At 33.5% G+C, this 56,997-nt stretch carries 66 protein-coding genes and 5 pseudogenes (1 of these 71 cut by a window edge); 12 read left to right on the top strand and 59 right to left on the bottom strand.

Annotation, left to right across the window (positions count from 1 at the left end):
• Positions 1–39: 39 nt before the first annotated feature.
• Complete coding sequence (locus AC4BC3_RS13225; protein WP_490467414.1) at positions 40–534, top strand: hypothetical protein; 495 nt, start codon at positions 40–42, stop codon at positions 532–534.
• 50 nt (positions 535–584) lie between these two features.
• On the opposite strand, the gene AC4BC3_RS13220 is transcribed toward AC4BC3_RS13225, so the two are convergent.
• The 22 genes and pseudogenes from AC4BC3_RS13220 to AC4BC3_RS13115 all read right to left on the bottom strand — a co-directional run bounded on the left by AC4BC3_RS13220 (position 585) and on the right by AC4BC3_RS13115 (position 25,065).
• Positions 585–1,331, bottom strand: coding sequence for a DNA-methyltransferase (locus AC4BC3_RS13220; protein WP_490467413.1), 747 nt, complete (start codon positions 1,329–1,331; stop codon positions 585–587).
• 125 nt (positions 1,332–1,456) lie between these two features.
• On the bottom strand, positions 1,457–2,830 hold the full coding sequence (locus AC4BC3_RS13215; RefSeq protein WP_490467412.1) for a DNA cytosine methyltransferase: 1,374 nt from the start codon (positions 2,828–2,830) through the stop codon (positions 1,457–1,459).
• A 106-nt stretch (positions 2,831–2,936) separates the two neighbouring features.
• A complete protein-coding gene (locus AC4BC3_RS13210) occupies positions 2,937–3,398 on the bottom strand; it encodes a transcriptional regulator, ArpU family protein (RefSeq protein WP_490467411.1) in 462 nt (153 codons plus the stop codon).
• A 133-nt stretch (positions 3,399–3,531) separates the two neighbouring features.
• The gene (locus AC4BC3_RS13205; RefSeq protein ID WP_490467410.1) at positions 3,532–6,165 is read right to left on the bottom strand and encodes an FtsK/SpoIIIE domain-containing protein; all 2,634 of its coding nucleotides are present in this window, start codon (positions 6,163–6,165) and stop codon (positions 3,532–3,534) included.
• Complete coding sequence (locus AC4BC3_RS13200; RefSeq protein WP_490467409.1) at positions 6,158–6,967, bottom strand: EMC3/TMCO1 family protein; 810 nt, start codon at positions 6,965–6,967, stop codon at positions 6,158–6,160. Before AC4BC3_RS13200 ends, AC4BC3_RS13205 begins: the two co-directional genes overlap by 8 nt.
• Positions 6,968–7,020: 53 nt before the next feature.
• Positions 7,021–7,671 carry a hypothetical protein gene (locus tag AC4BC3_RS13195; RefSeq protein ID WP_490467408.1) on the bottom strand — a complete coding sequence of 217 codons (651 nt, stop codon included), beginning with the start codon at positions 7,669–7,671 and terminating at the stop codon, positions 7,021–7,023.
• Positions 7,664–8,347, bottom strand: coding sequence for a hypothetical protein (locus AC4BC3_RS13190; RefSeq protein ID WP_490467407.1), 684 nt, complete (start codon positions 8,345–8,347; stop codon positions 7,664–7,666). The genes AC4BC3_RS13195 and AC4BC3_RS13190 overlap by 8 nt, the downstream gene beginning before the upstream one ends.
• A 51-nt stretch (positions 8,348–8,398) precedes the next feature.
• Positions 8,399–9,745 carry a phage tail tip lysozyme gene (locus AC4BC3_RS13185; RefSeq protein ID WP_490467406.1) on the bottom strand — a complete coding sequence of 449 codons (1,347 nt, stop codon included), beginning with the start codon at positions 9,743–9,745 and terminating at the stop codon, positions 8,399–8,401.
• 50 nt (positions 9,746–9,795) lie between these two features.
• Positions 9,796–11,682, bottom strand: a complete 1,887-nt coding sequence (locus tag AC4BC3_RS13180) for a hypothetical protein (RefSeq protein ID WP_490467405.1) — start codon at positions 11,680–11,682, stop codon at positions 9,796–9,798.
• On the bottom strand, positions 11,683–12,552 hold the full coding sequence (locus tag AC4BC3_RS13175; protein WP_490467404.1) for a hypothetical protein: 870 nt from the start codon (positions 12,550–12,552) through the stop codon (positions 11,683–11,685). It lies immediately after the preceding gene.
• A 90-nt stretch (positions 12,553–12,642) separates the two neighbouring features.
• A complete protein-coding gene (locus AC4BC3_RS13170) occupies positions 12,643–15,126 on the bottom strand; it encodes a GumC domain-containing protein (RefSeq protein WP_490467403.1) in 2,484 nt (827 codons plus the stop codon).
• A 220-nt stretch (positions 15,127–15,346) separates the two neighbouring features.
• Entirely contained in the window at positions 15,347–15,589 is a 243-nt protein-coding gene (locus AC4BC3_RS13165) for a hypothetical protein (protein WP_490467402.1), read from the bottom strand.
• Between the two features lie 103 nt (positions 15,590–15,692).
• A complete protein-coding gene (locus AC4BC3_RS13160) occupies positions 15,693–16,454 on the bottom strand; it encodes a hypothetical protein (RefSeq protein WP_490467401.1) in 762 nt (253 codons plus the stop codon).
• Positions 16,455–16,528: 74 nt separating this feature from the next.
• A complete protein-coding gene (locus AC4BC3_RS13155) occupies positions 16,529–20,065 on the bottom strand; it encodes a hypothetical protein (RefSeq protein ID WP_490467400.1) in 3,537 nt (1,178 codons plus the stop codon).
• Positions 20,062–21,999, bottom strand: a complete 1,938-nt coding sequence (locus tag AC4BC3_RS13150; RefSeq protein WP_490467399.1) for an AAA family ATPase — start codon at positions 21,997–21,999, stop codon at positions 20,062–20,064. Before AC4BC3_RS13150 ends, AC4BC3_RS13155 begins: the two co-directional genes overlap by 4 nt.
• Positions 22,000–22,187: 188 nt before the next feature.
• Positions 22,188–22,274, bottom strand: a complete 87-nt coding sequence (locus AC4BC3_RS13145) for a putative holin-like toxin (protein WP_219842351.1) — start codon at positions 22,272–22,274, stop codon at positions 22,188–22,190.
• Positions 22,275–22,598: 324 nt separating this feature from the next.
• Positions 22,599–22,685 carry a putative holin-like toxin gene (locus AC4BC3_RS13140; protein ID WP_219842351.1) on the bottom strand — a complete coding sequence of 29 codons (87 nt, stop codon included), beginning with the start codon at positions 22,683–22,685 and terminating at the stop codon, positions 22,599–22,601.
• Between the two features lie 324 nt (positions 22,686–23,009).
• Positions 23,010–23,096 (bottom strand): putative holin-like toxin, encoded by an 87-nt coding sequence (locus AC4BC3_RS13135; RefSeq protein WP_219842351.1) that lies wholly within the window; start codon positions 23,094–23,096, stop codon positions 23,010–23,012.
• 322 nt (positions 23,097–23,418) lie between these two features.
• Positions 23,419–23,505 (bottom strand): putative holin-like toxin, encoded by an 87-nt coding sequence (locus AC4BC3_RS13130; RefSeq protein WP_219842351.1) that lies wholly within the window; start codon positions 23,503–23,505, stop codon positions 23,419–23,421.
• A 323-nt stretch (positions 23,506–23,828) separates the two neighbouring features.
• Positions 23,829–23,963, bottom strand: a pseudogene (locus AC4BC3_RS13125) (putative holin-like toxin); the annotation flags it as partial.
• A gap of 162 nt (positions 23,964–24,125) precedes the next feature.
• A complete protein-coding gene (locus tag AC4BC3_RS13120; protein WP_490467398.1) occupies positions 24,126–24,329 on the bottom strand; it encodes a hypothetical protein in 204 nt (67 codons plus the stop codon).
• Positions 24,319–25,065 (bottom strand): AAA family ATPase, encoded by a 747-nt coding sequence (locus tag AC4BC3_RS13115; RefSeq protein ID WP_490467397.1) that lies wholly within the window; start codon positions 25,063–25,065, stop codon positions 24,319–24,321. Before AC4BC3_RS13115 ends, AC4BC3_RS13120 begins: the two co-directional genes overlap by 11 nt.
• 181 nt (positions 25,066–25,246) lie before the next feature.
• Between AC4BC3_RS13115 and AC4BC3_RS13110 the strand changes: the two genes are divergently transcribed.
• Positions 25,247–25,444 (top strand): type II toxin-antitoxin system HicA family toxin, encoded by a 198-nt coding sequence (locus tag AC4BC3_RS13110; protein WP_490467396.1) that lies wholly within the window; start codon positions 25,247–25,249, stop codon positions 25,442–25,444.
• Positions 25,445–25,480: 36 nt separating this feature from the next.
• Positions 25,481–25,930 (top strand): type II toxin-antitoxin system CcdA family antitoxin, encoded by a 450-nt coding sequence (locus AC4BC3_RS13105; protein ID WP_490467395.1) that lies wholly within the window; start codon positions 25,481–25,483, stop codon positions 25,928–25,930.
• 125 nt (positions 25,931–26,055) lie between these two features.
• Here AC4BC3_RS13105 and AC4BC3_RS13100 read toward each other — a convergent pair whose 3' ends face one another.
• The 24 genes and pseudogenes from AC4BC3_RS13100 to AC4BC3_RS12985 all read right to left on the bottom strand — a co-directional run bounded on the left by AC4BC3_RS13100 (position 26,056) and on the right by AC4BC3_RS12985 (position 41,979).
• Positions 26,056–26,289, bottom strand: coding sequence for a hypothetical protein (locus AC4BC3_RS13100; RefSeq protein WP_490467394.1), 234 nt, complete (start codon positions 26,287–26,289; stop codon positions 26,056–26,058).
• 10 nt (positions 26,290–26,299) lie between these two features.
• On the bottom strand, positions 26,300–27,364 hold the full coding sequence (locus AC4BC3_RS13095) for a hypothetical protein (protein WP_490467393.1): 1,065 nt from the start codon (positions 27,362–27,364) through the stop codon (positions 26,300–26,302).
• Positions 27,324–28,058, bottom strand: a complete 735-nt coding sequence (locus AC4BC3_RS13090; RefSeq protein WP_490467392.1) for a hypothetical protein — start codon at positions 28,056–28,058, stop codon at positions 27,324–27,326. The genes AC4BC3_RS13095 and AC4BC3_RS13090 overlap by 41 nt, the downstream gene beginning before the upstream one ends.
• Before the next feature lie 74 nt (positions 28,059–28,132).
• A complete protein-coding gene (locus AC4BC3_RS13085; RefSeq protein ID WP_490467391.1) occupies positions 28,133–28,681 on the bottom strand; it encodes a hypothetical protein in 549 nt (182 codons plus the stop codon).
• Positions 28,682–28,683: 2 nt separating this feature from the next.
• Entirely contained in the window at positions 28,684–29,049 is a 366-nt protein-coding gene (locus AC4BC3_RS13080; RefSeq protein WP_490467390.1) for a hypothetical protein, read from the bottom strand.
• A gap of 16 nt (positions 29,050–29,065) precedes the next feature.
• Entirely contained in the window at positions 29,066–29,779 is a 714-nt protein-coding gene (locus AC4BC3_RS13075) for a class A sortase (protein ID WP_490467389.1), read from the bottom strand.
• Between the two features lie 68 nt (positions 29,780–29,847).
• The gene (locus AC4BC3_RS13070; protein WP_490467388.1) at positions 29,848–32,319 is read right to left on the bottom strand and encodes a hypothetical protein; all 2,472 of its coding nucleotides are present in this window, start codon (positions 32,317–32,319) and stop codon (positions 29,848–29,850) included.
• Between the two features lie 190 nt (positions 32,320–32,509).
• Complete coding sequence (locus AC4BC3_RS13065; RefSeq protein WP_490467387.1) at positions 32,510–32,728, bottom strand: hypothetical protein; 219 nt, start codon at positions 32,726–32,728, stop codon at positions 32,510–32,512.
• Between the two features lie 256 nt (positions 32,729–32,984).
• Positions 32,985–33,812, bottom strand: a complete 828-nt coding sequence (locus tag AC4BC3_RS13060; RefSeq protein ID WP_490467386.1) for a DNA/RNA non-specific endonuclease — start codon at positions 33,810–33,812, stop codon at positions 32,985–32,987.
• A 52-nt stretch (positions 33,813–33,864) separates the two neighbouring features.
• Complete coding sequence (locus AC4BC3_RS13055; RefSeq protein ID WP_490467385.1) at positions 33,865–34,086, bottom strand: hypothetical protein; 222 nt, start codon at positions 34,084–34,086, stop codon at positions 33,865–33,867.
• A gap of 593 nt (positions 34,087–34,679) precedes the next feature.
• A complete protein-coding gene (locus AC4BC3_RS13050) occupies positions 34,680–35,072 on the bottom strand; it encodes a type III secretion system protein PrgR (RefSeq protein ID WP_490467384.1) in 393 nt (130 codons plus the stop codon).
• A 33-nt stretch (positions 35,073–35,105) separates the two neighbouring features.
• The gene (locus tag AC4BC3_RS13045; RefSeq protein WP_490467383.1) at positions 35,106–35,405 is read right to left on the bottom strand and encodes a hypothetical protein; all 300 of its coding nucleotides are present in this window, start codon (positions 35,403–35,405) and stop codon (positions 35,106–35,108) included.
• A gap of 47 nt (positions 35,406–35,452) precedes the next feature.
• Positions 35,453–35,647: a hypothetical protein gene (locus AC4BC3_RS13040; RefSeq protein WP_490467382.1), complete on the bottom strand. Its 195-nt coding sequence runs from the start codon at positions 35,645–35,647 to the stop codon at positions 35,453–35,455.
• Positions 35,648–35,659: 12 nt separating this feature from the next.
• A complete protein-coding gene (locus tag AC4BC3_RS13035; protein WP_490467381.1) occupies positions 35,660–35,833 on the bottom strand; it encodes a hypothetical protein in 174 nt (57 codons plus the stop codon).
• A 78-nt stretch (positions 35,834–35,911) separates the two neighbouring features.
• A complete protein-coding gene (locus AC4BC3_RS13030; protein WP_490467380.1) occupies positions 35,912–36,178 on the bottom strand; it encodes a hypothetical protein in 267 nt (88 codons plus the stop codon).
• Positions 36,175–36,648 (bottom strand): hypothetical protein, encoded by a 474-nt coding sequence (locus AC4BC3_RS13025; RefSeq protein ID WP_490467379.1) that lies wholly within the window; start codon positions 36,646–36,648, stop codon positions 36,175–36,177. Before AC4BC3_RS13025 ends, AC4BC3_RS13030 begins: the two co-directional genes overlap by 4 nt.
• Positions 36,645–36,965: a hypothetical protein gene (locus tag AC4BC3_RS13020; RefSeq protein WP_490467378.1), complete on the bottom strand. Its 321-nt coding sequence runs from the start codon at positions 36,963–36,965 to the stop codon at positions 36,645–36,647. Before AC4BC3_RS13020 ends, AC4BC3_RS13025 begins: the two co-directional genes overlap by 4 nt.
• Positions 36,966–37,049: 84 nt before the next feature.
• Entirely contained in the window at positions 37,050–37,244 is a 195-nt protein-coding gene (locus tag AC4BC3_RS13015; RefSeq protein ID WP_490467377.1) for a hypothetical protein, read from the bottom strand.
• Positions 37,245–37,331: 87 nt separating this feature from the next.
• Positions 37,332–37,748, bottom strand: a complete 417-nt coding sequence (locus AC4BC3_RS13010) for a hypothetical protein (RefSeq protein WP_490467376.1) — start codon at positions 37,746–37,748, stop codon at positions 37,332–37,334.
• A gap of 140 nt (positions 37,749–37,888) precedes the next feature.
• Entirely contained in the window at positions 37,889–38,812 is a 924-nt protein-coding gene (locus tag AC4BC3_RS13005; RefSeq protein WP_490467375.1) for a replication initiator protein A, read from the bottom strand.
• Between the two features lie 904 nt (positions 38,813–39,716).
• Positions 39,717–40,637, bottom strand: coding sequence for a helix-turn-helix domain-containing protein (locus AC4BC3_RS13000; protein WP_490467374.1), 921 nt, complete (start codon positions 40,635–40,637; stop codon positions 39,717–39,719).
• Positions 40,638–40,773: 136 nt separating this feature from the next.
• Positions 40,774–41,211, bottom strand: a pseudogene (locus AC4BC3_RS12995) (replication initiator protein A); the annotation flags it as partial.
• Positions 41,212–41,539: 328 nt separating this feature from the next.
• On the bottom strand, positions 41,540–41,767 hold the full coding sequence (locus AC4BC3_RS12990; protein WP_490467373.1) for a hypothetical protein: 228 nt from the start codon (positions 41,765–41,767) through the stop codon (positions 41,540–41,542).
• Positions 41,764–41,979, bottom strand: a complete 216-nt coding sequence (locus tag AC4BC3_RS12985) for a hypothetical protein (RefSeq protein WP_490467372.1) — start codon at positions 41,977–41,979, stop codon at positions 41,764–41,766. Before AC4BC3_RS12985 ends, AC4BC3_RS12990 begins: the two co-directional genes overlap by 4 nt.
• A gap of 148 nt (positions 41,980–42,127) precedes the next feature.
• On the opposite strand from AC4BC3_RS12985, the pseudogene AC4BC3_RS12980 reads away from it, so the two are divergent.
• Both AC4BC3_RS12980 and AC4BC3_RS12975 read left to right on the top strand, forming a co-directional pair.
• A pseudogene (locus AC4BC3_RS12980) lies at positions 42,128–42,486 on the top strand (type II toxin-antitoxin system RelE/ParE family toxin).
• Positions 42,483–42,755 carry a helix-turn-helix domain-containing protein gene (locus tag AC4BC3_RS12975; RefSeq protein ID WP_490467371.1) on the top strand — a complete coding sequence of 91 codons (273 nt, stop codon included), beginning with the start codon at positions 42,483–42,485 and terminating at the stop codon, positions 42,753–42,755. The pseudogene AC4BC3_RS12980 and the gene AC4BC3_RS12975 overlap by 4 nt, the downstream one beginning before the upstream one ends.
• 115 nt (positions 42,756–42,870) lie before the next feature.
• Here AC4BC3_RS12975 and AC4BC3_RS12970 read toward each other — a convergent pair whose 3' ends face one another.
• Positions 42,871–43,074, bottom strand: a complete 204-nt coding sequence (locus AC4BC3_RS12970; RefSeq protein ID WP_490467370.1) for a DNA helicase UvrA — start codon at positions 43,072–43,074, stop codon at positions 42,871–42,873.
• A gap of 328 nt (positions 43,075–43,402) precedes the next feature.
• Here AC4BC3_RS12970 and AC4BC3_RS12965 point away from each other — a divergent pair, with 328 nt between their 5' ends.
• Positions 43,403–44,017 carry a recombinase family protein gene (locus AC4BC3_RS12965; RefSeq protein WP_490467369.1) on the top strand — a complete coding sequence of 205 codons (615 nt, stop codon included), beginning with the start codon at positions 43,403–43,405 and terminating at the stop codon, positions 44,015–44,017.
• Between the two features lie 23 nt (positions 44,018–44,040).
• Here the strand turns inward: AC4BC3_RS12965 and AC4BC3_RS12960 are convergent, their stop codons facing one another.
• From AC4BC3_RS12960 to AC4BC3_RS12950, 3 genes are all read right to left on the bottom strand, one after another.
• On the bottom strand, positions 44,041–44,391 hold the full coding sequence (locus AC4BC3_RS12960; protein ID WP_206910770.1) for a type II toxin-antitoxin system PemK/MazF family toxin: 351 nt from the start codon (positions 44,389–44,391) through the stop codon (positions 44,041–44,043).
• Positions 44,385–44,648: an AbrB/MazE/SpoVT family DNA-binding domain-containing protein gene (locus tag AC4BC3_RS12955; protein ID WP_206910771.1), complete on the bottom strand. Its 264-nt coding sequence runs from the start codon at positions 44,646–44,648 to the stop codon at positions 44,385–44,387. The genes AC4BC3_RS12960 and AC4BC3_RS12955 overlap by 7 nt, the downstream gene beginning before the upstream one ends.
• 1,024 nt (positions 44,649–45,672) lie before the next feature.
• Positions 45,673–46,152 carry an RrF2 family transcriptional regulator gene (locus AC4BC3_RS12950; protein WP_206910772.1) on the bottom strand — a complete coding sequence of 160 codons (480 nt, stop codon included), beginning with the start codon at positions 46,150–46,152 and terminating at the stop codon, positions 45,673–45,675.
• Positions 46,153–46,589: 437 nt separating this feature from the next.
• Here AC4BC3_RS12950 and AC4BC3_RS12945 point away from each other — a divergent pair, with 437 nt between their 5' ends.
• Positions 46,590–47,708 (top strand): YhgE/Pip domain-containing protein, encoded by a 1,119-nt coding sequence (locus AC4BC3_RS12945; RefSeq protein WP_490467368.1) that lies wholly within the window; start codon positions 46,590–46,592, stop codon positions 47,706–47,708.
• A 387-nt stretch (positions 47,709–48,095) separates the two neighbouring features.
• A pseudogene (locus AC4BC3_RS12940) lies at positions 48,096–48,185 on the top strand (helix-turn-helix domain-containing protein); the annotation flags it as partial.
• A gap of 168 nt (positions 48,186–48,353) precedes the next feature.
• On the opposite strand, the gene AC4BC3_RS12935 reads toward AC4BC3_RS12940, so the two are convergent.
• From AC4BC3_RS12935 to AC4BC3_RS12920, 4 genes are all read right to left on the bottom strand, one after another.
• Complete coding sequence (locus AC4BC3_RS12935) at positions 48,354–49,142, bottom strand: hypothetical protein (protein WP_490467367.1); 789 nt, start codon at positions 49,140–49,142, stop codon at positions 48,354–48,356.
• Between the two features lie 197 nt (positions 49,143–49,339).
• Complete coding sequence (locus AC4BC3_RS12930) at positions 49,340–50,137, bottom strand: hypothetical protein (RefSeq protein WP_490467366.1); 798 nt, start codon at positions 50,135–50,137, stop codon at positions 49,340–49,342.
• Between the two features lie 271 nt (positions 50,138–50,408).
• On the bottom strand, positions 50,409–50,828 hold the full coding sequence (locus AC4BC3_RS12925) for a hypothetical protein (protein WP_490467365.1): 420 nt from the start codon (positions 50,826–50,828) through the stop codon (positions 50,409–50,411).
• Positions 50,829–51,160: 332 nt separating this feature from the next.
• Positions 51,161–51,391 (bottom strand): hypothetical protein, encoded by a 231-nt coding sequence (locus tag AC4BC3_RS12920; RefSeq protein ID WP_490467364.1) that lies wholly within the window; start codon positions 51,389–51,391, stop codon positions 51,161–51,163.
• Positions 51,392–52,030: 639 nt separating this feature from the next.
• Between AC4BC3_RS12920 and pepG1 (AC4BC3_RS12915) the strand changes: the two genes are divergently transcribed.
• The 4 genes from pepG1 (AC4BC3_RS12915) (at position 52,031) to AC4BC3_RS12900 (ending at position 53,433) form a co-directional block, all read left to right on the top strand.
• Positions 52,031–52,174, top strand: coding sequence for a type I toxin-antitoxin system toxin PepG1 (gene pepG1, locus AC4BC3_RS12915; protein WP_490467363.1), 144 nt, complete (start codon positions 52,031–52,033; stop codon positions 52,172–52,174).
• 257 nt (positions 52,175–52,431) lie between these two features.
• The gene (gene pepG1 / locus AC4BC3_RS12910) at positions 52,432–52,575 is read left to right on the top strand and encodes a type I toxin-antitoxin system toxin PepG1 (RefSeq protein WP_490467363.1); all 144 of its coding nucleotides are present in this window, start codon (positions 52,432–52,434) and stop codon (positions 52,573–52,575) included.
• A gap of 300 nt (positions 52,576–52,875) precedes the next feature.
• A complete protein-coding gene (locus AC4BC3_RS12905; RefSeq protein ID WP_490467362.1) occupies positions 52,876–53,007 on the top strand; it encodes a hypothetical protein in 132 nt (43 codons plus the stop codon).
• A gap of 294 nt (positions 53,008–53,301) precedes the next feature.
• Positions 53,302–53,433 carry a hypothetical protein gene (locus AC4BC3_RS12900; RefSeq protein ID WP_490467361.1) on the top strand — a complete coding sequence of 44 codons (132 nt, stop codon included), beginning with the start codon at positions 53,302–53,304 and terminating at the stop codon, positions 53,431–53,433.
• Between the two features lie 216 nt (positions 53,434–53,649).
• On the opposite strand, the gene AC4BC3_RS12895 is transcribed toward AC4BC3_RS12900, so the two are convergent.
• From AC4BC3_RS12895 to AC4BC3_RS12875, 5 genes and pseudogenes are all read right to left on the bottom strand, one after another.
• Positions 53,650–53,955 carry a hypothetical protein gene (locus AC4BC3_RS12895; protein WP_490467360.1) on the bottom strand — a complete coding sequence of 102 codons (306 nt, stop codon included), beginning with the start codon at positions 53,953–53,955 and terminating at the stop codon, positions 53,650–53,652.
• Positions 53,956–54,722: 767 nt separating this feature from the next.
• The gene (locus AC4BC3_RS12890; protein ID WP_490467359.1) at positions 54,723–54,962 is read right to left on the bottom strand and encodes a hypothetical protein; all 240 of its coding nucleotides are present in this window, start codon (positions 54,960–54,962) and stop codon (positions 54,723–54,725) included.
• A 147-nt stretch (positions 54,963–55,109) separates the two neighbouring features.
• The gene (tnpB, locus tag AC4BC3_RS12885) at positions 55,110–56,258 is read right to left on the bottom strand and encodes an IS200/IS605 family element RNA-guided endonuclease TnpB (protein WP_490467358.1); all 1,149 of its coding nucleotides are present in this window, start codon (positions 56,256–56,258) and stop codon (positions 55,110–55,112) included.
• A gap of 16 nt (positions 56,259–56,274) precedes the next feature.
• Entirely contained in the window at positions 56,275–56,679 is a 405-nt protein-coding gene (gene tnpA / locus AC4BC3_RS12880) for an IS200/IS605 family transposase (RefSeq protein WP_490467357.1), read from the bottom strand.
• A 130-nt stretch (positions 56,680–56,809) separates the two neighbouring features.
• A pseudogene (locus AC4BC3_RS12875) lies at positions 56,810–56,997 on the bottom strand (type VI secretion protein); its annotated part runs 82 nt beyond the window's last position; the annotation flags it as partial.

Here is a 56,997-nt window from a genome sequence, read left to right as displayed (position 1 = left end):
GTAAATACATATAATAAAAATATAAAAGGAGATAATATTATGAACACACCTCAAACAAAAACTGCAGATTTTAACTTGGTAAACACTGTACTTAACTCTGACGTATCTGGTGGAGAGATTGAAAGTAGAACTGGCATTACTCGTACATCTATTAGTAAATATCGTAAACAACATTCCGAAATTTATAATATCACTTTCCAAGCAGCACTCTTACTTACACAATATGCGCAAAATCAAATTTCACGTCAATCTGGAGAGTTAATCAATTATATGCGGCAAGGTAAAAAATTTGATTATGTTATCAGAACTGACAAAAATTCAAATTCTTATTTAACAAATAATGGCACAAATAACTTGCAATCAATTTTTAGCATCGACGATCCTGAATTTGGTCACATTTACGGTGTCTATGGTGACGTGATTGGATTAGAACAAATTGACAACCGCAACTCCACTGACAAAGAAATTCAAGAAGCTATCAAAAAATTGCTTTATTGGGGTACTGCTATTCCAAAAAACGAAGCAATAAAATAATTTAAAAAAAAGGAAACAACCATTAAGTTGTTTCCTTTTTTTCTTTTCATTCAAAATAAACTAAGCTGCGTTTTATTGTCAGCGATTCTTTTCAGTGCTTTATCATAATACTCACGATTCTTTTCATATCCAATAAATTTTCGATCTGTATTAAGAGCTGCAATTGCTGTAGTTCCACTTCCCATACAATTATCCAGCACAATATCACCTTGTTCTGTATATGTTTTAATCAAATATTCTATTAAGGCAACCGGTTTTTGCGTAGGGTGAAAAATATTTTTGGTTTCTTTATCAAACCTCAAAATATTATTAGGATAGCCTGTCAGTTCAGAAGTATAACTTTTGTTTAGCGTGCTATCTGCGCCATAAATAGTATTTTTGGAACTTCTTTTCCGAATAGTGCTGTCTTCCTTTAGATAGACACCTTGTGGAAAATAGTTTCCTTTTTTATCATAAAACACTGATATCGTCTCAACGGACCGCATAGGTTGATACTTCGCAAACGCAAAACCTGTACAGTTATTCTTTTTCCAATACCAATCATATCGATATTCTGATAAGTTACTCATTCGTAGCTTTGTAGAGAATGGTTCTGCACCAAATAAAACAATAGGTGCTGCAGGTTTACGAATACGCTTATATTGCTCCCATAATTGATCAAACGGTATAACGCAATCCCAACTGCAAGCTGTTGTCCCATAAGGCAGATCACAAATAATTGCATCAATTGATTGATCTGGTATTTTTTTCATTCCTTTTAGACAGTCTTCTAAATAAATTTTGTTTAATTGAATCATTAACTTCTCCCAGTAGATTTGGGCCCAAATCATTTTTATTCAAGTCTTGATAAATTCATTATAAAGAAGTGTCTGGTTAAGAAACATCCACTCTTTTCTTTAAAAAGGGTGGGCGTTCGTTTATTTTACAGTCTTTTTGCAATGTCATAGATTACATCAACTGTTACTGAGTTTCCAGCCTGCTTGTATAGCTGGCTGTTTGACATCTTTTGTTCAAACTCACAATTGTAGTGATCTAATTTATTTTCTAAAATATTTTTGGCAATCGCTCGACTTCCAAATTTAGCCGCCAAAAATGCTTCATCAGGAAATGTTTGTAATCTCCAACATTCGAACGGAGTTAGTTTTCTAATTTGAAAGTCTTCAGTCACAACAGCTTGCTGATTGCTTGTCAAAACCGTATTCGCACTTTGCTTTCCTACACAACCTCTTCGCTTGTTTGATCCAGGATAAGCAAAATTGATTGAGTCACCAGCTGAAGCGGAAGTAAATCCTTTTTTTGTTGCTTCTTTTACCAGTATTTTTGGCTCTTGTCCGCCTCCAGACATTGTAGTCAAGGTTGGACTAATTCCTTCAGTAGAAAAAATAGTTTTCGTGGATCTAAAACCTCCATCAATTCTACCTGCTACAATTATTCCGTGACGATCCTGAGCGGTGAGTGTAAACATTTCTTCATTATTTTGTTTTATTCTTCTACCATTTTGGCGTACTTTCATCTTATCTGGAGATAGCACAGGGATTGCAATTTTACTGCCCTCTCCTTTGTTTGTAGTTAGCGTGGGAGCGATTGATTGGCAATCATATACTTGACCATTCATCCCATTAGCGCTGGGATTTACGTTGCCAACTGCGGTTGGTTTTATTGATTTACAGCTTATATTCGTCAGCCGTTCTGATTGCTCATCAATTTTTGATTGTTCTTGATCAATTGATTTTTCTTGTCTTGTGATAGGAAAAATTTTTCGGGAACATTGGTCTCTAAGATGTCCGACAATAAATACTCGTTCTCGATTTTGTGCGACATAATCTTTGCTGTTAAGTATCTGCCATTCTGTGTCGTACCCCAATTCATCAAGCGTGGACAAGATAGTTCTGAAAGTATTCCCTTTGTCGTGAGATAGTAACCCTTTGACATTTTCAAGGAATACAATGCGTGGTTCGATTTGTTTAACCGCTCTGGCAATATCAAAGAATAACGTTCCGCGAGTTGAATCAAGAAATCCTCTTCTTTTACCTGCAATCGAAAATGCTTGGCAGGGGAATCCTCCACATATGATATCAACTTCTCCTCGTAATAATTTCCATTCGTCATTTCTAACTGCTTTAATGTCATGATATTCTTTCTCTCCTTCAGTATCAAAAATCGATTTATAGCTTTCTCTTGCAAATTTATCGATTTCACAAAAACCAATACATTTGTGTCCAGCTTTTTCTAGTCCTAATCTGAATCCTCCAACACCTGAAAATAAATCCAAAAAAGTTTGTGGTTTTGTTGTCATGAGAAACGTCTTTCTCACAGCGCTGTGCTTAGTATTCAAGCTTGTATGAGGAGTATACAAATAAAGACGTTGATAAAGGGGCAGTATCTAGTTGGATGATAGTTGATTATTTAAAAGCAACTAGATCCAGTGCTAGACCGAACTGAAGCATAGATATTTTTGACTCATCTACTACGATATTTTTTTGGTAATTAATTCTTTCGCTAATATGAGAAACAGACAATCCATACAGATAGCGATAAAAAAAAACACGTCGCCTCCGCTCTGTAACTTCAGGGCGGAACGGGTGCATAATTGCTGCAAAAGCATGTGAAAAACATTGTTCTGTCTTTAAGTATTCTTTCTCATAAATGGTTAGCTCTATTCCTTCACTCATATTTTTAACAACTTGATCGGGACTGCACACAAGACAAAATTCTTGTGTAAGTTTCGGATAAGCAGGCATTCCCAACCGCTCCCGATTGGTTTTATATGCTACCAAAAAAATCCCGACAGATTCTTTTGTTTTTTGTAAGTCTACACTCTCGTTAGAAGGTAGTGTATACTCATCGACGTCAAATAGTCTCATGGTGTCCCCTCTTTTATGCTATAATAAAAAAGGTTGCTAGGAGACTATTTGTTTTTCTGGTGATTTGAGAATGGCCAGAGCATATGCTCTGGCTTTTTTCGTTCTTTAAATTTTATAGCTCTGCCACGCGTTCTTATAAAACTTCTCTTTGATAACTTCTGCTTAAAGCTACTTCTAAGTCACGTTTGTTTTCTTTCCAGTTGATACATTTTTCTTTGTCTAAGAAAATATTATTTTTGAAAATGACACTTTCTTTGTTAGCAGCTGCCCACTCTGGAAATTCATTTATTAAGAAAACCAACTCGTCTATGCTAGTTTCCAACGTCGGCAATATGCTTGGGATATCATAAGACAAGCTACCTTCTTCTTCAAAATATTCTTCCATTTCACGCAATACCTCTTCGCGAGTTATCACATAATCATGATGACCGAATTTTGCCTCTAAACTATCATTTATAGCATTCATTGTTTCATCTGCTAGATATGGACTATTTCCGTGCTCAATACTTCTTATTCCATTCATCATGCTATAAAACTCCCCAGCCTGACTGATATTGTGAACTGCAATTCCACTATCAGGTAAAGCAATATAACTCTCTTGAGGTTCATTCACTGCCAAAGTCACACGCCCAGAAATATTTGCAGTAATCCGTCCTGGCACTTTTTCCTTTCGAGCAGTTTGGTTGGCTGGTAGTAAGTGAATTCCTGCAGACCGTCCCATTTTAGCTAGGTATTCCAAAGTTTCAACAATTGACTTTATAGCATATTCATCGCTGCTTAACAGAGCATCTAAGTCGGTTAGAGCTGAAAATTCATCAACTACAACTAAAATCTCATATAGAAATTCATCTGGGAATTTTTCATTAAATACTGCCAGTTTTGATGCGCCACGAACTTTAAATAGCTCAATACGTCTTCTACATTCTTTTTCGATATGTTTAAGCAAAGCTCTCGCATAATCAATATCACCACTTCCATCTGCTGGCTGTGCATACATGAACGGGTTAGGATGGTAGTTCTCACTCCCCTTGTTGTCACTACGCAGAAATTCAAAAGAGTTCCCCTTACCATCAATTGTTACGATTTTTAACATGGAAGGATCCACAGCGTCCATGACAGAAAACAATATATTCATAATTGTTACTGTTTTTCCTTTACCAGTTGCCCCAAAAAGCATACAATGCGGTGTCGTATCTCCTAATTCAACAACAATATCATTTCCCATTGCATCCACTCCTGCAACCCCTGAAATAATAGATCTTAAACCTTTCTCACGATTTGCAATCATTTTTCTAAAATCAACAGGAATTTTAACTCCATTAACCATTGAAACTGAGAGTATTCCTGCACGAACTTCAACCATTGGTATATCTTTCGTTTTCAACAACTGAGCAATCCCCTTTTCTACTTTTGATAAATCAGTAGGTAAAGTGGTTGATCGCGGTAACGTATATTGATAAATGGCTGTATTTCCACCTACCAACACCCTATCAAAAGTCCCACTAAGTTTAAACGCATTAAGTGCATTTGAAACATCTTCGATCCTATCTTTTGCAACCTTCTGAGCAATTTCTATCTGCATCTCAACACTATTCCCTGTTTCTGGATCAGTAGGCTCTGGAATAACAGATAAATCAATATTACCTTGTACAATATATTTTGCTTTTTCTAAGGTTTTATCTGGGGAATATAATCTTTTTTGCTTGGCAATAATACTTTCGTAAATAGCAGAAGGCGTGCAATGTTTTAAATATTCAAGCATTTCCTTATAGTTTTTAGACATGGTCCAAAGGAAGCCATCTCCCCCATTTTTAATTTTATTATCCTTCGATAAGGGGTTAGCAAATATAGCTCCCCACGAGCCTAATATATCAGCGGAACTATATGCAACATCACTATCAAAAACATATCCTCCTTGTTCGCCATTAAAAACTGGATTTTCTTGGAATCGAATATTTGAAGCTGTGACTCTATCTCCAAAGCCTTTTAGTGTTTTTTCAATCAATAAATCTGTATCAGTTTCCCTAGATTTTTTAGTAACCAGCTTGGCTCTACGTACACCACTAGCAGTTTTTATAGTTGACTTAGTCCGTCTTAAAGCAATAGTTGCTGCTTTAATTCGTTGTGTCTGAACTGATCCACCAGTCCCACTGTCAAATTTATTACCGCTTTGATCTACTCCCTGTAAAGCATCAAACCAACTATCGTTAATATTTTCCTTTAATTTTGCTAAAAATAGTCTTGAATAAACAAAATCAAAGAACGGTGTTTGATAACCAACCAAGTACTTAGCAGTCAAATATGGTGATAAAAAAATCGTACTTAAAATAATACTTACACATCGAGTAAATTGTATTCTCCAAATCAAACTTTGGATAAGTATTAATGTTGAAGTGATCCATACAATAACCATTGCTCTAAAGTAAAAAGGAAGCCAATAAAACAAGAAATTAAATACAATCTTAAATCCTCCAGTACCTTTGCTAGCAAGATACTGAAAGACAGTTGTTTTTGAAAGCCAATTTGCACTTATACCTAAAAAATTTGCTGTTATCTGAAGGATAGTAGAATCGACTAAAACAATCCACACAATCGTTATAATACCAATGATTATGCCCGCTTTTACTAAGTTTTTCCAAATTCTATCAACATCCAGTTTTTCGTATGTTGAATATAAATACTTAACGAATCCTAAATAAAGTCCGAAAAACAATGACATCGGTAAAATCCACTCTAAAACAAGGTCAAAAATAAATTTTTTATCCAAGACGTTCCCCCCTATTCAAAATCTCTAAAGCTTCTTTTATTGTCTTCTGATTTATCGTTTTTTTATTGAATAATACAATTGATGGTTGTGCTACTAAATCGCCAGAAGATAATCCATTGCTCTCTAATAAATGTTTTAAGGATATGTAACCATCTCTATTTGAATAGATAGCTACATATCCTTCTTCTGTTTCATCCAGTTGTAATCCCTTTTGTTTTGATTTCTCAAAAACTTTTCTTAATCCTAATATCGAATCGTATTTTATCCTAGTTGTTTCTTCTGCTAAGAAATGAGCAGTTTCGATAATTTCCTGAACATTATCATCATCAATAACTGCATCTTGAATTTCTGTGTTTTGAATTTCTTGAATTGAATCATTTTCTTTTTTCGATTGGTTTAATTGTATTTCATTATCTACTATCTTCTTATTCCTTTTTTCCCACAATATAAAGTTTTTTCTTATCTCAATTGATTTAACAATCGTTAGTACCGCAAAAAATAAGCAAATAATGATGAAAGGAACAACTAACCAATAAAAAATAAATTTTTTAGGTAAATATTGATAAAATGCATAAAATATTGAATCAATAACCAATATACCCCTACCTAAATAGGGGATTTTATTTATTTCATCTATCTGCATTACTAATAAATAACCTACCCCTGTCGTAGCAATTAAAATTAAAGTAAATTTAATCCATCTAATATACCCTGCCTGACGATAAACTATAGCATTGTAACTCGTCTGAGAAATCAGAATAACGACGCTGACAGTAAATAGTTTGAGTAATACTTCTACCAAGCTTTCCATCCTCCTTAAACAATAAAAGTGGAATAATTTCTTATTCCACTTTGTTAAAATACTCTATTTATTTCCGTAATAAGTTCATTTTTTTGATCAATAGTTACATCATAATAATGAATCGAAATAGTCTTATCTTCATCATCTCCATACCAACTTCTATACACGACTTCCACTAAGACTGGTAAATAAGTATTTCCATTAGTTGAAGATACATAAACAGTTGCGCCTTCAAAAAACGCCTTTAATCCTGAAGTCTTTATATAGTCTCCTCCTGTAGAATCGATACCTTTATCAAATATCTTTTCGTCATCTTTTACTTCAGTAGCAATTATATCTGATAATTTAGTTACTCTATCATGATATTCCTCAGAGTTATCCCAATTAAAAAATGTACTGAAAAACTCTTCAGATAAAGTATCAGCTTTTTGATAACTATTATTATAATTTACAATTTTCATAACTATTTCTGAACTATTTTCTCTTTCTTCTTCCTCTTGCCTCTCATAGATTTTTTGTAAGAGCTCTTCTTTATATGTTTCATACGATTCTTTTGCGGCTACAGCTTCTTTATTAGCGTTTTCTTTATCATTTTCTAGTATCTGTACTTCGTGTACAGATTTAGTTATTTGATAAACTTCAAAACCAATAATCCCTAAAAGAAAACAACCTACCATGACCCTTAATACAGTGGATTTACTCATCTGTTGTATCCTCGCTTTTAATAAAATTTTGATAATTTGTTAAGCTTACTTCTTCTGTTTCTAAATTAAATAAAAGAGTAAAAGCGTCTGTACCATGAACGACTAAATCCTTTGCGTCTTTAGCCCTTTCTTCTTCACTAGTTTTAATTGTGGGCGAACTATATTCCACAAAAACTAAACATGCTACTTCATGTGTATTTATGTTATACTCCCCAAATTTAATTTCTAAATGATCTAAAGAATCAAATTGATTTAATTTTTCTCCAGATTGATTGATGGTCGGTTTTGCTAAATCTAAAATTTTTTCTGTAAATTCTTCTCCTAATTTACTCTGTATTTCTCCTTCTAACCGGTCGTAGTCTGTATCCGTTTTTGTTTGATTGTAAACTACATTTAATGCTTCATTGATTCGATTTTCGAGTTTAGTAAAGCTAACAGTGATATCAATATTATCTTCTTCTATCTGATCGTTCACTGTTTCTGGGTTATACTCAATTTTCAGTGTTTCATAGTTTTCTTTCTCTTTATTTAGAGAAACGATTTCTTTTTCTATTGAACTAACAACTGCTTCATTATTTATTTTCATCTTGATAAACATGACCGTTGTTGTAGCTGCTAATACTATCAAAATCAACAATAGTACATTTTCTATAGTAAATATCTTCTTTAGCTGCATCTTCTTTAGCTCCTTCATTTTATACAGTCAATTGTTCTATTATCTCTTCGTTTACTTGACTGCTCTAGCAAATACTATGGTATGGCTACCATGAGTTCCATTTACTAAAGATAAAAAAGATTGTCCAAATGTGCTTTCATTAACTCCAATAGCTGAAGAAATGCCGCCCATCTGAATAATCTTTGTAGTGTTTGTCGAATCTGTTTCACCATTTTTCCAATCTTCTAATAGAATTGCCGTGTGTCCATTGCTTCCTGCTCCATTACCTGTATTGACAATAACTATATCTCCTGCTTTTGCTTCTTTAGCCGTCACTTCTTCAAGATATTGTCCTTCACCTTTAGCATCATTTTCCATTGATTGTGTATACCACTGCATATCAGCTGGTGTTTTGTATCCAGCTTTTGCTAAAACTAACCAAACAAAGCCTGAACAATCGGTAACTCCGTTCTTGCTAGGCGCATCTACAGAACCAATATATTTCTCACCATGCACTTGTGAGTAGGTAAAATACCCTAACAGATCTTTTGCAACCTGTTCAATTTCTCCGCCTGAAGCACTTTGACTAGAATTTTTTCCAGTTGTCCCACAATTAAAGAGGCTTCCTTCTTCATCATCTGAAATTTCATTTGAATTTTTTTCAGCATCATTATTGACATTGGCTAATTCACTGTCCCCTTTGATATCTGCACCACCAAAAACTTGATAGGCTTTCTTTCCTGAGGTAATTTTCGAGCTATCTAAAGAAGCACCTCGCTCGTAATAAGAAAACCACTTATCTACCGCTTCATCTACTGAATCTAATTTAAGATATGAATTTAACCACGTTGCATTTTTTACTTCAGAAGTCCAAACATAATCACTTTGTGCTGATGAATCTAACCACTTTTTATCATTTAATGGGGCAAACTTAGAGTATGGAGTAAATTGATAGTGTCCTCCTCCTCCTTCAGCTTTTCCAGATGATCCTGTTGGATAACCTGAACCGACTGCGGGAATATTTCCATATGCAATTCCGTTTGTTTTGGAATCATTTCCAAAATGACCTTCCGCTCGATCTGGAATCTCAAAACCACCCTCATGAGCAATATTTCCTAAAATACCGCTGATAGCTGCACCACTAAATCCTTTGTCTTTCCAATAATTCCAAATATTGAGCGCATTAGTGTATGCTGTTGTTCTTTCAGTGTCCCAGGGCCCAGACTCTCCATTATTAGATGATTCATTATCTTGACTGCTGGTTTCTGAATCATCAATCGTTGTTATACAAGAGGTTGGTTTAAATCCTTCAAAATTCGCGTACACCACATTACCTGAAGTACAAAAAAAGCTACCTGATAGAATTGCCAACATTACTATCAGGAAGCATAATTTACTTTTATTATTAATTTCTATCATATTACTCTCCTACTCCAAATATTTATTAGCTCCCTCCTATGTTTTATAATTTAAAGAATTAAGTGAGTATCAACTAAAGCGCTGACCCTATCTTTTTTTCGATAAAAATAAAGGGCCCCATTATTTGCTTGTAACAAGTAGTTTGTAATGATTGGAGACAGATTCTTCTGCCATGACTGATTGATATACTTCAGTTCATCTTCAGTAATTCCACCCAACACAACCATATCTTGTCTAGATAAGCGCCCCACAAATTTTGAATAGGTGCTTGGATTAACTGCATTTTCTGACTTTTCAAATATAGTGATCAACCCAATGTTTTTTCGCTCGATCCGCTCACGATATGGCAGTAAAATATCTATTGGAACATCTATTGAATCTAAGCCATGTATGACGATTTGTTCACCTTCTAGCGCTCGGTTAGTCACATAAGCTAACACATTCAAAAATACAGCTCCAGCAATCTTTTTGTCTTCAATATATCCTGATATGTCGTAATATATATTCCTATCATTCGAGGTGAAAATATCAGGTAAAGTCGTCTTTTTATGGAAAACATTAGGATATTCCGTAAATGTATTTTTTATGATTTGAGCTAAGTAACTTGCATTCTCCCAAGCTAATTCACCTCTATTTGAACTTTTGCTTTCATAGGAATTCAGTGCCGCCACAAACTCACGTGGAGTTGGATAGTTTTCATGGTTAGAGGTTGCTAAAATACGTCTTGCTCGTGTGGGTTCATCTTCAGGATTTGCGGTATACATTCCGTTATTATTAGCTGTGTAGATCATCCAATCAATCAGTATGGATTTCAGATCAGCTTCGAGTTTTGCATACTTTTCTGGACTAATAGTGTTTGCTGGCATCAACATCATTGTTGTAGCCTTACTAAAATTTGCATTTGCATCTTGCTGTACGGTTTCTGGTGTTCCAAAAACTTCAAGAGGATTGATTGCTTCTTTTGTCATGTCAAAAATAAGGCTATCTTCTGCTCTATAATCAAATTTATTCAACACAATATGATGAATTCTTTTTCCAGATAAATAGTTTGCTTCAGAGATTGCATGGCCTACAGCACTACCACCATTTTTGATCATACCAGCTCCCTCCAATCCCCCTACAGATGCTCTTATGTTAATCCCACCCATAAAGATAACTGCATTATTTATTCCAGTAAAATCCACAACTGATGGGTTGTTAGAGATTAAGGCACTTAGGTCTGTCCCTATATAGCTTCCCATTGGATCTGAAAAACCACTTGAAGGAAAAAATAATTTACCTGCTGCCGTGGTAGTCATATCTGAGCTATGCCAAGGATCAGAAGATACTTCAGTAAACAAGTTTTTCAATTCTGATAATTGATTTCCTGTTTGTCGAATAAACTTAATACCTTTCACATCATAATTTTTATATACATTTTGTAACTCTTCGATAATACTTTCTACTGCTTCAGGAGTTTTAGCTTTTACAATCATACGGATATCGCTATCTACAATTGAGTCCTCCACTCCAGCTAACTCACCAGCTAATCTCATGTCGTGAATTTTCATTGATGCTTGCGCTCTAGCTTTTTCACTCCTTATTTTCGTTGATCCTATAGTCGCAATGTTGGAGTTCAAATGCTTATCAAGAATATTAGCTTCTGTTTGCACGTCCATCCCCTTTTGTCTTTGGACAAATTGGACATCGCCATTTTCGATGTTTTCTTTAGGTATGACACGTAAAAGCCAACCGATTGCCGCTGGATTATTCGTTCCGTAGTGAAATAAAACATCGAATACAGAAATGACCGTTTTCTTTCCTACAAAAAGATAAGCATCGTCTTCCTTATAGCCAAAAGGATACGTAAAACCTGACTCTCCTTTGAATCCAACTGTCTGTTTTATCGCACTTTTTTTATGAACAGATTTCTTACTTTTTTTCTTTAAACGTGACATTTATTTCATCTCCCCGTATATTTCATAAAAACTTTTTTTTAGATTTTCTCCTTTTATTCGATGATATCCAATTACTAGACCTTGCCGAAATGCTGTCTCAATAGATTCTATCCTTGCTCTTAATACATCTTCATCTGGCGCTGAAATCACAACTTTTGTATCTATCTGTTGATTATGTCTAAGATTTGACGTGATTTTGTGATTTAAATTCCTCTTTCTTATCATTGCTGGTGTCGCATTATCTGGCAATTTCTTTAACTCGATTTTTGTTGATTGAATAGAGTTTATAGTGGTTATTACAGTGTTTCTTTCCATATTTCTCAATAGTTGACTATTTCTTTTTGCAAGGTATTCTAAGTCACTTTCAAAATTAATATTACTTACTGAGCCTCGTACCTGATACATCACTATTAATTTTTTTCTTCCCTTATACCTTGTTTCTAATACACTCTTATCATTGATATCTTTATACATCCGGTATGGGAAAAACTTAATCCAACCTTTCCTTTCATTTCTAGTACTTATTTTTTTACTCAAAAATTTTATACTCACCAAAAACTGTGATCCAAAAGACGGATTAACCATTAAAGTATTCAAACAAACTAAAACTGTACCTAGAATAATCAGTGCTATCGGTATTAAATTAGGCTTTATTAGCTTACCGTGTTCAGCCCAAGCATAATGAAATACTAAGTACAGACCAAATGCCATTGGAAATAGCGTAATTAATAAACTCTCCATTGTTGTAACTAATAATTCCCCTAAAGCGCCCAAACGGTTGGAAATAAAATCAATTCGTTTGATTATATGATTTGTTTTTGATCTTAAACTGAAACGATTACCTGAGTATCTTTTGTATTCTATTGACATTCTTTTACACATCCTTATTCATGACAAAAACACCCACAAAAATCTTCATTAGTGGGTGTCTCTCATTCATTAAAGTAATATTCTTCATCTTTAATCCATCTTTTCTAACTTCACTTTTTCTTCTTCCAATTTTTTGTTCATTTCTTCTTTTTTAACTTTATTGTTTTCTATTTCTTTTTCTTTGTCTTTCACTTTTTTATCCTTATCCTTATCATTCCCACTCTTCAATGTCTCAATTTGTTTATTTAATTCCTCGTTTTTCTTATTTATGTCTGAAATTTGATCTTCATTCTCTGAAATACTTTTAACTAAAGCATCTTTTTCAATTTGTTGCTCCTTGTCTTTTGCTTCAGATAACTCTTTACTTAACTTTTTATTCGGATGATCTTTTAACAAGGTTTCTGCTTCGCTGAAGTCTTTTTCTTGAATAAGATAAGAAACAGCAAGATTTATTGTTTCTTGATCATTTTCAATCTTCATCGATGCAACTTCGAGATCACTTAAATTCTTATCAAGAAGAGCAATTCTCGTATCAATACTTGCGATTTGGGATTCCGAAAGATTATCGATTTTCTTTAACACATTTAGATCATCTTTTTTATTGTCACTAGTTTCACCAATCACATGTAATACATCAGGCAAAATATCTGAATCTTCTTCAACTGCCGAATTAAAATCATTATTATCCAAGTACATATTAGCAATATCATCTGAACTATAGCCGAATTGTTTCATCGCATTTGCGGCCTTACTGTACTCTTCATTTGATTCTAGCTGCGAGATAAATAACGTTCGCTGCAAGTCGTTGCCTTCACTCATTTCAGTCTTAATTCCATTAAGCGTCATAGCACCAACAATCATCGATGCAACTGCACATGTTCCCAGGACATATGGGAACACAACTTTCTTCAAATAACTTACTTTATCTGCTTTCCCTACTTCTTCTTGATGAAAATTTTCAGTAGGTAAAGTGTAATTGTTAACAGGAATCAACTTTTCTTTTACGACAGTATTTTGAGTTGCTGCTTCTTTCCTAGCATCTAAAGCTTTCTCAAGTTCTTTGATCTTCAGCAGCATTTCATTTGATTCAGCTTCTGCTTGTGCCAGTTTTTTATTTGCTTGATTTTCAGCTTCTTCTTTTTGTTTCAAGGCTGCTTTTACTTTTTCTTGCGATTGTTTTTCGGACATTTCGCTTTGACTGATCAGCTTATTTTCTAAATGTTCTTTTTCACTTCTAATGGACTCAAATTGTTCTTTATAGCTTTTGCGTTCTTTCAGTAGTTTTGTAATTGTGTCACCAATTTGTCCTTTTAATCCTTTTGCATAGGTTTTTAATTGATTTAACTGCTCTTCGGCTATTTCATTATATTCACTAAGGACATCGTTGATTTCTAAAGCACCAAGCATTTTTTCCTGTCCTTCATCGAATATTTCATTCAAATAGTCCTGGTATTTTTTATTTTCTTCATTGATCTGTTCTACCTTTTGATTGTTTAATTCTGTTAAGAGATTATCGATCACAGCCTCATTATTTTGGAAGTTCAACGCATCATATTGTTTTTTTAATGCTGGAATCTGAGCTTTTATGAATTGTTCTCTTTCTTTTTTATATTCTATGCTGCTATCTTTAATGACTTTCTCCGCATCTGCTTTAAAATTTTCATTGATAACTTCTAGTGTACGAGTATGGTTTTTTCTAGCATCTATCAGTAAATGTGTTTCAATAGTCTGCATCGATTCATTTGTGTCTTCTTTTAGACGTTGATAAATGGTATTGATACTCTTCACACGTGCCTTTTCAATTTCAGCTTGCGCAGAGATGAATTGTTCTTGCATATCTTTGTTTGTTAGTTCATCAAACTGCGGTAGCATTAAGGGCGCTTCTGATTCAAATATGATTTTAGCTTTTTCCAAAAGATAATCGTCAGTTGCTATTTCTTTTCTGAATTCTACAGGAGTTACTTCACTTTTTTTATTATCATTAAGATCAGACTCTGCTATATCTTTATTTTCAACAGCATAACTGTTCTCTTCAACATTTACATCGCGATTATCTTTCAATTCTGATGACTCTTCTTCTTTTAAAATTTCATCAAAGATTGCATCAAAATCTTGATCAAATCCATCTACATCATCGGTAATTTCATCATTAGTTGGATCATTTACCTCTTCTGGAAAAAGCTGTTCTATTTCTTCTTCTACCTCACTCTTTTTTTCTTGGATAAGTTCAATCAGATCAGGAATATTTGCAATCGATATTCCTGATTCACTATCTGATATTTCTTCCATTTCCCCATATAATTTCATGATTTTTCGTGACTGGATGAATTGGGAATGCTCAGTATCACAATAGACTAAAATACCTTTGGAGTGATCTAATCCTAATTCAAATGCGGTATCCTCAATAGATTCTACAAATGCGCCTGCTTCAGTAGGACTTTCAATAGGAAAAAATGAACGTCCCTCAGATTTAATTATCTGTATACCCTCTTCTTCTAGCTCATTGATCACTTGCATCAATGCTTCATTATTTGTATCTTTCATTTCGATTGTTTTAATAATTCTTCTTTTCAATTTGTTCACTCTCCAATTTCTTAAAAGGTTTTTATTCCATCTATTTAGGATCTCAATGCTTCTCTACTACGTTTTATTTATATTTACTGATAAATACTCAAAAATAGCGCAAAATGCGGTAAATCGAATTTTAAGCGCATTTTGCGCTATTCGATATTTATAATACAAATCAAAAGAGCTTGCTAAGTGTCATTAGCAAGCTCTTTTTTCATCCTTATTTTTAATGTGGGATGGTTTGTCCGTTTGTCTTGAAGTAATTAATTACTCCAGCAGCAGTTAAAAGTAACATCATGCCTCCAATTAAAGCAATCGCTATACCAATGATAGCCTTTTTCCAGTCCTGCGGATCACTACCTAACCCCTTAATCACTGATTTAATTCCAGTGTACACAAGGTATACCCCTCCAAATGTCAGTAATAATCCAATTGCAAATCTACCTAGTTCTAAAATTGTTTCATTCATCATAATTCCTACTTTCGATTTTTTTTAAATGAAAAGTCGCAAAGTAATCGAATGATTTACTTTGCGACTCAACTTATTATTTAATTAGTACTCTATCCGACATTTATTCTCCATTATTGATTTCTTTGACTTTTATCGGATTGTAGCCACTTCTATCTACGGGCAAATCTTCATTCATTTTGTCTGGATGCAAAGCATCTTCAACAAATTTCTCATCGATAGGACCTGTTTTACTATCTGGCGTTGCACTTGTTTTAAATTCGTGATCCACTTCTGTTCCATCTAAGAGATGCAAATGATAAGTTACCTTTCCAGTAATTTGCAACTTATTCGGCTCTTCTCCAGAAGGTTCTGTTTTTAAATCTGAAATAGTTACATAATCAACATCTGCTCCTTGATAGGGTGAGATGTTGTCTGCATCATTTGGATAGTTTTTCCATATTTCTTCACTACTTATACCATTTTCATCATATCCAGAGCTAAGATGGGCAATTGCAGTTGTTTGTGCATCATTTAAACCATTATTAACAGCAAAAGCGACAATGGATGTTCCTTTTTCAGGATCATCGTAGCCATAATCTGTTAACGATTGGTTATCATCATAATAAAATAGGCTATAGCTAGTATAAATAACCCAACATTCTCCACCATCATCCCAAGAATCTGACGAAGCTTTAAATTTCGGATTTACACTGTTCAAAGCCTCAATGACACCATCCACGTTCTCTTGATTGTCATATGTGACTTTTTTCTGTATATTTTTTTGTTTGGCAGAAGCTACACTATCTTCGTTATTTCCACAGGCTACTAAACCCATTGTTAATAATGAAAGACCCACTAGTAAACCAATTTTTTTTATTTTCATATTATTCTCCACTTATTTTTATTGTTATAAAAAGTGTATCGAACAATTTATTAAATGTCTATTCATTTTAATAACTAATATTTTTTTTTCTTTCTTTTCCTTTTATTCTTTTTATTCAACATCTTGGTTAACGCAGCTTGGAATTCTTCTTTATCAACAGCTTGAATCTCTTCATTCGAAAGTTGCTTAAATGAATAGCGCATTTTCTCAATGCTTTGTTTAAAGTCTGAAGTTGTCTGTTCTTGTTCTAATTCTGCTAAAACTTTTGAGAAGTGTTCATCTCTACTTAGTGATCCTAAACTTTTCTCAATTTGTTTGATTTCAGTCATTTCATTTTTAGAATGGTGATCACTAATACTTTCGATGTTCTGTTGACTTACTGAATGGTTTGTTTCGTTAGAAATGTTTTCAGTCTGCCTATTTTCTTTTTCAGAATGTGTCTGACTATTGGTTTCATTGTGTACATTTGATTCGTTAACAATAGTGTGATCAACAGTGTGATCAACAGTTTTTGAAGAAAGTAATGTTTCTTTATTTTGAACATCTGTACCTGTCGATACAATATTATTTACTTCACTGTGTGTTGGTTCCTTATTTTCTTGAGAAATTTCATTTACCGTCTTCAAGTCAGAAATTATATGCTCTTTAGTAATCGATTGAATTTCATTTTCATTTTGCTGCTTATCTGTAGAACTTACGTCTTCACCGCTTGAATTTGATGAGCTGATTTCTTCTACTTTTCCATCTGTGTTCACGATTGGGGTAATGGAAGGTTCTACATTTTCTCTATCTGATTTGCCTAATTTATTATTTTCTATTACCTGATCATTATGAACAGAAGTTACCATATTCTCGACATCTTCTATTGGATTAACTATAGTCTCAAGTATCGCATCGCCAGATTCGATTGAATAGTTTTTCGCTAGATCAGTTAATTCCTCTCGAACTTCGTTAATATTTTGGAGATTTGATAAGTCTTCATCATCTTCTTGATCCAAACTATTTTCCAAAATATCTAAGTCTCTGTAAGCTTTATCAAGATTTTCTGGAGTAGGATCATTATAAAAATCTTTAATTGATTTTTCAGCTTCCAGAATATCTGCTTTAGCAACATCTGGAGTTTGCTGATTGGTTTCCATTTCTTTTAGCGTATTGATCATACGCTCAGTTTTACCTACTCTAGCAAGTTCTTCTGATGTTTTTGTCGGATTTGTTGTACTACTATTTGATTCATCTTTTGTTAATTCTGGTATAGAATCTCGAACCTCGTCGGTTGATGTATTAAAGAACGGTAAGTCATTTTTTATTCCTTTAACTGTATCATTTTTCCAACGGTCAATTGCTCCAAAAACTGATTCATTACTATGGTTGGCTCCCTCTAAAACACTATTTAACTTATTCTTGGATCTCATCCGGTCTCTTTCTGACTTCGATCGTCTACCTAAACCACCTGAAGCTTGTATTTCCAATCGGTCCCCAGCGGCACAAGCATATGACCAAGGCATTGCAAAGGCATCGATGAGTTTCTTTCTAAAACTTGGCGATTTTATATATAAGAACCCAAAGATCATCGCGACAAAACAGGAGATAATATGTTTAACTCCTTCTAATGCAAGAGATGCTTGTGGTGAGATAGTCGTAAAATCTGTAAATTTTGCAGGTAATGTAACTAATTCACCAACTCCAGAGATCAGTAAAATCAACAATTCTGGTACGATCATTAGCATTGCAATGGTGGCACCTATCCCGATTACATAAATGATCAGTGCTTGGCAATATTCGATTGATCCTGTTGTTAGTCCTTTCAAATACGCCATAAAAGGTCTTATATTCATGTCAATGATTCCAAGTGATAGAACAGCTGTTAAAACAGCCAATAGAACCACTAAACGAATTAATGGCAGAGCGACTAAAGCAAACATTGTAAAAAATGGAGTTCCTAGCATCGATACTACATAATAGCTACTACGATTACTATCAAACGAGGGGATTTTATCATAGGCGCCTCTTGTTGGTGTATCCATATGGTATTTCCCACCTGTTTCGCTAAAAATAGTGGATAACATTAGAAACATCGACTGAGTTGTGATTCCATACTGATTTGAACCGTTTGATCCTATGTCATTTTCTATTTGTTCCAAACTAGGCGCTACACTGTAATACTTATCCATGTTTTCACCAGAAGTTTTTCCACCGTAGATGTAGCGGTCTCTCCAGGCTATTTGTGGACTTACTTTTAAAGTATAGGCATCTTCTTTTTTAGTGCGATAATCATCGATTGCTTGTGCGTATCCACCTTCTTGCATATTGTTAGAATTATCTGTCCTTGGTTTTCCTGAAGGCTTGTATGAATTTTTAATATCAATCAAGCTATCGCCTAATGTATTAGCATAATTGTAGTAACTCCCAATTGTTTTTACCTTTGTATCATTCGAACCGTATATTTTAGTTGAGGCTTCTGTTCCCTTATAATTTAGATAATCTGTTGCTGAAAACGTAGCGCTAGACATATAAGCCAGTACAAGCGCACTATTTGAAAAAATATTACTATTCTCATTATTTAATATTGAGCTATAGTAATTGATTTTGTTGATCCTTGCTCTAGAGTTTTTCTTATAAGGATTAAAGTTTAGATCAACATACGAACCATCTGAACTTGGGGCTATTTTTCCGTTATCTGAATCATTTCCATTCGGGGCAAAATTAAAATTATATGCCCAGGAACGATCATCTATCAGATATCGGCTAAATTCATCCGAACTTGCAGATAGAGAACTACTAAAATCCATGGTTTTTGTTAAAAAATCAGCCCCAATTCCCAACACAAGAGGAAAACAGATTAATGTAATCAGTCTCCCTTTTAATTTGCTAACTTGTCTTTGATCAATTGAGGTATCTGTTTTAAAAATACGAATAATTGTCAAAATGATCATCGCAATAGCAAAGGACATTAAAGCAGTCGCAAATTTTGTAATCTTTTGTGGAGTGATCCCTAACATATTACTTAAATCAGAAGTATAGTGACTCCCTTCGATACTTGTAGCTAATAACTTGATAACATTTAGCTTTGCAATCAACCCCACCATCGTTGGGATAATCATTGTCAGTATGTCCATTAAAAGCGCAAGTGGTAACAATATCAGCCCTAAAATTGCTCGAATAAAAAATGGGATGATGCTTGAAAAACCTTCTACTTTGTTTGAAAAATAATTAAACGTTGAATAAGTGGCCATCACAGAAACGAATTCTTTTGCTCTCTCTTTATTTTCTTCATCTGCTGAATTAATAATATCGTCATAAGAAAACTCTCCAGATGCGCCACCAGACCCAACACTTCCTAAAAGTGGAACTTTAGACCCTGAGTTCCCCTCAACTAACTCTTTCGTTTGTGATCCCAAAAGATAGTGTTGATAGACCGCTCCAAAAGAGTAAGCTTCTACCGTATTTACCTTTGATCCAACAGTCCAAAAGCAAATAATCGCAAGTAATACTACAAGTTTGCTTTTTACAAGAGTTAGAATGATTCGTTTTACTTTTCTGCCTATCTCTCTCCCAAGCGATCGAATGATAGATAAAAATATAAATATTTTGTTCATAAACATTCGGATCATCGTTCTGCCCTCCTTCCTATAAACTCTACTGTTACATCTGGTCTTTCCCTACTTTGGCTCTCAAAACTAGCATTTCCGTTGGTCTTAATTTTAAACACTCCGTCCAATGACAATCCCATACTTTCTCGTTCTGCAATTGCATTGGCTACTTTGATTTTCACTGAATTATCAATGAATCGGTTAATTGCACGTGCACCTGTTGTGGAACCCTTTCGGTTAATGATGTCCTCAGCGATCATCACACTCACGCTATCTACATTTTCGTAATTGACCTCTTTTTCTTTCCAAAATTCCTTGGGATTTACTTTAGGCAATTGAATAAGATATCCAATTGATTTCATCTCGTCACGAAATTGCTCCAGCTTTTTCCGAGCAATTTCCGCAATGATTTGCCTAGGTAACGGAAAATAAGGAACAAACAACTGGAACCGCTCTAAGAACTCAGGTCTAATTCCGTTATTTCTTCCCTCATCTCCATTTTGCAGTGATTCTCTTACAGCAGTTTCCTGTTTATACCACTCAAATAAGAGTTTCTCACTAATTTCATTAGGATTTTCAATCGTATTAATTTTCATTGTTTCTGCTAAATCTGAAAATGTTCTAGCACCTAAATTAGACGTTGCAATCAAGGCAGTATTATTGATCGATCGCTCAATCCCTAGACTATCTCGCACAATTCCTTCATCAATCATTCGTAGATACCCATTTAATACATTGGGATGAGACTTCTCTATCTCATCTAGCAAAATAACCTGTTGCTTATTTACAGCAACGCTATCTCCGATAAAGTTCTGTGCTAACATGACATCTTCTGGATTAGAATAATCTCCCCCATTTAACGTAATCATCGCATCCTCTTTACCAAAAAGAGCAGTAGCTAAAGCCTTGGCTGTTTCCGTCTTACCTGTTCCTGTTGTGCCTATCAGTAAAGCAAGAATCAATGGTCTTTTAAAGTTTCTCTTTGTATAGAAAAATGAATTGACTAAATCTTTCAAATACATCCGTGCAATCGGTTGACCTCGTATACGTGCTTCAATGACCTTTTCTACTTCGTTTGCACTAACTTCTGATTCAATATTGTAGCCTTCAGACATAAAAACAAACCTTAGAACTTCATGGTCTAAGGTTTGTTCTTTTTGATATTTAATTTTTTGGTTTTGTACATAAGCTACAGATGAAGCAAGAATAGATAAAGATTTTGCTGGATTCACTTGATTTCGAATGAACGCATCTGATAGATCAACTAACTCATCGATAAACGTACCTTCGACAGCTTCAGTAATTATTCCTCGATTTTGCCAAATTTCAATCCGTCTTTTTAAAATCTTTTTAACTGATCGTTTATTCGGCTCTGAAAGAATGACTTTTGTAAATCGACGATCAAACGCTAAATCAGGTGCGATATGTTTTCGATACTCATAGTCCGTTGTAGCGACGATTAAAGGAAACTCTCCTCTTGCTGTGCTTTCTTTTAGAGCATTCATTGCACCCGATGAGCCATTAGAAAATCCGTAACGATTTAACTTATGAACCTCGTCTATGAACAAACATAAGTCAAAATTCTTAATAGTATTTTTTTTGATTGTTTCCTCTTTAATTTTTTTCATATCATGCAACAGTGTGCGCATTCTACTAACCATGATATTCTCTGGTAACTCCCCCAAGGCTTCAATAGATAATGAGACAATCAACATTGGTCTATCCGAAATATGTCGTTCATATAGAAACTGTTCAACTAGCGCTGTTTTACCAACACCTTGTTCTCCTAAAATCATGCAGTTTGGCATGTCAGGATTCATCATCGATACTTCTAACATTTCTAACTGAACTTGATTTCCTACAAGCGTGTTCTCTCCCCTTTGTAACTCACTGAGTGAACCTTGATACTTTTCAGCTATATTTTCTGGGATATATAGTTCTAATATACTAGGCACTTAAAAAATCTCTCCTTTCAGATGCTTACTACAAGCTATTTGAATGTTTTAGTGTTCTTGTGCTATACTTAAAGTAGCAAAAAGGAGCTATGCGATCACATAGCCCCTATGTAGAACCGTTAAAAAGACGGTGACAGTTATTAATTGTTTTTTTCAAACCATCTATCCTCTGTCAAAGTGTTAGATGGTTATTTTTTTTGGTCTTTATGGTCAATAATCAGCAAGACTAACGTCGCAAAAGCGATCATCAGTTGAATTGCTTCAAAAGTTGACACGTGCCTACTCCCTTCTAGGGATAAAGCTATGAACCATAGGCATCACCCCTTTTTTCAAGAGATTAGCCACCATCTTTTCACTTTTCTACTCTTAAATCATACCATAATACTAAATCATTGAATTTGTAAGACTAGGCATTATGGCATAATCTTTTCAAATTCTTACTGCAAGCTATTTGAATGTTTTAGTGTTCTTGTGCTATACTAAATCAAAAGAAAGAGAGCTATGCGATCAACATAGCCCTCCAGTAGAACCGTTAAAAAGACGGTAGCATCATTAAGTGTATATTGTAACCATCTTAACTCGCCAAAGTTAGAAGATGGTTACTTTTTTTGGTCTTTATGGTCAATAATCAGCAAGACTAATGTCGCAAAAGCGATCATCAGTTGAATTGCTTCAAAAGTTGACACGTGCCTACTCCCTTCTAGGGATAAAGCTATGAACCATAGGCATCACCCCTTTTTCAAGAGATTAGCCACCATCTTTTCACTTTTCTACTCTTAAATTATACCATAATACTAAATCATTGAATTTGTAAGACTAGGACATTATGGCATATCCTTTTCAGATGCTTACTGCAAGCTATTTGAATATTCTAGTATTCTTGTGCTATACTAAATCAAAAGAAAGAGAGCTATGCGATCACATAGCCCTCCAGTAGAACCGTTAAAAAGACGGTGGCTTTTGAATAAATGTTTTGAACCATCTAATTCCCTGCCAAAGTAATTAGATGGTTATTTTTTTTGGTCTTTATGGTCAATAATCAGCAAAACTAACGTCGCAAAAGCGATCATCAGTTGAATTGCTTCAAAAGTTGACACGTGCCTACTCCCTTTTAGGGATAAAGCTATGAACCATAGGCATCACCCCTTTTTTCAAGAGATTAGCCACCATCTTTTCACTTTTCTACTCTTAAACTATACCATAATACTATCCATTGAATTTGTAAGACTAGGCATTATGGCATAATCTTTTCAAATTCTTACTGCAAGCTATTTGAATGTTTTAGTGTTCTTGTGCTATACTAATTCAAAAGAAAGAGAGCTATGCAATCAACATAGCCCTCCAGTAGAACCGTTAAAAAGACGGTGACTGTAATAAATAGTGTTTTAACCATCTATAACCGGTCAAAGTGTTAGATGGTTATTTTTTTTGGTCTTTATGGTCAATAATCAGCAAGACTAACGTCGCAAAAGCAATCATCAGTTGAATTGCTTCAAAAGTTGACACGTGCCTACTCCCTTCTAGGGATAAAGCTATGAACCATAGGCATCACCCCTTTTTCAAGAGATTAGCCACCATCTTTTCACTTTTCTACCTCTTAAATTATACCATAATACTAAATCATTGAATTTGTAAGACTAGGACATTATGGCATATCCTTTTCAGATGCTTACTGCAAGCTATTTGAATATTCTAGTGTTCTTGTGCTATACTACATGCAAGAAAAAAGAAGCCATGCGCTAACATGACTTCCCTTTGTAGCCTTAAACGGCAGCAAAATTTATTTGTGTTTAATAAACCCGTCATAAACTTTAGCCAGTTTGACGGGTTTATTTTTTGTTGTTTTTACTTATAGTTAACATTACGCCAACTAATGCAATGATTAACGACCCCAATTGAATCATCAATCCAATTGCTTCAGCAACAGACAAAAATGCTACTCCCTTCTACGAAGTAGGAAAATGCTCATAAGCACCACCCCCTGAGTAGCTACCGTCATAACTAAGACTACTTAGGTAGTATATCATAGAGATTATTTAGACATAAAGGTTAGGTTTCGCCTGTCAAAAAAATATACTCACTTTATAAAACACCCAAGAACACTTGTGAATTTAGTCGTACGGAGTTCAAATCGTTGCTTCATCCATAAACTCTTCAAACTCAATTTCGGCAATTTCTTCTTCGAATTCTTCTAAAAGTTCCACTCGATCATCTACTTCTATTGGCGTGTATTTGGGTAGCGTCTCAACAACTACTTGTTTCCGAGCACTCCTTACTATTTTATAAATAGTTTCATCTGTTTCATCTGTTTCATCTGGATTATCCTTCATAAGTTTGTTTCTTTTTATATTTAATCTTTTGGTTTTGTGCATATGCTACAGAGGAAGCTAATACAGATAAAGACTTTGCTGGATTCACTTGATTTCTAATAAACGTATCTGTTAGATCAACTAATTCATCAATAAAGGTAGTACTCACATCTTCCGTAAATGTTCCAAGCTTTTTCCAAAGTTCAATTCGCCTTTTTAAAATCTTTTTGACTGCTCGTTTATTTGGTTCTGAAAGAATGACTTTTGTAAATCGACGATCAACCGCTAAGTCAGGCGCAATATGCTTTCTATACTCATAATCAGTTGTAGCAACAATCAAAGGGAAATCTCCTCTTGCTGTACTTTCTTTCAAAGCATTCATTGCACCAGATGATCCATTTGAGGAACCGTAGCGATTCAACTTGTGAACCTCATCAATAAATGGACACAAATCAACGTCCTTGATCTCATTTTCTTTTATTGTTTCTTCTTTAATTTTTTTCATATCATGTAACAAGGTCCGCATTCGGCTAACCATAATATTTTCAGGAAGTTCTCCGAGCGCTTCAATGGATAAAGAAATAATCAACATCGGTCTAGCAGAGATGTATCGTCCGTATAAAAATTGCTCAACCAAAGCTGTTTTCCCCACCCCTTGCTCTCCTAAAATCATGCAGTTCGGCATGTCTGGATTCATCATTGATACTTCTAGTATTTCCAACTGATTCTTATTTCCGATAAGCGTATTTGCTCCCATTACAAGCTCACTTAACGAACCGTTGTATTTTTCTACTAGGTTCTCAGGTAAACATAGTTTTATTTTTTTGGCATTTCAAATATTTGCTCCTTTATTAAAAAATGTGCGCTTTTATGCGTATAAGTATTGAAAGTGTACGCATACAGGCGTATACTATAGTTAAGTAGAAGGGAGACGTGTTATGTCAGCTATCTACGTGAAACAAGTCCTGAAAGAGTTAAAGGAAAATGTTTTTTATGAGATCGACAACAGAACTAAAGGCTCACACCATCGTTACACAGATGGTAACGACCATTATGTGACAATCGCATATCACGGAATGAAAGATATTATTCCACCAAGCACTTATAAATCTATCAGGCGTCAGATGGGGCTTTAAAAGCCTCATCTGTAAAAAAAGAGAGGGTGAATTAATATGTCAAAAGAAGCTATCGTATATCCCGCAGTATTTGAATATGAAGCCGCAGAAGGATATGAAAACTACATTAACGTCCACTTTCCAGATGTTCCCTCTGCTGATACGTATGGTGTTGGATTGAAAGAAGCCACTTATAACGCTTGGGAGTCATTAGGTCTAAACCTATATGATCGTGAACAAGATAAATTACCTAAATCATCTAATTTTGAAGATATACAAAAAGAATTTCCGAACGCTATTATTCAATATGTTTCGGTGGATTTAGATGAATATGCCAAAGGTGTAACTAAAGTTGTTCAAAAAGTTAAAAAAAATACGAATATACCGAAAGATTTAGCAGCTGAAGCAGAATCATTAGGAATTAACTTTTCATCTGTATTAACAAAAGCGTTGTATAAAGAAGTCGATGAAATTAAGCATAATCAAAAGGCTGGGCATCACGCATAGCCCTCAGTGAAACCTCAAAAGCAGGTAGCTTTCTTAGTTTGATATTGTAGCCATCTAATTACTCGCCAAAGTGGATTAGATGGTTATTTTTTTATACTTACGATCAATAATCTATCACACTACTTTTAAATCGTTGCCTCATCGATGAGCGCTTCAAACTCAATTGTTTCAAATTCTTCTGTAAACTCATCTAAAAGCTCAATACGATCATCTACTTCAATTGGCTTATACTTTGGTAATGCTTCAACAACCGCTTGTTTACGAGCGCTTCTCACTACTCTATAGATATTTTCATCGGTTTCTTCAGGATTGTCCTTCATGAATTGAATGATAATTTCTTTTAATTCTTCTGATTCCATTTTCTTCCTCCTATTTGACTCGATCTAAATCTAACACAGTAAATTTTTCAAACTTAGTTTGCTTCGGCTCTAAGCTATCAGATGAAATATAGCTTCTGTTTAATTCCGCTATTTTATTTTCGATTTTACTTATTTCACTCTCTATTTTTTTTAATGAATTGTTTAAGTCTGTAATAGAACTTTTAGCTGTTTCGTCTTTTGGGTTTTCTTTTAGCCGTTTTTCCATTTCTTCAAGTGTATGTTCTCCAGTTGCTTGTTTTTCAACTAATTTCTTTTTTTCTTTATTTAATTTTTGTAAATTTTTATCAATAATCAAATCTTCTAACATTTCTCCATCATCGTTCCAGTTACGTAATGCTCTTTCCGCACTGAAAGCATTAAGTCTAACAATGTATGTTGGTGGTAATGTTTCTTTTTCATTTGTTGTCGCTTTTTCTTCGGTCACTTTATCTAATTGCGCTAACTGTGCTGCTAAAGAGCGATCAATTTCACCATCTGTTAAATACGTAGATGTCATTAAGTCTGATGATGAAACCAATTGACCTTTATCAAGAATGAAAACCATAAACGCCTTATCCTCAAAACCCTTGTCACTGTGTAAAGTTAAAATTCCTGAGCCGTCAGTTTCAAACATTCCATAAGATACTGTAACATCTTCCATCAAGTATTTTTCTGTATCAATCAAATATAGATTGTAGTTATTACCGAATGAGGATAGCTGTTGATGTGCACTTGAGTCATATTGAATTTCTGCTACTAATGTTTTCCCATCCTGACTAAGCAAAGTATTTCCCAGCGTCAATTCCCCTTCAGAATTCCCTTCTCTGATTTTCAGTTCCTCACCTTTGTCCATCGAATGTGTCAGTATCTCTCGCTTGTAAGCCGATATGTTGCTCTGACCTATAGTTATACCTAAAAATATAAACAACGCTCCTAGAATTAAAAACAGGGGCATTCTATAGAACAATTTAACATCTGATGGATTTTTGTATTTGTTCAAACCTAATTTTTTCTTTTTTCTTCGCTCAACTCTTTTAGGCTCGGATCTTTTCTGTCTTTTTCCAAGTAGTTTCAATTACTATCACTCCTAACATTAAAATTGATACTTCAAAAATAAACGCAATACCTTTATACCAATCTTGATTTAGCAGTAATACATTCATATTGACATTAGAATTCAACATTTCCGATATTTTCTCATAATCAAAATCATTACTTGTTACTAAGCTCCTAAATAATTGATAGTCTTCCACAAAACTCCATCCACTCACTGCATAGGGGAGAGAGATTAAAAATAGCCACCAATTATTTTTAAGAATTTTTCTTCTTAGTAAATAGATAGTAATAGTAATACCTATAAAACTTAATAAAGCGAGGAAACCATAAAAAGCATACGTATTTTTTACAACTGCTTCTACTGATTTAACATTTGATCCTCTTCTAATTACAAAAAGAGGTACAGAAGACGTAAGAATCAGCACACAATTAAATATGGATAGGATAGTTAGTATTTCTTTATTATCAAATTGTTTTCTCTTTCTCAGTCGAATAAGTAAATAACAATTAAATACAATGGCCATCACCAATAGGATCAAAAGAACCATATTTTCGAATGATTCTATGAATCTAATCGACATATCAACTTTTCCTGAGAAATAAATTACTGTAGTCAATAGAGTAATAACTATGATTACCACCAGAAGTGTTAAGAGTATTGAAATTAAATACTTAATTTTAGAAATCATTTTATGATAGTTTATTTTATCCATACCTTGCCTCCTCTTTTTTAAGTATGTATTTGTGGCAACAACAACTGTATCTGCTGCTCCACATTAATTAAGTTTTATCTTGTACTATTCAATATTTTTAGTATTTTACTCATATCACCATTTGTATTTTTATCAATCACTTGGATGTGGCCATCTGGCTCTATTTCAATATTTGTTACAGTTGGAGTAGAGATTTTATTCCCATCCACCAGTAAATCAGGAAATTTTTCTTTTACAGATTTTAGTTGCTCTCCTGTCATCGCTTTTACATCCACAGCAACATATTCTCGCCTACTATCCTCATTCTCTTTCTGTATTACTCCGCGCACAATCTTATTTTCTAATTTTTGACAAGCAGGACAGTCAGTGTGATAAATAATTAATGTCATTTCCTGATTAATCTTTCCGTTATCCGTATCTAACATATTGAAAAATTTTGTTGGTGTTATAGATATCTCAGAGTAATGATGACTGTTACTTAGAGCGATAACCGTAATTCCTGTAACAGCAATCAAAAGACCAATGATTATCTCTATACCTGACTTGAAAAACTTCTCTTGTGTTTTTAATTGCTCAATCAAAAAACTTACTTTCCAGAATGCTTTTTCTTTAATTTTTCTCATGCTTACTTAACCACGTTTTTTTTGCCTTTTGTAAACAAATTAAAAATCTGATCTTTTCTTGCTGTTTTTTCTTGATCAATGAAGAATAGAAACCCTTGATTATTGAACGGTCGCTTATTTGCTTCATATTTTAGCGTTTGATCCCGATCAATTCGTACATAGGTTTTTCCATTCGTTCTACTGATAATACCGATATATTCTCTATCAAATATATTTTGTTCCGTTATAACACCATTTCCAATAAATTCGCCCAATTTGTTCGGTTTAAGACGAAGAGTAAGTAAGTTCTCGTTATTATTGGTATCAAATTCAACGGTTGTATCTTTTCCTAAATGTACAAATAAAGCGCCATCTACTGTTTTTTTCATCTATATGTTCCTCCAATCAATCGACTAAAGAGCCTTGTACAACTACTCGATTAGTCGTGTCATAAATATTTTCGCATGTAATTAATGTAACGACTGCCTCATCCTGATCTTCTAGACATGACGTATCTTTATAATTCACAATTTCTACAGACGTTGTTCGATAATGAAATGTTTTCCCAGATTCATTATTTTTCAAATAAATATCATCGCCTTCTTTTACCTTATATAACGAAGTAAACATCAATCCTTCTTGACCCATGTTATGACTAGCTAACGCATAGTTGTTTCCTTTACCCATCACAGAATTAGGAAAAATTGTTGTTGCTGCGTACAACATTCTTTCGTATGTTGTACCTTCCAAAATGTTGATATCAAGGTTAATCGAAGGAATTTCAACAGTTCCAACGTAAATTGAATTTAAATCATCCACGTGTGCTTGCGCTTCTTCAATTTCTTCTATTGTTGGGCGATTCATAGCTTCATAATCAGCAAAGCCATTCTCGTCTAACTCACTGACATCATTCGCTAATTGAATGCGCTCATCTGTATTCATACCTTTTCTTGTTTTTAGTACTTCTACTGCTTCACTAGATACTGTTTCTTCTGTTACTTGAACGTTGTTAGAATCTGTTAGTGTTTGATAACCTAAAAAACTACTTACTCCAAAAATACTAATTAACGCAACCAGTGTTAAAACTTTTCCCTTTTTTGTTTTTAAAAATTTTTTCATATATTCTCCTTAAAAATAGAAGAAGAAGGAATAATTGCTCCTTCTTCTTCCTGTTTTATTTCATTGCTTTATTTCTTGAATAATTTAGCAAAACCAAATAATGAAACGGTTGTACCAGCAGTAGCCATAACTGCTTTCAACACACCATTTCCTGAAGTTTCAGCTTTCGTTTCTGCACTAGCATCTACTCCTGTTTTAGGTAAGGTTGAAGGCAAGACTTTTGCTCCTGTATCTTCTTCAACAGGTTCTTTTGGTGCTTCAGAAGGCGTCGTTTCAGGTTCTTTAGGCGTTTCTGGTTTTTCGTCTTCCGGAACTAAACGATCCACTTCGTTTGTATCTTTGTCATTATCGCCAATTGTTTCAGTTGCAACGTTTGGTACAATCGCATAGCCATCTTCTTGTTCAAGTAATGAGTAGTCTAAATCTTTGCTTAATGTTCCGCTAAATGTTAAACGATAGTGTTTGCCTGCTAATAGTGAACTTTTTTCTTTTGATAACGTCCACTTGATTTGTCCTGTTTTACTGTCTGCAGTTAATGACCCTTCAGACGTAATATCTGTCCATTTCGCATCTTTCACATCGACTGTTTCTTTGCTAGTAGACGTGTCTTTATCTTTATCAGAATCAACCTCTTCATCTAATACTTTGATTGCTGAAATCAACGCATCAATATCTGTTTGTAGAACTTTATCTGATACATCTTCTTTCGCTAAATCTTCTTTTGCTGTGTCTGTGAACTCTTGTAGTGTCGCAATTGCAGTTTCATCATAGCTCTTTGAATCAGCAAGATATTCTTCTGCTTTAACGATCCATTTGTTCAACGTAACTTTCAAATCTTCATCTTCTACATCAGTAGTTGAATTATCTACATTGCTGTTGCTTTCAGACACGTTGTCATCAGTCATTTCTACTTTGACGGAATCAGAATCAATATCAACATAATCTGAAACATTATCTGTTAATGAAAACTCTTTTCCAGCGATTGAATACGGTGCTTGATTACGAATAGAATAGCTTACGCTATCACCTTTTTTTCCTTGTAACGCATCAGTTGTTTCTTCACCATTTTCGTCAACATTATATTTTTGTGGATCAGAATCATAATCCTTTACAACTGTGTCAGTTGGTGGTGTTGTTTTTTCTTCACCATCAATGATCGCCTTTGCCTCATTCGGGAAATGATACAATCCGTCTTCACCTAGATATTCCGATAAATCAGCTCCAGCTCGAACTTCCGTATCAAATTCGAAAGAGTACGTATGTGCGTAGAAATCTGGATTACTCAATGCTTCTTCAGTCGCTACCATACGAATATTATTGCCTTCAGACATATCTTTAAACCAACTTGAACGGTCTGTTCCTGTTTCATCAGAAGTTCTAACATCAGACATACGTTTTAGCGCTGGAATAATCGTATCTAACAGTTCATATGATTTATGGTGGAATTTTTCTAGTTCACCGGGAATAATTTGATAAATCGTATAAGTGAATCCTTCTTTCATTTCGTTTAACGTATTATTGATTACGTCTAACTCATCAGAATCGGATACTACTTTCGTTGGCGCAGGTACTTCTGACTGCGCAGGTTTCACTGCCGTATTTCCTTGCCATGCGTACTCCCAGTCGTTTTCCTCCGTCCATTCCTTTGCGGGATCAGCATTCGTGCTGAATGTATAACTAAAATCAGATACATCTCGGAATAACACCGTAAACATGGCCCATGGATCCAAATCGTCACTACCTTCATTGTTCACTTCAGCAAACTTTTTCGAACCATCTTCCAAAGTTTTTGTTTGTAACCAACTATCTGAAGAAACTAAAATTCCATCTGATTTATCAACCATATCTTTATTAATCGTAACGGACTGTAACCAATCGATATCTGACCATGTATAGTAAAATTTAAGCGGAATTTGTTCATTTGTACCAGCCTTTAAAAATTCCACATCAAACGTAATATCAACCATGCGATTGATCCATGAACCGATTTGATCTTCTACATTCATCGCTAAAGTACCAATCTGACCTTGATCGTAGCCAGTGAAATCTTTTACATTCATTTTCATATCAACATCTTGTCCATTAGCAGAAACATGGTGATAAATAACTCCTGTTTCACCTTTGACAATGTCTTTCTCATTGATATGAATTCCTCTTGAACTTAACGAACCATCAGGTTGTCGTAAGCCGTCTTCCCATCCTTCACCAATTGTTTCAACGGTTGTTTTTCCTTCAATGAATCCAGCCGAGAAATCATAATCAGAAGAAATGATTGTTTTATCATCTACAATTGTTGATTCTGGATCATCGAGTACAGAAATATAATCACTTGAAGCAAACGAACTGATTGCTTTTTTTGCGTCTGATTTCCCTAATGCTTTTTCATATTTTGTTGGACTTTCTACTTTTTGCTCATTGCCTTTTTCTGCAAGTACAATGGTACTTGTTGTCGCAACACCTGCCACAGTCGCACCTAACATCATTGTTGCAGCAAGTCTTTTTTTCCATACCTTTTTTTGTTTATTGCTTAATTTACTCATTTTCCATCCTCTTTCTAAACCAAATTATTTTTATCTATATAAAAAAGGACATGAAATTCATGCCCCTTGTGTTTTACCTATTTATTTTTTGATTCATGGATCACCACGAATACGAACCTTGAACTCATACCTCATGATTACCTCCTTAACTGGCACAAAAAGAGTAGCGAATCATTTAATTCACTACTCCTTAAATCTCTCCTTGTTCTGTCATCGTTGTTACAAGTTCAAAAAAGTGGTCTGCTTGTTCTTTTAGTTCAAAATATTTATAAAGCTGATTACAATAGTAAGGCTTTTGAAGTTTAGTAATACAGATACTCACTACAAATTCCTTCCCTTGTTGCATGAATAGAACCTCTGTATCTTTTCCAATCGCTTTTCTTGCCAGTAACATTGATGTTTCTTTCATCTTATCCTCCTTGAATATGACTAAACATCAGATTTATTTTTTATTCCATTCGTTTATGGTAAACTCTTTGGATAATGAATGTATACATTCATTACCATATGCAGGCGGAGTTGCTTGACGGAAACAGGCAACTCCATTCTTCAATATTCTGTGAGGTAGCGAGTGGTCTGCTACCTCTTTTTTATTTTTGCAAATAAAAAAAGCAGTGAATTATTCAATTCTCTGCTTAATAAAAATTATTTTTGTGTATTAAACGTTAATTTACTACGAGTTGACGATCAATTGTTGCTTTTCCTGTTGCATAATCAAATATTACTTTAGGTTGTACGTTAAACTCATAGACATTAAAGTCCAATGTTCCGTTTGTATCTTTTGCTTGTAGCCAGTAACCTCTTGGCATCAACTCATCCCCACGAAAAATGGTAGTAATTTGATAAACAATTTTGTTTTCATTCATTTTTTGTGCATTACGAACCATTTCTTCATACTTTGTTTGTACTTTTTGATTTGAATAAGCTGTTTGTGTTGCTAAATTTTTAGGATTATCTTCGCTACCATCTTCACCTTGTACATAGTTTCCATCTGAATCAAAATTGAAACTCGACGTATACGAAAGTAGGTGCCCTCGATTTTGAATGGTTTCACCATCTACAGTTTTTTGATTCCAGCCTGTCGGTTGCCATACTTGTCTAGATCGCCCTTCAGATTTGCCAAGGTTATTCTTATTGATGTAAGCAGTGACTGTAGTTGTTCTGTTTAAATAATCTAAATCGCCATAATAAACACGGTTTTCTATCCATTCATTTGTATCTAACGTACTGTTATTCCCATTCACTTCAATGACCGCTAAATCACCACTTGAAAAATCAAGATCTGAAAGCTGTTCATAGATGCTTAAATCTATTTCATTTCCTGTATTGCTATTAAACTGGTTATTCACTAATTCTAGTGTCTGATTTGTAGAATTTGAGTCATCCGTCAATAGTCCTTCGTTTGAAACATATTCATAACCACCAAGAGCAAGTACAGCAATAGCTGTTATTAGTGCAGGAATTTTCTTATTTCTTTTTTTCTTCTTATTCATGATCTCCTCCAACTGATAGTCTAAAATTCTATTTTAACTTTTTTTATAGACACTAGAGATTAGCAATTCTTTCTAAAACCATTTCTATTTTACCTGCCTCATCTTTCACGTAATTACGCTGAATTGCTTTTGGATCTTTTAATCTGCTAATTATTTGAAACTCGGTGATTTTTAAACTCTCTGAACACTCTTTGACACTTAATTTCTTTTTATGATTTTCTTTCATTAGCTCTAAAATCTTCGTTTCCATACTGTTGACTTTTGTCATACTCATCTTTTTTCTTCCTCTCAATTTTTTGATTGTGTTTCTCTATGTCTAACTGATTGCAATTTTGTCATTCTATTTCATCGAAGCATTGATATACTATTCAATTTAGTACATATTTGATCCTTTTGTTTGTTAGCTTTTAAGCTACTTTTTTCTACAGGTTATTTTTTTCGCAAGGTTTCTAGCGTCAGCAACCTCAAACTCTCGAAAAGTAACACGGCTCCCTTAAATCTGATCATCGCACCTGTTCTTTTCTGTGTGTGTCATACCCATCAACATACCGCAAACTTCTACAAGCTCTAGCCGTACTCTTATAGGTGATTTATCCTTACTAAGCCCTTGTTAGACACGCTGATTAACTTAGTAAGTCCTGTAGTTATCCAATTTTCAATGTTCTCCCGAAAACTTCAAATTAGTTGACGTGTATTGTTCAGGGTTCGAAAACTACTTCCTTCACCAGCAACATAAGGCACATTATACTCTATGTTGTTTCGTGTCCGTGTTCTAATTTTGTCTGTTTCTTCGGTAGCTTTTAACCAACTACTAGAATTTGCTAGTAAAAACTAACAAACAAAAGGATCAAGTATTTAACTAAAAATTTAACTGACAACTTTTTTTATATGCTGAATCATATCCTTATTCCAGTTATACAATTCTTTTTGTTCTAACTTTCGATAACTTTTCTCAGATTCTACTAAGAGTAATTTTCGTTTTTTTAATTTGGCAAAATCATGATTTGAAATTTGTAAAGGTAAGTCAGAACAACCTCTGCAAGCAACTGTTTTCCCATCAACATAGATACTTTTTATTTGATCGAAAAATTTTTTAAGCTCGTGATTATTCGTTATTTCTTTAGTGCTTATGACTGTGACTTTCCCAGAATAATCGACGACTATTCTTTTCACTGTTCGATTTGAATATTTAACATGCTGTCGATTGAATAAAACAAATTCACACGTAATTCTTTTTAGATCCACTGGTTTTAACTCCATTTTTGATCATCCTTTCTTTTTCAGATTTCATTATCAATTCTCTTCCAGATACGAAAACTCTTTCCTGTTCAGATCTACATAGTTCTTTCTGGCGTAGTTTCTTACAGTCACTATCGTTTTTTTTATAAATGCAGCTACTTTTCTCGCATCCCCACTGACCAACATTTTTCCTTGATGATAAACAACAATTGTTTTGGCTCTAGGTTCGTCGTTTGTGTTTTTTTTACTCAATTTTTTAGATAGCGTCTGCACAATACGTACAACTTCCTCATTTTCTTGCCAGCCTGGTTGCGTCAAACGAGCAATTTCATCCATTATTTCTTTTTTCGTCATAACAAATACCTGTCTTTCATTAAACTTAGAGATTTTCGATACTGAATTTAAGATATTTTTTCCAAAAATGATTGAATAGAGCCAGTCTCTGGATCGATTTTATACGTTCTTCTCACAAAATTTGCATGCTTTAATTTACTAAGTAGTGCTATTTCACTCATTTTGAAAAATGTAGCACATTCTTTCACAGACATTTTTCTTTTATGTTTTGATTTCATTAAATTAATTATCTTTTCTTCCAAAAAACTCACTCCTTATTTTTTAAATCTGCTTCTTATCAAATAGTCATTGTCAATCAATTCTTCAAGTGTGTTGCACGGATAGATTTTGATATCAGAACGTTTTTGGTGCTCTTTTACTAACCACTCCAATTTTTCAATAGCAGCGTCAGATAGAGCAAATTTTTTCCTATTTTTCTTGGTTGACATCAGGTGTCCCCTCTCTTTCGGCTGGGTGTCCCCCGCTTATTATTCATTTTCTTTCACCTGTAAAGATCACAAAATCTTTCATACTAATCTCTCCGTTTCGTCAGCAATAAAATCAACATTCCCCAAAATTTCTAGTTCGCCATCTGGATACACATCTAGCCAATCATGAGCGCCGTTAAAATCATTAAAAGCATTTAAACCCTTCGTTTTGTGATGATGATTGACACCAAATCCAACTAATAAAATCTCACCTTGTGACGTACGAACAGCGTCATGATATTTGATTATTTTCCCATTTTTGTCTTTTACCTCTTCAACACAATTTTTGTAATTTTCGTAGCTCATTCTGCTTCCTCCTGTTCCAATCCCCATTCTGCGAACGCTACTAGGACTTCAAATTCTTCTCTATCACTTAAATGATTGTAGTGACTAACAATTTCTGTAGGCATTTTTGCAACTGATTTTCTTACTAAATTCATCGGATAGACAGGCTTTTTACCTTTACAAGTATTCTCTTTCAACCACTTCAACACGATTTTCTGGTTGTCGTTGAGTTGTGGTTTCTGACTTACTATTTCATAAATCTTTTCGCAAATATAAGCTTTACGTAGATAAAATTCATCATCCGTACCTTTGATGATATAATCTCCGTAATTTGCTTGTGTAATACCTTCTAAATTTGAAATACATAGATCGTATTCTCTTGTTTCTGTATTAGGAACTAGTTCACCGTTACACCACTCTTTCACTTCTAACAGATTTTCATTAGTTAGCTGCATAGCTTCAACAACCGCTGGTTTCTTTCTATATTTCATCCTTCTACCACCTCCAAAAATGGCTTGATTTTTTGAATACCTTTTAAAAGGCCCTTCATTTTTTCTTTATCTAAATGACTGACAACGTCATAATAAAGATCAGATTCAAGCTTCAAGAGCTGACTTTTTACATAATCTTCATCAAATTCATAATCTGGCGTTATTAACATCATTTCTAATCCATAGCTGTGTTTTCCTAGAATGATACTTGCACCAAATCCATTTTCAAAAATGTATATAATTTGCTCATTAGGATTATCTTTATATCCTCGCTTTTTAAATTCCTCCAACTCTTCAATTAACGGTATTTGTTTCATCCTTTACCTCTTCAACACAATTTTTGTAATTTTCGTAGCTCATTCTGTTTCCTCCTGTTCATCTCTCTCAAAAGTTTCAGCCTATTATTCTAGCTCTCTTGCTCCGTTTAGTTGAATACTATTTTTTTCAATATCAAAGGAGATGGCTTTTAGAGGTTGAAATTCTCCTCTTTGATAGCCTGCGAAATGAGTGACTCCTTCGTAATACTCAGTTGTTGAAACTAAGATTTCAGCATCTGGATTTTGTTGAAAAATACTAATCAATTCTTTTGCCTTCATCATCTCTCCTCCAGATATGAAAATTGTTTACCACTTCTTATAAATGGTTACTTCTAAGTCCTTTAGTAGCCTTGCTGATTATTTGTATTACTTCTGCCATGGTGATTTGCGTTTTTTCAGTTCTTTTTCTCGTTTTCTTCGTAACCGTTCATCTTGTTTTTCAATCATTTCAATCATTTCGTAAGCAGCAAGTTCTGAGGATTGCTTATACTTGTTTTCTCTTTTCAGCCAACTGTTTTCTCTTGTTGCGATTAATAATTTTCCAGGACTTGACCGTTGAGCGATGACTTGATTCTTTTTATCAAAAAGTAATTTTATGCTAGGAAATATTTTATCTACTTTGGCTCTACGAATGATAATTTCAGTTGGGTTCCCATCTTCGTACCAGATCGCATATCTTTCAGCATAGCCTTTAGCTAAATTCCATCTCTGACCATTAAACAGTTGGACTTTCGTTTCAACACTTCTTGGATCTGCAGGTGTCACTATTAATCCAGGCGTCATATTTCATCACTCTTTCTTTTAGTTTGACATTCTCAAATGTTGCATAACTAGCTCTATAGAGTATCTATTAGTTGTTTTATATGTTTTAAAAAATTTAGTATATATTATATTTCCTTTTCCAACTTTACGTAATAAATAATTTAGAGTTCCTCTTCTAACCAGTTAGCTATACTGACTTTCGGAAGGGTATTATCCATAGCCAATTTTCTTGTCGGAACAATTGTATTCATAAACCAATTACGTACGTAAACGTGAATTACATTTTTTATATCTTTCACTTTTTCTGTTTTTTGTAGCATGTATGCTCTGTGTAACGTTGTGTACAATTCAGCTTCTGCATTTATCCCATATGATTCTAGTTCTTCAAATACGATATATTCTCCTATTTTTTGTTGTGCTCTTACTTTTGCATTATGGATTGCTTTGACTGTTTCTTTTGCTTCTTTAATGGAATTGGAAAATTTTTGAATGAGTGTTAGTGCGTTTTCAGGAATAAACGTTCGACCAAACGATTGAATAGTTGTTGAGAAATTACTTAGTAATATTCGTTCGTTTTTTTCTTCTTTGACAGCTGCTGTTTCTTTCTTCTTGTCTTCTATTTGGTTGACGTTATCTTTAGCCGCAGCTCCTTTTTCCGCTTTCTTCTTTGGCTTTTTTTCCAATTTGTTTGGTCTGTTGTACTCATCTTTGTCTGATGAGTCTAACGCCCCCAAATACAGTAAGGATGCTTGAAACTTACTAGTACCATCTTCCATTCTCATCGGAGGTCTACGAACAACCTTCAAAAGTCCATGATCAATCAATTCTTGTTTAATTAGTGAGACTGCACGATTCGCTCTTCCTAAATTTTGCATTAGTTCCTCGTTCGTGTAATAGAAATAAGTGTCCCCAAATTGATCTTTATATCCGTTAGCCTCTGAGCAGTGATGTCTATTCAAAAACAAAGTGTAGGCCATCTTTGCACCTAGCGATAAATCTTTATATTTCTCATTTTTCATCAATCCGATAGGCATTTGATAAAAGCTCTGATTCGTTTCTTCTGTTTTTAACTGGACAAATTTCATTTTTAGGAACTCCTTTATTTTGTAATTGACTAATTAAATATTTTGGTTTATAGGTTGTTCACATGGTGGAGCTTAACAAAAACAAAAAAGAGGGAGAAACATCCACTAGCACTACACTAATGAACGATTCTCCCTCTTTTAATCTACAGTTTCCCTACAAATCCCCACGTAGACACTAAAAATTCCTTTTAGTTTTAAGTTCAATAAATTTGAATGTGAATGGTGGATCAGCATTGAACTTTGCAAGTTTTTCACAAATAAAATTATTAAAAATACTACTAAAATATGTTATAGTATCTTATGTTGCAGGTAAAACTGTAACATTAAAAGGGGCTCATCGGACATAAGAGGTGCTTTCTTATGTTCGAACGACATGGCTTCTATGACCTGAATTCTGGACGGCAATCCTAAATTCGGCGAGAAGTCACTGTCGGCCTCCTTTTCTTGTTAAGTTCCACGATATGAACAACAAAAAAATATTATTTATTTAATTAAAATGATTCTTGTTATTTGTCATTTAATACGCTACCACAGAATCTTTTTTTTGTACAATACTTTTTGTAGCTTTCTTTAGCCACAATTACCAAAAACGCACAAAACCCTTGATATACATGGGTTTATTTTTTTACATAAAACTTGCGAATAAAATTGACAAAGAAGTTGTCATATGGTGAATTCTTGACATCATTTTTACCTCACCTCCGATTGAAAAATTCTTAGAAGTACTTCTGAAATAATTATATCAGAAAAAAAAGCGTTTTTTCTTCATTTGCAGAATACGCAAAAAAAACACGGTTTTCGGACTTTTTTTAATCATGTTTTAATAAAAAGGCTTTTTTTTTTGCAAAATACGCAAAAAGTTTTTCTTGCATTATGTTTGTGAGTGTGTTAGAAAATAGCTTTTTTAATCAGCCGGCATTTTTTCTTGAGCTAATTTTAAATCTTTATCTACGATCATACTTTCTAACTGTGCTTCAATTCCTTTAGCGAATACATCCTCACCTAGATTTTTCAATGCATTGATATACAGTTCTGTCTCCGTAATAATTTTTCTATCTAATTTTTTTGAAAGAGCTAAAAAGTTTTCATTTATTTTTGTATTTAAGCCGAATCGTAAATTAGGAAAACAATTAAGATAAGCGGTTAATTCGTTTAATGAATCTTTAGCTAGATCTAAATCACCATGATCAATAAATTCATCAAAAGAATTTGAAATAAATTCTCTAACAGCTGCTCTATCATCAGCACTTATCCCAAATATATAATCATATTGTAATGGAACCACCTTTTGATAGATTTCTTTCAAGAAATCATAAGGTACTTCTCTCGCAGTGCCTGCAAGAATATATAATTCTGTGGCTGTTACCAACTCACCATTTCCAACATTTTTGACGATAAATTCAATACAATCATCTGGTAATCCACTAAACGCTCTTTTCTCCAATTTGGGAATAATAAAGTTTTCAACCCGCACATATTGTAAAAAAGTACTTAAATTAGCAAAGCGTTTTTCTTTGTAGTAATTCACCATTTCTTTTGCATCAGTTTCATCACCATCTGGTAATGATTTAATATATTTTCGGTATTTAAGCAGCATTTTCTCTTCTTCAGTATTCTTATTCAAAAAATAGCTAAATTCAGACATAGTAATCCCACAATAATCACAGAACAGACTAATTTCTCTAAAATCAGGAATGGATTTCCCATTTAGTATTCTAGACAATCTCGAAGAAGAAAAAATATTCTCAGCTACAAATTCTTTTCCAGAGATATTTTTTATAGTCATCACACGCTTACATGCTAATCCAATATTCTTAGAATCCATAGTCAAAAACTCCTTTTTAAACAACTTTGTTTACAATGACATCCTAACATTACATCCTGCATCATTATGTGCAAAAAGTGGAACTTAAACTTGCTAATTGTGTTAATAAAATGAATTTGTGACTGAACTATTTTAGTCACTCTTCTAGCCAGTTAGTCATCAAGACTGTATCTCCGTTTTTTTGTGTATCTTGCTGTTTTTTGGCAGCAATCGGATGTTCAATAAACCAGTTTTTTACATAAACAAAAATTAGATTTTGGATATTTTGAACTTTCTCTGTTCGTTGTTTTTGATAAGCTTTTAGTAACGTTGTGTATAGAGCTTGTTCTGCATTTATGCCGTAACTATCGATTTCCTCGAATACAACAATCGTATTCATTTCTTTTTCAGCTTTTGCTTTTGCATTGTGTATGGTTTACACTGTTTGTTGTGCTTCTTCGTAACTAGAATAAAAAGTTTTAATTAAGCCTAATACACGTTCAGGAACGAATGTTCCAGTGCTCGATTCCTGCATGATGGGTTCAAACTCATTGAGCAACAATTGATATTGTAGCTGGTCTTTTTCAGTGTCTATTAGTGTCTAAAACGGCCAACAATAAAAGTATAAGTTAAATATTAATCTATAAAAACGTTGAAATATAAGCAAAACAAAAAGTATAAACTATACTTTTTGTCAAAGGTATAAGTTATACTTTTAATCACTAATGTATAACTTATACCTTAATGATTTGGTAAAAAAATTTTTTAATCTATTTGTGTCTTTAATTTTCGCTGCTGATTTGAAGTAAATTGATCGTATTCATTTTCTAGTATCAATAATTTTTCATAGACATTAGACATGTTTAAGCTCGCTGCAAGTCCTAAGTCATAAATGAAACCTATGAAATAATCGAGCTATCTTCTTATTCTAAATAAATGGAAGAATAATACTCCTTAGAAATAGGAACTGCCTTACTTAATTCTGAAATCTGTCTCCCTAATAATCGACAACTAGTTTCCTGGGCGAACGTATAAACCAAATATTCTGAACCATCTTTGAACAAGAGAGAATAGACTTGATACACTTTTTTTGGCTTCGCTTTTTCCTTTTTGGGGACTGCGGCCAACTGTTGAATCACTGGTTGTTTCACTTCGTGTGTTTTTCATACTGCATTAATTTTTTTACAGTAGGCTGTAGCTTATCTTGGATTTCTTGATACTTTTCACAGTATAGACAATAACGATCCTTACCAATCGGATGAAACAAATCCGGATCAGACATATGTTTCTTTTTTATTTCTTGCAATTTCTCCTCGTAAAAATATTTCATTGTCAGCATTTGTTTGTACTCTGATCGATTCAATTCTTTTACTCCTTTTGTATATTATCTACACATAATAAATTTTTCTTCAAATAGCTTTCTATTTATTCTATCACACATCAATTCCCTTTATTTTCATTAAAAGGAATATTTATTTGCTTTATGATAGCAAATAAGCTATCACAAAAGTATGGATAAACCACAATTTGATTACGTTAAACGGAAAGACGGAACAAGCGAATTTGAAGATTTTTTGAACCCTATACCTGAAAAGGATTCTTCTAAATTATTAGCAATAATTGAAATAACAGAAGAAAAAGGATTGCTCATTGCTCAAAGAATGGAGTGGGTAAAAAATTAGATAATGATTTGTATGAATTACGTTCTAAAGTAGGAAAAAATATTCAACGAGCAATATATTTTCAAAAAATCGACAATGAATTTCTTATCACACATGGTTTTACTAAGAAAACTCAAAAGACCCCACAAAAAGAAATAAACCATGCAAAAAGTGTTAGAGAAAAATATTTGAAGGGAGAATTAATATGAGCATTAAAGATCTAATTGAAAAGAAAAAAGCGGAAAGTCCGACTTTTGCTCAAGAGTTTGAAGCAGAAAAACAGCGCTTAGAAATTGCAGTAGCAGTTACTGAATTAAGAAGCGAACTAGGGGTTTCCCAACGAGAATTTGCTGAAAAAGTTGGGAAACCGCAGAGTACGATTGCACGCATAGAGAATGGAAGCATGAATCCAAGTATAAAAATTTTATATGAAATTGCTGAAAAAGTTGGTAAGGAATTGCATGTAGAATTTAAATAATGACTATCCGTCAGGTTTAAACTGACGGAGTTTTTTTTTACTTATTTTACGTATTTGCAACGAGGATCTTTACTAAACAGAAAAAAAGCCAGACAATTGTCTGACTATAATAAACCTACATATTTTTTTCATTTAGCAATTGGAAGTCTTGATCAATGAATTGATAACAATTCCCACAATTTTTACAATGGTATTGTTTCGTTTGAATATTTTTCTGGATCAGCTCACCACAAGTACAATCGATCGATACAGCCGTTCTTCGTTCTAATCCATATAATGGGCGTCCCCAGAAAGTATAGCCTAATTGTTGTTCTTTCATTTGCTTCGTTCCTCCTTAAAAATATGTCTATTCGTATTTGATATAACGCTTCGTTCGATCAAAATGATACATCGTAAGGAGTGAACCTGACCTTAGAATGCTCGTATGAACATCGGCTTTTTGTTGTTATTCCTTTTTACTATAATATATCTTCATTTAGAGATTCCAATGCTGATTATTTTAGAAAAATCCCTATATCTTGTATTGTACCAAACTATGGTAATTTTAAGTGCACCCTAAATAGACATTATCCGATCATTGAAAAATCTAGTTTTCCAGTGTATGATTAGGGCGTATTTTAAATGGTCCAGGAAAGTGGGTAAAAATTTTGAAAATTGCTTATATTCGAGTTTCATCTATCGATCAAAATGAACAACGCCAAATTGAAGAAATGAAAAAGTTTGGTGCAGAAAAAATTTTCATTGAGAAACAATCTGGAGCAACGATTTCTCACCGACCCATTTTCCAGGAAACCTTAGACTTTGTCCGTGAACAGGATATTTTTATTGTGGAAGCCATCGATCGACTTGGACGTAATTATGACGAGATCATTGCTTCAGTTAATTATCTAAAGAAGAAAAATGTGCAGCTAATTATCACGAGTTTACCAATCATGGCTGAAGCCATTGGCAATCCTCTTCTGGATAAATTCATTAAAGATTTAATCATTCAAATTTTGGCCATGATCGCTGAACAAGAACGCACTGAATCTAAACGACGCCAGGCACAAGGAATTAAGATTGCAAAAGCCAACGGTGTTTACAAGGGACGTCCGAAACTTTATAGCGCAAACACAAAAAATCCTCAACGACGTTTAGTTTATGAAAACATCGTTAAGGATTTAAATGAAGGAATTGCTATTTCAAAGATTGCGAAAGACTACAATGTGACGAGACAAACCGTATATAGAATAAAAAAGGACAGCATGATCAACGACGGATAGTTGGTCATGCTGTTGTTTCTATTTTATTTACTTACTTTTTGAAATACTGTTCTAACTTTCATCAATAACTCCTCAACCAAACTATCATGTGCTTTTTCCAAGAAAATACAATCTCTGGCTTCATAATCAATTGTCGTTAATTGATCTAATAATACTTTTCCTGTTGTCTTCATTTCATATTTTGAATTAATATTTACATATAACGGATAGTTTCTAGTTGTACTAGAAATAGGAGCAACTGTAACAACATTACTATAATCTGCAATAATATCATGACTTAAAACAATATAAGGTCTTTTTCCTGTTTGTTCGTGTCCAGATCGAGGTGCTGTATTCAATAATAGAATATCGCCTTGTCTAGGCTTTCTCACCATTTTTCATTACCTACTGCTTCACCTAAGTTTTGAATCGTCACATGATTTCTTTCATCAGTATAATCTTCAAATAACTGCTCAATTGTTAACTCATTTTCTAAATTAGCAGCCTCGATGATTAGACGCTTTTGACCGTTTACTTCTTCTTGTATTATCTTCACTTTGTCTTCTGTATGAATTCCAAGATATTCCATAATATACTTTGGCAATCTAAGACCATTGCTATTTCCCCATTTTTTTATAGGTAGCATTTCCATATTAGACACCTCTTTCTGTATATACATAGTATAACATATCCAAGAAAGAATGTATATACATAATTATCCTTTCCTATTAAATTAGATTAACATCCTATGAATTTTTGAACCAACAGAAACCTTACTTTATCTTTTATTTCTCTTGCTCAACTTCAATGTCCTTTTCTAAATTAAGTTTTTCAGCAGATAAACAGAACGGACAAAAAAGCATATCCTGTTGGGCTTTTCTATTTTTTTACACCATCTCTTTAAATTTTTTCTAATGTGGGAAAACTCAATCTAGTTTATGCAAAGAATATGGGGGTTCACAAACAGCCATCTCACGATGGATCAAACTCTATTCTAGAGTTGAAATGGAATCGGGAGAGCTTCTTACTGCCAAGCAAGTGAGGGAACTCCAAAAACAAAAGGCTGCTTTAGAAGAGGAGAGCCTTATCTAAAAAAAAGCGATTGCCATATTCACGCCACACTCCACCAACGACAAAAGGCTATTTCCTTACTTCAATCAGAACACACAATTTCTAAATTATGTCGTGTGCTAAAAGTCAATCGTAGTAGGCTTTATAAATAAACAACAGAAAATCTTCCGCACGCTTTCTTGAAAATTAAGAATTAAAACGCCATACATTCTCTTCATTAGAAGAGGTAAAACTTGCTCGTTTTAGATATATCGAAGTTTTTTATAATCCTAGAAGACCTCATTCAGCAATTGATATGCTTTCTCCAAATTTAAAAGAAGAACTACACTGAAAATCTCTTTTTTTCTGTCTACTTTATTGACATCTATCCACTAATTGCTTAAAAGATTCAAGGTTAGTACTAGCACTTTGTTTTTCTTTACGTTCCATAATAGCGTCATATACTAGTGCATACCCCCTTCTAGCCAAACATTCTGTTCCGCTTTTTCTCTTTTCTTGTATTAATGGATACATAATAGCACTAATTATTGCTACTATTTTAGAAACTACTACAATCTATTGAGCAATATTACCAATGTTCATGCAATGATCCTCCTTTAATATTTTTAATTATTCTTCAGAAACAATGGCCAGTCAATTATCAATAATTCTCCTTTAGAATTTTTGGGTACAATTTCTTCAATTGAATGTTCTTTTAATACAGAAAGATAACTATTTTCTGCTTCTTTTAAAATATCTAATGTTAGATTACCATACTTATCTACAAGTTTATCAGATAAAAACATTGTATGTATAACATCAGTTTTGACATTATTTAAAAAACTATCTGAATTTTCAACTGCTTTAAAGACATCATAGAATGTGATATCTCTTACTGACTTATTTAAAGAATAGCCACCTGTTTTTGATGCTTCAGATTGAATAATACCAGCATTATTCAACTTTTTAGCAATTTTCTGTAAATATGTGTGGGAAACTCCCATTCGCTGACTTATTTCAGAAGATTTTAAATAAGATTTTTCCGGTAATTCAGCTAGCATTACAAGAATAGCAACAGATTGGATAAATGAATTACTTAATTTCAAACAATTACACCCTTTCTAAAATCTATTGACTTTTAATGTCTACAGTCGCACAACTAATATAGACTATATTAGTTATTCTTTCAATATAAATGGATTAAAAATTTGTCTTTTATAAAAAAATAGAGAAAAAATAGAGAAAAACTAGAGTAAGTAGAACCTAGATTTTTCTCTATCTTTATAGATATTTAACTATTTTAATTCCTCATATCCTTTCATATAATTTCTTACTTATTTTTTAAATTCTATTATTCTTAAAATGATAAGTTAGAACTACCTGACAATAAAATCCTTTAATCTATCAACTTCTACAATTTTTTTCTTTGTTTCTATCATTTTAAATTTTTAAAAATTTCCAATTTATAAAATTCGCATTTTCTGTTGACAAATAAAATCTATAGATTTATTATATCCGTAGTCAAAAGACATCTGCGGTTTGTGTGGGTTATAAAAATAAAGAGGTGTTTATTATAAAAAAGAAAATTGTTTTAGGATTCGTATTAATATTCTTATCCCTTATTCCAATGATTTATTCTGGATTGTTTTTAGGTGCATCATTAGATCCATATGGTAATATGGATCAGTTACCAGTAGCTATAGTCCATTCCGAAAAAAATATAATTCAAGAAAAATTATTTGAAGAAAAATTATTTGATCTAAAAGAAGAAACAAGCATGGATAGCGCGATGGAGAAGTTAAGAGATGGAAAAGTATATGCCATTATAAGTTTTGGTGAAGATTTTCAAGGTAAAATTACAACTTTTCCAAAGCTAAAAGAAAACGCTGAAATACAATTGATAACTTCTGAAGGACTTAATTCCTTTTCTTCAAAAGTCATCACTAGTACAATGAACCAATTTGTACAACATGTTAATGCAGAACTATCTTCTAAAATTATTGACAAAATGCAAGGCATGAATATTCCAGATTCAACTGGTTCTATCGTTAAATTACAGGTCAAAAATATTCATCCAGTAAAAAATAATGGTGAAGTAATGGCTCCATATCTATTTTCGTTAACACTTTTTGTTGCTGGGATATTTGTCAACCAATTTACAATGCGTAATTTTAAGAAAAAAGGAGAAAAATTTACAACGTACTGGACAAAACAATATGTTTTTCCTGTGATAATTGGCTTAGTTCAAGTACTTTTATTACTAAGTGGGAATTTCTTATTTATCCATATTCCAGTTAACTCACTCTATCAATTAATGGCTTTCTTATTTTTAACTTCTGCAACATTCTTGAGTATAATTGTAGGATTTAATAAATTGATTCCAGGAATTGGATCTTTAATTGTTTTAATTTTAACTATGTTCCAAACGTCAGCTGCAGCTGGCGTTTATCCTATTCTCTTAACCAATAGTCTATTTGAAAAAATTAATGCTTGTATTCCAATGACCTATACAATAAGAGGATTGAGAAGTATTATCAGTTTGGAAAGCATTAATTTAGCAGAAAATGTTTACGTATTAATCGGTTTCTTAATTTTTGGCCAATTCTTAATTTTACTTTCCTATTTAATACATGAACGACGCTTCAAAAAAACATCAAACTAAACAATAAAGGTGGGAGATAATAATGAGAATCTATAAAATTGATGCCGCTAAAAAAAGAAGGCGGAGATTAGAGAAAAAATTGACATGCTTCCATATCCGACGTATTCTACTCGAACAAGTATATTTTTCGTTTCATAACCATTTTCTTTTAAATATTTTTTGACTGTATTTGCGGTTGTTTTCATTTTCAATGTCTCTCCTTGTTTTTGATTTTGCCAAGTTCATTTCAGCAAGCGATTTGTGGGTGGCGAAAAAATTTGATTTTAAAAAATGTTACTGGTTTATTGTTTAGATTTCTCCTTTTTATTGTTTGAACTTGGATCATTTCGAGCTGAGCTGATAGCGGTTTGGCGTACTTATGATTTTCACCTGAAGCAGACATAAAAAGGTGTTGCGATTGCTAAAATTGCGAAAGACCATGACATTACAAGACAAACCGTATATAGAATAAAAAAAGATAGCATGACCAACGATTAACCATTAGTCATGCTTCTTTTATTATCTTCTCATCTTTAATTTCCTACATACAATTAATATCTATAGAGTTAAATCTTACTCAGAACAGATAAATTTCTCCTATTCCGTATACTATTGATATAATGAAATTTCTCATACTTAATTCAACTGATCTAAATTTTCTTTAGATTAAGAAACAGATAATTCTTTTTCTTTTGTATTACTAAAAGTTGTTAACATTTTTTTGACTTGAGAAATTTGATCTAAAAATTCCTGTTTGTTTTCCTTTGACTGCATTACTTTATTTAACGGTGCCATTACTTGTGCTACCAAAACAGATTCATTGTAACTTCCCTTAGCAGCTTCCATTTGATAAAATGTAATTCTTATCGCATTATTATCATCACCCATTTCTATACCAATATGCCAATTCTCTCCTTTGATTTGGGTCATCCCAGTTTGAACAAATCTAGCACCATCATTTGCTAAAATATCATCCAAATCATCTTCCGATAATCTTTCACCATCCAAATTAGCAACATCTCCTGTATAGGTAGGTAACATATATACTTCCACGTAAGACTTCAAGTCATTTCTACCAATAATTTCCCAAACAGCATCTTTTTCTTTATCCTCAGTAAGAGAGTTTTCCAACACCCAGAAACCTCCTGTTCTATATGTCTTATAACCCACTAACTCTTTTTCCCCATCCAGACCTACTAATTTTTTTACACCATTATCGGAAGTTCTAAGCTCTTGCTCACTAGAATATTTATTCCACATTCTTTCGTCTGCATCAACAGCCACTTCTTCGATACTATTTAATAACTCTTTTTGATTTTTTACGGTGTTATATTTTACTTCTTTGTTTTCTGTAGAAGAGCCTCTCTTATTTTCCATTGTATTTGTCGAGTTTTTAGTACATCCTGAGAAAACAATACTTCCAATTAAAACAGTTACAACTAAAAATTTTTTCATCTGTTACTCCATTCTTTGACCACTTTAATGAAAGGTATTTTTCTTTATAATGACTCTGAATCCTGATAACCTTGAGAATTCAGAATTCCTACATAGTCATAGGCAACATTATCTAGTAACGTCCGATAATTGTCAGAGAATGATCCCCCCATTTAATAGTACCATTGTGCCTATAGCTAACCATTCATTCTTTACTTTCATCTTTTAGTTTCCTTACTATACATTAAATTTTTGAAAAAATTGATTATCACTAAAATTATCCAAACTGAGATAAAAATCATTACTATTATCGGTTTAATAAAAGCGACTCCAATTATTAATAAAACTCCAATTAAAATCCATAAACTCGCCTCTATTTTTAAAGGGCGATTATTTACAGGTAACATATCTATATGAGTCTTTGTTAAATTTTTCCGTCCAGAAAATGAATAAAAGAATGAATTCTTAGCCGATAAAATTCCCAGATCTAAAAAGTCAGGACTTAAAGACATGTAATTTATAAAAAACAGTGCTACTATTTCATCAACGCTTTGATTATCTATCGTATATAAATTCAATTGAAAGTTCCCATTTATTTGAGTATTGGACTGGCAAAAAACAGCAACTGGGTTATTGTTTTTCATTATCGGATAAATATATCCTTTGATACCTGATGGAACACTGCTTAAACTATAAAAATTTTCATTATTTTGAAAGTAAGCTACCCATTGCTTCATCAAAAATAAATTATTTATTGAATTTTTTAGAATAAATTGATTATTTGAATCATCAATATCTTGGGCATAAATTTTTTTATTTTCTGAAAATATTTTTGGTGTATTAAATACTCTAAATTTCTGCTCATTCAATTCCAATTCATAATAATTTTTCTCATTTTTCGTTGCTTCTATCACTATTTTCCAATTATCAATAGAACTTTCAGTACCTATACTTTTTAATATTTGGAAATCTTTAATATCTCCATTAGTTGTAAGGTTTACCTGTGTAATTTTCATAACTTCCCCTCCGATAGAAAGCCCGAGCAAAATGGCCCTAAATTAAATTTTACTTCTGTCTTATCAGTGGTTACGCCAAGCTTTAGCCAAAGTCGCAACCCCTGTAACTGAAGCTCACTTTGCTTATCTCCCTTATTTGATTTAGCGACATATACATTAAGTCCGAAATCACCATCAAAAATATCTTTGTCTGATGAGACTTGTCATTGCAAAAATTAATATTAAAAATAATACGATTGGAATTATCATCATTTAGGACTTCCTTCTCTAATCAAATTGATTTATCCAAACGTTCAACTAGTTTCACAAAATCTAAATGATGGTTTCGATTTCCTACAACTCTACTTGAAATTTTAAAACTAACACTATTTCCTTCCAAATCTTTCATTGTAATAGTATATAGAAGTAAATTTTTCTTAATGCTTAAACTAGCAAGGTCCTTTTTAGAAATAATAGTAACTGCTTCTTTTAATTTTCCCAGCTGATTAACAGGTAAAATCTTTACATCATTTGTGCTAACGGCTAACCATACACCTTCAACAATATAATTACGTAAATCAAGTTCATTCGTTCTAATATATAACGGCTGACTAGTTTTTAGCGTAGCATATATGATAAGCTCATCCTCATTATATATATCTAATTGCTTTAATACTGAAATGATTTCATCGTGTTGTACGATTATTCCCATTTTACTACCTCTCTTACTACTTATTTATTACCATAGCTACTAAATAGATAACAGTCATTACGAAAAACAAATGTTTATTTCTTATATTTGAAGACAGGCCGATTATTTTCTTTCCATCAGGAGTTTGAAGAGTTGGTAAAAGCAAAAATGGCGTAACCGTCTCTACTAAAATGCGTCCAAGATATTGACTTAAATCCAAATATTCATATAGTTTAAACTCAATATATTCTCAAAATCACTATTCATACTCTCTTCTAATCTTTGTGGGTGTACCCAGTTAGATGACTCATCATAACTAATAAAATAATCAAGTGCCGACAAAAATTCATAACTTAGTTCCTTAACTGAATTTTTGTAGCAAGCTCATACCATAGTTTTATTCGATCTTTTCTATTATAACACTTTTCCATTCTTCTATTTTTTCTTGGTTTTCCTGAGTAAAAATATCCGATTTCTTCTTGTAGCCACTGCGCAATTGAATAGCTCGAGGTCACTTTTAAAGGTAGAAAATTTTCAAATGTTTTTCGTTCTTGCTTGATTTTTACGATTTTAACTGTCTTCATTGTCTTTCTTCACTTTCTTTTTAATTTTTTTGATTTTCAAACATACATTTTTTTAACGTTTTTCTGAAGGCAGAAGAACTTAATGTGTTAAAAATTTCAATTTTTAACACATTAGATTTCACTCCTTTAGTTGATTGTCTTAGTTCCATTTCTTCCCAACTGTTATCTTCGGCGTGCTTATGATTTACACCTGGGGCGTATAGAAAAAAAGGGAGTGCTGTAGGAAAAAAATTTTGAGTGGGCTTCTCAAAAATTTTTCCTCCCCTTTTTTTATGAATGTGGAAGGTGTATAAGCACTCTCGCCAATTCGATAGCAGCGTTCTCCGCTCGTTTGACCCAAACAATCAATAGGATTGAAACAATGAACCAGCGCTCTGACATTTTTTTAAATCTAAAAAATATTCTGGTACAGAATATTTCCACTTGCGGAAATCATTGTGTGCAATGAGGTTCCGCTTCTCTTATCTTTTGAACTTTTTAAGGAGTAACTACTTTGAAAAATAGACAACAAAAAAATCAGTTCAATTCCTTTTTAACAAGGTTTTGAACTGATTCATTCACGTTTATTTATATGCTATAATATGATCGACAGTAAAGTTTAATGACGGTGGCTATCCAATCGAAAGTGAGGTGGTGCGTATGATCGTACTTCCGAAATCTTATGAAAGGAGACGCCTTTTGTCCGCATATGAGACAATTCAAACTATTCTTGGCTTTGGTATGTTTACCATTGCTTTGATTGGTTTGGTTGTATCCATGCTTAAACACGACAAAAAGAAATAGCCGTCACTTTAGCGAGGACCGACTATCTCTTTTGTGATTAGTTAGTATCGTCACCGTTCTTTAAACGGTGCTGTCTAAGGGGAGTTGTTTGCGCAACTCCTCTTTTCATTTTTATTATAGCACGCTTTATAAAAGAAAACTAGATTCATGTTTTAGCCTCTAATGGAAAAATGGATCTCGTTTATTCATATGTTATAATGTGACCGACAGTAAAGTTTAATGATGGTGGCTATCCAATCGAAAGTGAGGTGGTGCGTATGATCGTACTTCCGAAATCTTATGAAAGGAGACGCCTTTTGTCCGCATATGAGACAATTCAAACTATTCTTGGCTTTGGTATGTTTACCATTGCTTTGATTGGTTTGGTTGTATCCATGCTTAAACACGACAAAAAGAAATAGCCGTCACTTTAGCGAGCAGACTAGCTATTTCTTCTTGAAATATTTAGATTAAATCGTCACCGTCTTTAACGGTGCTGTCTAAGGGGAGTTGTTTGCGCAACTCCTCTTTTCATTTTTATTATAGCACGCTTTATAAAAGAAAACTAGATTCATGTTTTAGCTTCTAATCGAAAAATGGATCTCATTTATTCATATGTTATAATGTGACCGACAGTAAAGTTTAATGACGGTGGCTATCCAATCGAAAGTGAGGTGGTGCGTATGATCGTACTTCCGAAATCTTATGAAAGGAGACGCCTTTTGCAGCTTGCAGAAATCACTGCTTTGATTGTAGTAATTACTACTTGTGGTAAAGCTCTTTTTGAGTTTTTAACCGCAATAGTAAAACTCATTCAAGCATTGACTGAAGCAAAAAAAAGCAAAAAGAAATAACCGTCACTTTAGCAGGAGCCGGTTATCTCTTTTAGATAATTAAAATTCTGTCACCGTCTTTAACGGTGCTGTCTAAGGGGAGTTGCTAGCGCAACTCCTCTTTTCATTTTTATTATAGCACGCTTTATAAAAGAAAACTAGATTCATGTTTTAGCTTCTAATCGAAAAATGGATCTCATTTATTCATATGTTATAATGTGACCGACAGTAAAGTTTAATGACGGTGGCTATCCAATCGAAAGTGAGGTGGTGCGTATGATCGTACTTCCGAAATCTTATGAAAGGAGACGCCTTTTGCAGCTTGCAGAAATCACTGCTTTGATTGTAGTAATTGCTACTTGTGGTAAAGCTCTTTTTGAGTTTTTAACCGCAATAGTAAAACTCATTCAAGCATTGACTGAAGCGAAAAAACGCCAAAAAAAGTAATCGTCAAACTTTAGCCGGAGCGACGATTACTTTCATGTAATATAAACTCTGTCACCGTCTTTAACGGTGCTGTCTAAGAGGAGTTGTTTGCGCAACTTCTCTTTTCGTTTTTATTATAGCACGCTTTATAAAAGAAAACTAGATTCATGTTTTAAGTTACCAATTGATATGTGAATCATCCAAAATCAATTCCTCCAATCGTTCTCGAAATTCATTTTATGAGAAAATATGAAAATGAGAAAAAACATCTTCTGCATTGACTGCTCGATCCTCAATTTCTTTTTTGTATCTTTCCAGTTCTTCTAAAATAATAGTTGAAGACGAGACATAAATTAAATGGGCATCTTTATGTTTGTTCAAATGATTAATGTATTTTACAAACACACCTTCCTTGTATCGACGTTTCGTTTTAATCGTCAACTCAATTTCAAAATACCAGTTAATACTTTTTCCTGTCTGCGATTCAAAACGTAAGAGAAAATCAGAAACAAAAAATACACGCTTGTTTTTACTTGGCTGCATGTCCTTTACTTCGTAAACTTGTCAGCGCTCACTTTGAATGTAACGTAAATGTTTTTGTTCTCCAACAACTTTTAAAGTTTCAAGCAAAGCCTCATTAATCAATGGTACCAGTTGTATTTTGGAACTTTCACTAAGGGATAGTATCCTTGAATTGATTGATAGCCAATTCGTTCCAAATAGTACACCTTCGTTTTTTTATCGTTGTCAGAAAGAAAACAATCAATTCATCTTTTTTTAAAGATACCAAGTGATTTCGGCATTCCCAAGTTTTGGTGGGACGTTGACGGTAGGGCTGTTGCTTTTTTTTTTGACCATTTACGCTGAGGTGGGTTCTACCCCACGTTGAGCGTAAATGGTCAAAAAAACTGTTCTTAGAAAGGTCTTATGCCCCAACGGTTTAGCCCGCCTTTTCATTTTTTGTCATTGTCTAGATCATGGAAGACTCATTGCCAAAATAAGGTGTTTATTTTTGAGTGCTTCTATGTTCCTTCAGCTATTTCACACTGGGTTCCTAACGTATACTTTACGTATTGGTTCATGACTATTTTGCCCTTTTCGATAGAAATAAAACTCACCTGTTCGTAAACTTTTTAGGTCGTTCGGGTGGATATTGAACTTGTCGACCATACGTTTTGTTCCACTTTCACCTGACCACGAAATCCTGTTCAAATTGTTAAAACCATCCGCTTGTTCAATCATTTCAGTGAGTTCTAAGTCACGATAAGTACCGAAAATTTCCGCCCAATAACTCGCTTCGTCCTTCTCATTTACCTATCCGACATATATGTGTTGACGTTCTCAACTAGTTGTTTCATGAGTGATTCATCAATCTTCGCAATATCTGTCATAGTTTGTGGACTGAAGATAGCGTGAACGCCTGCCCCACGTGCCTTGTTTGAAATCGCTATAAAGGACTCGTCCAGATAGCTTGCTGGTTCATCAAATAGTGTGAAAATTTCCTTCTTTTTTTCGACTCTTTTATAGATTTCTGCTGGTGAACTACTCACCACTTAGCTAAACCTAACGGTTCTTAACGCTTGAAGTGGGAGCTTCTTAGGAATAGAGCGTACTTGCAAGCATATTTCTTTACTCGCAGCGGTTTCTCTTCTTTACCAAGCTATCCCCGTAGTTCCTACGGTTTTTGATGATTGGATTTAAGCTAATCCCATGGAATGTAATCTTAGACCTTCGGTCAGAATATTGATACTAGCATTGATATCTCGGTCATGATGAGCATGACAAATAGGACAAGACCATTCTCGAATTTTGAGATTTTTCTTGCCATCATTATGTCCACACTCTGAACAGATTTGGCTTGATGGAAACCATTTATCAACTTTGATTATTTCACGTCCATACCAGTCAGCTTTGTATTGTAGCTTAGTCACAAAGCTAGACCACGACACATCAGAAATGCTTTTAGCCAGTTTATGATTGCGCAACATGCCTTTTGCGTTTAAGTCTTCAATACAGATAATATCGTGATTTTTGATAATCTCTGTACTTAACTTGTTTAGAAAGTCATTGCGTTGATTCATTACTTTTTCATGTAGTCGTGCAACTTTTCGTTTTTGTTTTTGGTAGTTTTTGGCTTCAAAGAGATTGATACCCTTCTTTTTGGCTAACAGTGCACGTCTTGATAACTTACGTTGTTCACGTTTTAGTTTCTGTGCCATTTTTGAAGTGAACTTATTATTATCAATCTTTTGACCATCAGAAAAAATGGCAAAATCAGTGATTCCAAGGTCAATTCCAATGGCAGAATTAGTTTCAGGAAACTCGACAACTTCTTCTTTGCACAGCAAAGAAATATGGTATTTCCCACTTGAATGACGAGATATTGTGGCAGATCTGATCATCCCTTTAGGTTGTCTATGGAGTTTAATCTTGACTAAAGACTTCAACTTAGGAATTTTAATGAATTTATTATCAATCAAAACGACTGTTCCATTTTGATTATTAGTAGTATAGCTTTGAACAGGATTTTTTTTGCTTTTGAAACGGGGAAATCCGACGGATTTATCACGAAAGAAGTTCTTATATGCCTTATCTAGATTGAGTTGGGCATTCGCTAAAGCAAGACTATCCACTTCTTTCAAGAATGGAAATTTCTTTTTATATTTTGCGGGTGTTGGAAAATTCATTTTTTTAGAAGAATCAGCTTTTACTTCTTCATAAGCTTTCATTCGGTCATCAAGCATTAGATTATAGACCTTACGGACACAACCAAAAGATTTAGCAAAGAATATTTCTTGTTCCTCTGTTGGATAAATTCTAAATTTGTATACTTTTAGTCGCTCCATAAGATTCACCTACTCTCTATTTGTGGTTATTACCTTGATTCTGAATATACTTTTTGATGACATCAATTGGCGCTCCACCAGTCGTCAACAGGCAGAAGCTTTTAGACCAAAACATTTCTTTCCAAAGAGATTGTTTTACTCTTGGATAATCACGCTTTATCAACCGTGAACTAGCACTTTTATAAGCGTTGATAAACTTTGTCAGTTCTGTTTTGGGTTGTGCTTTGAACATAATATGAACGTAGTCTTTGTCGTGATTCCACTCAACTAGAGTGATGTGATATGACTCTGCGATTCGTTCGAAAGTTCTTTTAGCAAATTCAGATATTTCATCATCAACCACTTGTCTACGGTATTTAGTTACCAGTACAAGATGATAATGGAGGAGAAACACTGAATGATTATTAGTATCTAGTTCCATTGTTATATCAGCTCATTTCTTATACAGACTGATTATAGTATAGAACAAAATAAAAAGGCAATCAGCCTTGTATGTCGGTTTTCATCACCCACCTATAGAGGATGGGCGACTTCTGCCTGAATTAAGTTAAATGTTTCAAGTCTCCAATGATAAAATGTGCCAATTGTTTGATAAATTCTTCATAGATTAACCTGTTCAATGATAAGTAAACTAACTGATTCTTACAATAAATTTCTTTGAAATCCAGTTCCAGTTCACAATGTTTTGTATCGAATAACTGCCCCACTTCACTATCAATCAACATGTTTATATTGGTCT

This window comes from Enterococcus sp. AAFC-DPL-6103 (assembly GCF_058216595.1).
Note: the sequence above shows the minus strand (reverse complement) of the source record. Positions and strands in the feature narration are given on the sequence as shown.

What these genes read in the sequence shown, in the direction of transcription:
- AC4BC3_RS13225 (WP_490467414.1), top strand. Translation starts at nt 40, where the DNA reads ATGAACACACCTCAAACAAAAACTGCAGATTTTAACTTGGTAAACACT.
- AC4BC3_RS13220 (WP_490467413.1), bottom strand. Translation starts at nt 1,331, where the DNA reads ATGATTCAATTAAACAAAATTTATTTAGAAGACTGTCTAAAAGGAATG.
- AC4BC3_RS13215 (WP_490467412.1), bottom strand. Translation starts at nt 2,830, where the DNA reads ATGACAACAAAACCACAAACTTTTTTGGATTTATTTTCAGGTGTTGGA.
- AC4BC3_RS13210 (WP_490467411.1), bottom strand. Translation starts at nt 3,398, where the DNA reads ATGAGACTATTTGACGTCGATGAGTATACACTACCTTCTAACGAGAGT.
- AC4BC3_RS13195 (WP_490467408.1), bottom strand. Translation starts at nt 7,671, where the DNA reads ATGAGTAAATCCACTGTATTAAGGGTCATGGTAGGTTGTTTTCTTTTA.
- AC4BC3_RS13190 (WP_490467407.1), bottom strand. Translation starts at nt 8,347, where the DNA reads ATGCAGCTAAAGAAGATATTTACTATAGAAAATGTACTATTGTTGATT.
- AC4BC3_RS13185 (WP_490467406.1), bottom strand. Translation starts at nt 9,745, where the DNA reads ATGATAGAAATTAATAATAAAAGTAAATTATGCTTCCTGATAGTAATG.
- AC4BC3_RS13180 (WP_490467405.1), bottom strand. Translation starts at nt 11,682, where the DNA reads ATGTCACGTTTAAAGAAAAAAAGTAAGAAATCTGTTCATAAAAAAAGT.
- AC4BC3_RS13175 (WP_490467404.1), bottom strand. Translation starts at nt 12,552, where the DNA reads ATGTCAATAGAATACAAAAGATACTCAGGTAATCGTTTCAGTTTAAGA.
- AC4BC3_RS13165 (WP_490467402.1), bottom strand. Translation starts at nt 15,589, where the DNA reads ATGAATGAAACAATTTTAGAACTAGGTAGATTTGCAATTGGATTATTA.
- AC4BC3_RS13160 (WP_490467401.1), bottom strand. Translation starts at nt 16,454, where the DNA reads ATGAAAATAAAAAAAATTGGTTTACTAGTGGGTCTTTCATTATTAACA.
- AC4BC3_RS13155 (WP_490467400.1), bottom strand. Translation starts at nt 20,065, where the DNA reads ATGATCCGAATGTTTATGAACAAAATATTTATATTTTTATCTATCATT.
- AC4BC3_RS13120 (WP_490467398.1), bottom strand. Translation starts at nt 24,329, where the DNA reads ATGAAGGATAATCCAGATGAAACAGATGAAACAGATGAAACTATTTAT.
- AC4BC3_RS13115 (WP_490467397.1), bottom strand. Translation starts at nt 25,065, where the DNA reads ATGGGAGCAAATACGCTTATCGGAAATAAGAATCAGTTGGAAATACTA.
- AC4BC3_RS13110 (WP_490467396.1), top strand. Translation starts at nt 25,247, where the DNA reads ATGTCAGCTATCTACGTGAAACAAGTCCTGAAAGAGTTAAAGGAAAAT.
- AC4BC3_RS13105 (WP_490467395.1), top strand. Translation starts at nt 25,481, where the DNA reads ATGTCAAAAGAAGCTATCGTATATCCCGCAGTATTTGAATATGAAGCC.
- AC4BC3_RS13100 (WP_490467394.1), bottom strand. Translation starts at nt 26,289, where the DNA reads ATGGAATCAGAAGAATTAAAAGAAATTATCATTCAATTCATGAAGGAC.
- AC4BC3_RS13090 (WP_490467392.1), bottom strand. Translation starts at nt 28,058, where the DNA reads ATGGATAAAATAAACTATCATAAAATGATTTCTAAAATTAAGTATTTA.
- AC4BC3_RS13085 (WP_490467391.1), bottom strand. Translation starts at nt 28,681, where the DNA reads ATGAGAAAAATTAAAGAAAAAGCATTCTGGAAAGTAAGTTTTTTGATT.
- AC4BC3_RS13080 (WP_490467390.1), bottom strand. Translation starts at nt 29,049, where the DNA reads ATGAAAAAAACAGTAGATGGCGCTTTATTTGTACATTTAGGAAAAGAT.
- AC4BC3_RS13075 (WP_490467389.1), bottom strand. Translation starts at nt 29,779, where the DNA reads ATGAAAAAATTTTTAAAAACAAAAAAGGGAAAAGTTTTAACACTGGTT.
- AC4BC3_RS13070 (WP_490467388.1), bottom strand. Translation starts at nt 32,319, where the DNA reads ATGAGTAAATTAAGCAATAAACAAAAAAAGGTATGGAAAAAAAGACTT.
- AC4BC3_RS13065 (WP_490467387.1), bottom strand. Translation starts at nt 32,728, where the DNA reads ATGAAAGAAACATCAATGTTACTGGCAAGAAAAGCGATTGGAAAAGAT.
- AC4BC3_RS13060 (WP_490467386.1), bottom strand. Translation starts at nt 33,812, where the DNA reads ATGAATAAGAAGAAAAAAAGAAATAAGAAAATTCCTGCACTAATAACA.
- AC4BC3_RS13055 (WP_490467385.1), bottom strand. Translation starts at nt 34,086, where the DNA reads ATGAGTATGACAAAAGTCAACAGTATGGAAACGAAGATTTTAGAGCTA.
- AC4BC3_RS13050 (WP_490467384.1), bottom strand. Translation starts at nt 35,072, where the DNA reads ATGGAGTTAAAACCAGTGGATCTAAAAAGAATTACGTGTGAATTTGTT.
- AC4BC3_RS13045 (WP_490467383.1), bottom strand. Translation starts at nt 35,405, where the DNA reads ATGACGAAAAAAGAAATAATGGATGAAATTGCTCGTTTGACGCAACCA.
- AC4BC3_RS13035 (WP_490467381.1), bottom strand. Translation starts at nt 35,833, where the DNA reads ATGTCAACCAAGAAAAATAGGAAAAAATTTGCTCTATCTGACGCTGCT.
- AC4BC3_RS13030 (WP_490467380.1), bottom strand. Translation starts at nt 36,178, where the DNA reads ATGAGCTACGAAAATTACAAAAATTGTGTTGAAGAGGTAAAAGACAAA.
- AC4BC3_RS13025 (WP_490467379.1), bottom strand. Translation starts at nt 36,648, where the DNA reads ATGAAATATAGAAAGAAACCAGCGGTTGTTGAAGCTATGCAGCTAACT.
- AC4BC3_RS13020 (WP_490467378.1), bottom strand. Translation starts at nt 36,965, where the DNA reads ATGAAACAAATACCGTTAATTGAAGAGTTGGAGGAATTTAAAAAGCGA.
- AC4BC3_RS13015 (WP_490467377.1), bottom strand. Translation starts at nt 37,244, where the DNA reads ATGAAGGCAAAAGAATTGATTAGTATTTTTCAACAAAATCCAGATGCT.
- AC4BC3_RS13010 (WP_490467376.1), bottom strand. Translation starts at nt 37,748, where the DNA reads ATGACGCCTGGATTAATAGTGACACCTGCAGATCCAAGAAGTGTTGAA.
- AC4BC3_RS13005 (WP_490467375.1), bottom strand. Translation starts at nt 38,812, where the DNA reads ATGAAATTTGTCCAGTTAAAAACAGAAGAAACGAATCAGAGCTTTTAT.
- AC4BC3_RS13000 (WP_490467374.1), bottom strand. Translation starts at nt 40,637, where the DNA reads ATGGATTCTAAGAATATTGGATTAGCATGTAAGCGTGTGATGACTATA.
- AC4BC3_RS12975 (WP_490467371.1), top strand. Translation starts at nt 42,483, where the DNA reads ATGAGCATTAAAGATCTAATTGAAAAGAAAAAAGCGGAAAGTCCGACT.
- AC4BC3_RS12970 (WP_490467370.1), bottom strand. Translation starts at nt 43,074, where the DNA reads ATGAAAGAACAACAATTAGGCTATACTTTCTGGGGACGCCCATTATAT.
- AC4BC3_RS12960 (WP_206910770.1), bottom strand. Translation starts at nt 44,391, where the DNA reads ATGGTGAGAAAGCCTAGACAAGGCGATATTCTATTATTGAATACAGCA.
- AC4BC3_RS12955 (WP_206910771.1), bottom strand. Translation starts at nt 44,648, where the DNA reads ATGGAAATGCTACCTATAAAAAAATGGGGAAATAGCAATGGTCTTAGA.
- AC4BC3_RS12935 (WP_490467367.1), bottom strand. Translation starts at nt 49,142, where the DNA reads ATGAAAAAATTTTTAGTTGTAACTGTTTTAATTGGAAGTATTGTTTTC.
- AC4BC3_RS12930 (WP_490467366.1), bottom strand. Translation starts at nt 50,137, where the DNA reads ATGAAAATTACACAGGTAAACCTTACAACTAATGGAGATATTAAAGAT.
- AC4BC3_RS12925 (WP_490467365.1), bottom strand. Translation starts at nt 50,828, where the DNA reads ATGGGAATAATCGTACAACACGATGAAATCATTTCAGTATTAAAGCAA.
- AC4BC3_RS12920 (WP_490467364.1), bottom strand. Translation starts at nt 51,391, where the DNA reads ATGAAGACAGTTAAAATCGTAAAAATCAAGCAAGAACGAAAAACATTT.
- pepG1 (WP_490467363.1), top strand. Translation starts at nt 52,031, where the DNA reads ATGATCGTACTTCCGAAATCTTATGAAAGGAGACGCCTTTTGTCCGCA.
- pepG1 (WP_490467363.1), top strand. Translation starts at nt 52,432, where the DNA reads ATGATCGTACTTCCGAAATCTTATGAAAGGAGACGCCTTTTGTCCGCA.
- AC4BC3_RS12895 (WP_490467360.1), bottom strand. Translation starts at nt 53,955, where the DNA reads ATGCAGCCAAGTAAAAACAAGCGTGTATTTTTTGTTTCTGATTTTCTC.
- tnpB (WP_490467358.1), bottom strand. Translation starts at nt 56,258, where the DNA reads ATGGAGCGACTAAAAGTATACAAATTTAGAATTTATCCAACAGAGGAA.
- tnpA (WP_490467357.1), bottom strand. Translation starts at nt 56,679, where the DNA reads ATGGAACTAGATACTAATAATCATTCAGTGTTTCTCCTCCATTATCAT.